This is a genomic window from Saccharopolyspora shandongensis (assembly GCF_900106995.1).
Lineage (GTDB): Bacteria > Actinomycetota > Actinomycetes > Mycobacteriales > Pseudonocardiaceae > Saccharopolyspora > Saccharopolyspora shandongensis.
The window spans coordinates 1-45,321 of the sequence record NZ_FNOK01000069.1; the positions used below are offsets into that span (position 1 = coordinate 1).

Below are 45,321 nucleotides of genomic sequence, written 5' to 3' on the forward strand. Positions count from 1 at the left end.
CTCAAGCGGGGCCTGGGGTTCGTCAACGAGGACGGCATGCCCGGCACGCTGAACACCGAACGTGCCATCACCGCGCAGAACGCACGCCGCATCGCCTGCGACGCCGAGGTACTGCCCATCGCCCTCGACGGCGACAGCCTCCCACTGGACGTCGGCAGGGCGAAACGCACCGCACCCACCCACATCCGCACCGCACTACTCCGACGCGACGGCGTCTGCGCGTTCCCCGGGTGTGACCGACCGCCGGGAACACCCGAAGCACACCACGTCCAGCACTGGGCCGACGGCGGCGCCACCAATCTGGACAACATGGTCATGCTCTGCGCACACCACCACCGCACACTCCACAACCAACGATGGGAGATCGCCATGTGCGATGGGAGACCCGAGTTCATTCCACCGCCCACAGTGGACCCCAAACGAACACCAAGACCAGGCGGCAGAGCACTACCCGCCCAGCACCTCGAACACCTCCGGGACCTCATCCCCGCACCACGGGGCCCGGCGGGCGATCCATGACGCCCGGATTTGGGATCGCTCGGCTATTCGTCGAGCGGGCTGCGCTCGGGAGGCGTTAGCGGCGTCGCGGTGCGGTCGGGTTCATGGGGTGCGCGGCCGGACGTGGACTCGTTCGCCCTGCAGTCCGAACAGGATGAGCAATTCGACAGCGCGCCCGTCCGCCGACCCCAGCCAGTGCGGCTGCGTGGTGTCGAACTCCGCGGCCTCGCCCGGCGGAAGGATCAGATCCTGTTCGGCCAGCACCAGCCGCAACCGTCCGTTGAGGACGTAGAGCCACTCGTAGCCGCTGTGGGTCTGCGGAGTGGGTTCGGCCGGCTCGTTGCGGCTCGGGATGAGCATCTTGTACGCATGCACCCCGCCGGGTCTGCGGGTGAGCGGAATGAAGGTCATTCCGTGGCGGTGGATCGGGTGCAGGTGGATCCGCGGGTCACCGGTACGGGGAGCGCCAACGAGGTCGTCGAGTGGGACGTCGTAGGCGCGGGCCAGCGGTAGCAGCAGCTCCAGGTTCGCCCGCCGCTGCCCGCTTTCCAGGCGAGACAGGGTGCTCTCCGAGATTCCGGTCTTCACCGCGAGTTCAGCCAGGGTGCTGCCGCGCTGACGGCGCAGCGCACGCAGTCGCGGCCCGACCGCGTCCAGCACGTCCTCAATCTCCTCACTCATGCCCCCAGTCTTGCCGGTCCGGCAAGTTTCCGTGCAACCGGTGGCGGCTGCCGGTGAAGGTGGTTTCCGTACCCGACGACCAGCACCAGGGAGAAACGGACAATGGGCCAGGATTCCACCGGCACGACGCCGGGCGTCGAAGCCGCCCGCTTCTGGGACAAGCACTACCGCATCCCCCGGCCTACCCAGGCCAACCGGGCGAACCCCGTGCTCGCCGAGATCGCAGGGGCCCTCACCCCGGGCAGCGTCCTGGACCTGGGCTGCGGTTCCGGCGGTGACGCGCTCTGGCTAGCCGCTCGCGGATGGCGGGTCACCGCGGTCGACATTTCCGCCAGCGCCGTACGCCGCCTCGCCGAGAACGCCCAGGCACGCGGCCTGCACGAACTGATTTCCGCGGAATGCGTTGACCTGGCGGAGGACTTCCCCGAGGGCAGCTTCGACCTGGTGTCCGCCCAGTACTTCCAGACGCCGTTCGCGTTGCCCCGGAGCCGAGTTCTGCGCACCGCCGCGCACGCGCTGCGCCCCGGCGGACGGCTCGTTGTCGTCGACCACGGCTCCACGGCGCCCTGGTCCTGGAACCAGGACCCCGGGATCCACTACCCCACACCGGACGAGGTGTCCGCCGAGATTGCCCTCGACTCGGCCCGGTGGCGCGTCGAGCGCGCGGGCATGCCCCGGCGGGAAGCCAAGGGACCAGGCGACCAGACCGCGACCGTCATCGACAACGTGCTGGTCATCCGCCGGACGGCAGCCTGACCTCCCGCCCTGACCTGATCCGAGAGGACGACCATGCCTCACGCCCACCGCCCCACCGAGCATCGTCGCGACGCCGGCCCTCCGAAGACCGGCGCCGACGAGAAGGACGTTCTGCTGGGCTTCCTCGACTACCTGCGCACCTCGGTGATCGCCAAGACCGACGGCGTCCCGGAACCGCAGATCCGCACGCCCGGCGTGACGTCGGGAACGAACCTGCTCGGCCTCGTCAAGCACCTCACCCACGTCGAACGCCACTGGTTGCTCGGCCATCCGGTCACCGACTGGGAAGCCTCCTTCCGCCCCGAACCGGACGAAAGCGCCGACGACATCCTCCGCGCCTACCGGGAAACCACTGCCCGCGCGAACGAGGCGATCGCCGCTCGCCCCGACCTCGCCGCGGCCGGACCTCGCCCGGGTGGGCGGCCTGACCCGGCCCCGTCGCTGCGCTGGACCCTCACTCATCTGATCGAGGAAACCGGGCGCCACGCCGGGCACGCCGACATCCTGCGCGAACTCATCGACGGCGCCACCGGACGCTGACCCGGCGACGCGGTCGGTCGGCACATGCCAGCAGCGAGGAGATGCAGGTCACATTCGTGGATGTCACAGGGAGCCGAGCCACCTCGTCTCGAAAGGTGTAGCCACTGACGACCACGGAGGAGCACATCATGGACGCCCGACTGAACTACCTCGCCAGCCCGGCCGGCGCCAAGGCCGCCAAGTACGTCATGTCGGCGGGCAAGGCTCTCAAGGAAGCTCCGCTGCCGGCCGAAACGCAGGAGCTGGTGGCGCTGCGCGTGAGCCAGATCAACGGCTGCGCCGTGTGCATCGACATGCACACGAAGGAAGCCGCCTTTGCCGGTGAGACCGCGCTGCGGCTGAACCTGGTCGCGGCGTGGCGGGAGGCCACGGTCTTCACCGAGGCCGAGCGTGCGGCTCTGGAGCTGGCCGAGGAGGGGACCAGGGTCGCGGATGCGGCCACCGGCGTCAGCGACGATGTGTGGGCGCGCGCCGCCGAGCACTACGACGAGGAGCAGCTCACCGCCCTGGTCACCATGATTTCCTTCATGAACATGGTGAACCGGATGAACATCATCACCCAGCAACCTGCTGGCGACTACGTGCCCGGGCAGTTCCACTGAACGACACCGTCAACAGGAGGGGAGTCGGCGTGAGCAAGGTCGAGGAGTTCGAAGAGCTGCGGCCGCTGCTGTTCTCGATCGCCTATCGGATTCTGGGCAGTGTCGCCGAGGCCGAGGACGCGGTGCAGGAGACGTGGCTGCGCTTCGACGGCTCTTCGACCCTGCCCACGTCGACCAAGGCCTTCCTGTCGGCCACGGTGACGCGGATCGCGATCGACGTGCTGCGTTCCGCGCGGGTGCGGCGCGAGGAATACGTCGGCCCGTGGTTTCCCGAGCCGCTGCTCAGCGATCCCTACCAGGATCCGGGCCGGGCTGCCGAATTGGCCGACTCGGTGTCGATGGCGGCGCTGCTGCTGTTGGAGCGGCTCAGCCCGTTGGAGCGGGCGGTGTTCGTGCTTCGGGACGTGTTCGCGTTCGGGTTCGACGACATCGCCGCGGCGGTGGGGCGCTCGGAGTCGGCGTGCCGGCAGCTGCTGGTGCGGGCGCGACGTCATATGGAGGCCGGGCGGCCGCGGTTCGCGGCGGATCGGCAGGAGCGGCAGGAGCTGGCGACGCGGTTCTTCGATGCGTTGAAGGACGGCGATGTGGGCGCGCTTCGGAGCCTGCTGGCCGCCGACGTGCACTTGGTCGGGGATGGTGGCGGCAAGGCTCCGCAGCTGGCCCGGGCCGTCGTCGGCGCCGAGAACGTGGCCCGGGTGCTGGGCACCGTCTTCCCCTGGCTGATCCAGATCGACGTGATGTTCGAGCTGCACGAGGTCAACGGCCAGCCCGGCGCCATCTTCCGCGACCGGGACGGCAAGATCCTGCACACCATGGCCCTCGACGTTCTCGACGGGCAGATCCAGACCATCCGCAGCGTGGTCAACCCCGACAAGCTCGGCCACATCGGGCCGGTCGGCGACGCCTGGGCCGTCGACCGCGAGGTGAAGCAGGCCCGCCGGCAGCAGAAATGACGATGTCGCGGGCCGCGCCGTGCGCGGCCCGCGACATCGAGCTCGGTGCTACTTCTGGCCGTAGCCCGCGAACAGTTCCGCGCAGCGCGCGAGTTCCGCGTCGCTGAGCAGGCTCGGCTCGCCCGCCCGGCTCGCGGTCAGCCAGAGCTCGCACAGCCACTCCAGCTGCCGCGCCCTGTTGTAGGCCTGCGACAGGCTCGCCCCGATGGTGATCGTTCCGTGGTTCCGGAGGATGCACCCGGTGCGTCCTTCCAGCGCCTTGGACATCGTCTCGGCCAGCTGGTCGCTGCCGAAGGTGGCGTACTCCGCCACCTGCACGGTGCCGCCGAAGTCCGCGAGCTGGTAGTGCACCGCCGGAACGTCGTTGCGCAGCAACGACAACGCCGTCGCGTGCAGCGAATGCGTGTGCACCACCGCCCCGGCGTCGTGCCGTTGGTAGGCGGTGAGGTGCATCGGCAGTTCCGACGTCGGCTTGAGGTCGCCCTCCACCACCTCGCCGGTGAGGTCCACCAGCGGGATGTCGGCCACCGTCAGCTTGTCGTAGTCGACGCCGGACGGTGTCACCGCCACCAGATCGCCGCTGCGGACCGACACGTTCCCGGACGTGCCGACCACCAGCCGGTCCGACGTCATCCGCCGGGCGATCTCGATGACCTCGCGCCGCTGCTCGGCCAATCGCGAACTGCTCACTTCATACCTCGTTCAGCAGGTGGCGCCGGACTCTTCCGGCACCGACTCGTAGCCCTTGATCGCGGCGACCTTCTCCGCGGACGGCGAAGACTCGTCGAACCGGTGCTCCAGCCACTCCGACGCCAGCTTCCGGGCCAGCTCCAAGCCGACCACGCGCTGGCCCAAGCACAGCACCTGGGCGTTGTTGCTGAGCACCGACCGCTCCACCGAGTAGCTGTCGTGCGCGGTGACGGCCCGGATGCCCGGCACCTTGTTCGCGCTGATCGCCACGCCGAGACCGGTGCCGCACACCAGCAGCGCCCGGTCCGCTTCGCCCTCGGCGACCAACCGCGCCGCGTTGACCGCCACGTGCGGGTAAGCGGTGTGCTCGTCCGAGCCGACGCCCACGTCCACCACGCCGGCCACCCGGGGGTCGTTCTCCAGGTCCTTCTTCAGCGCTTCCTTGTACTGCAGCCCCGCGTCGTCGGAGCCGACCACGATGCGCAGCGGCGCCTGCTCAGTCACTTCTCGCCATCCTTCCCGTTCCCGGCGAGCCCAGCACCGCCGGCGAGTACCGTCCCGATCCGGTTGAGCGCGAGCGCCAGCGACGTCGCGCCCGGGTCCGGGGTTCCGACGCTGCGCTCGGCCAGCGGCCGCGCGCGCCCGGTGCGGGGCCGAAGCTCCGCGGTGCTTTCGGCGGCCTTCGTCGCCGCCTTCGCTGCCTGCTGCCAGGCCTCGGTGCCAGTGGCACCCGCCTCGACGGCTGCGCGCAGCTCCTCCACGAACGGCACCAGCGCGTCGACCAGCGTCTTGTCGCCGAGCTCCGCCCGGCCCAGGCGCTGCACCGCCGCGAGAGCCGCCGAGGCGCCCGCGGCCAGGTCGTTGGCCATCGCCGCGCGGTGGTCCGGCAGCAGGTCGCCGAACGACCGCAGCGCCGCGCCCCACAGCACGCCCGAGGTGCCGCCGGCCTTCGCCGCCCACGCGTCGCCCGCCGCGACCAGCACCGCGGCCGGGCCGACGCCCTGCGCCACGGCCTCGTCCGCGGCCGCCACCGCCGCCGCGCTGCCGCGCGTCATGCCGCGGCCGTGGTCGCCGTCGCCTGCGATCGCGTCGAGGCGGCCGAGCTCTTCTTCCTTGCCGTGCAGCAGATCTGCCACCTCGTGCAGGGCCTTCACCACGACCGCCGCCGTCGCCTGGCCCTCCGGCGGCGCCACCACCGTCACCTTCTCCGGTGCCGCCGGCAGCTCTTCGTCCACATCGGACTCTTCTGCCTCGGCGATCGCGACATTCCCCTTGCGGTAGGCGGGGGTGTCGGCCGGCGCCTGCCACAGCCGCTCCAGTTCCGGGTCCAACCAGGTCAGCGTCAGCGAGCAACCGGCCATGTCCAGGCTGGTCACCAGCTCGCCCACCTCGGGCGCGACGACCTCCACGCCCGCCTCGGCCAGCAGCCGGGACACGGTGCCCCAGACCACGAACAGTTCCTCGTACTTCGTGGCGCCGAGCCCGTTGAGGATCGCCGTCACGCGCGGCTTCGCCGCACCGGTCTCCGGGGCCTCCGCGAGCAGGCCGTCGACGAGGATCTTCGCCAGCTCCGACGCCGAAGGCAGGTCGCGCTCGGAGACGCCGGGCTCGCCGTGGATGCCGAGCCCGAGCCCCATCCGGCCCTCGGGCACCTCGAACAGCGGCTGGTCCTGGCCCGGCAGCGTGCAGCCGTCGAAGGCCACGCCGAGGCTGCGGGTGCGTGCGTTCGCGTGCTCGGCGACGCGCACCACCTCGTCGAAGGAGTAACCCTCCTCGGCCGCCGCCGAGGCGACCTTGAACACCACGAAGTCGCCGACCACGCCGCGGCGCTTGGCCTGCTCCGACGCCGGAGCACTGGCCACGTCGTCGGTCACCACCACGTTGTGCGCGCGGATCCCGTCGCGCTCCAGGCGTTCCACCGCCAGCCCGAAGTTCATGTTGTCGCCGGCGTAGTTGCCGAACGAGAACACCACCCCGGCACCGCGATCCACCGCTCGGCCCACCGAGTAGGCGTCGTCGGCCGACGGCGAGGTGAAGATGTTGCCGATGACCGAGCCGTCGGCGAAGCCCGGCCCGACCACCCCGCAGAACGCCGGGTAGTGCCCGGAGCCGCCGCCGGTGACCACGGCGACCTTGCCGTGCCGCGCGCGTTTCGCCCGCACCACGCCGCCCGGCACCTGCCGGACGTATTCGGGGTGCGCCGCCACGAAACCGGTCACCATGTCCTCGGTGAACGATGCGGGATCGTCGTACAAGCGCGTCATCTGCTGCTCCTCAGCGCCTTGTCTTGCAGGTCAGGAGGTCGCGCCCCACAGCGGGCGGGCGCGGTCGATCGATTCCAGGTACTCGCGGTAGCCGCGCTCGTAGAACTCCACGGCACTCGGGTGCGGCACCACGGTGCGCCGCGCCGCGGCCCACTTGGCCCGGTCCACCGGCTCGCCCAGCGAGTCCCACGCGGTCATCGCCGCGCCGCGCGCGCCGACACCTTCCTCGTAGGGCACGTGCAGCGGGCGGCCCAGCACGTCGGCGAAGATCTGGCTCCACGCCGCCGATCGCGCACCGCCGCCGCACGCCGAGACCTCGCCGGTCAGGCCCGCGGTTTCCAGGTTGTGCCGTGCGGCGTAGGCCACCGCCTCGCACATCGCGCGCACCAGGTCGGACTGCGTGGTTTCCAGCGACAGCCCGGTGAACTGACCGCGGGCGTGCGGCTCGACGAACGGCGCGCGTTCGCCGGAGCTGGACAGGAACGACAGCGCCGAAACTCCGCCGGCACCGGGTTTGCTGTTGCCCAGCAACGTTTCCAGCTGGTCCACGCCGGCGCCGACCATGCTCAGCACCCAGTCCAGGTTGGCGGTGCCGACCATCGCGGGCATCACCCGCAGGTACCGGTCCGCCAGCGGCGTCGCCAGCCACATGCCCGCGACCTCGCCGTCGGGGTCGATGACGACCTCGTCGCGCAGCACCTGGCAGCCCAGGGTCGTGCCGATCACCAGGCTGCCGTCGCCGACGTTGCTGACGCCGGAGCCGAACGCGCAGGCGGGCAGGTCGAACGGGCCGGCCGACACCGGCAGCCCGGCGGGCAGACCCAGGTCCTTGGCGCTCTTGCCGTCCAGCGCGAACAGCTTGTTCGGCGGGGCCGGTTCGGCCAGCAGCCGCCGGTACTCCTCGATGCCGCAGGCCTGCAGCGCTTCCTGCGAGTAGCTGCGGTTCGGCACGTCCAGGAACGGCAGCGACGCGTCGGAGGCGTCCACCGTGATCTCGCCGGTGAAGCGCTGCACGATCGCGTCCACGCAGTAGCCGGCGACCGCGGCGCGCTCCAGGCGCTCCGGGGCGTGTTCGGCCAGGTGCGCCAGCAGCGGACCGGCCGAGCCGGGGAACATGCCCGACCCGGTCAGCCCGTACACCTTGCGCTGCACGCCGGACCGCTCCCAGCGGTCCAGCACGTCCGCGGCGCGGGCGTCCAGCCACGAGATGGCCGGGCCGACCTGCTGCCCCTGGTGGTCGCGCAGCCACAGCCCGTCGCCCTGGCCTGTGATGGCCAGCGCCTCGATCGGCTCGCCGACCTGCTCGGCCGCGGCGGCGACCTCGCGCACCACCTGGACGACCGAGCCGATGACCTCTTCGAGGTCCTGTTCGACCCGGCCGCCGGACTGCCGGTGCAGCGTGCTGCGCTTGCTGTGCGTGACCAGCGCCGTGCCGTCGCGGTTGATCAGCGACGCCTTGGTCACCGACGTGCCGACGTCAACCCCGACGATCATGGCCGCAGACCTTCGAACTTGGCCAGCACGTCCGGGTTGGCGACGAAGCGCGGCCGCTCGCCGCCCAGGAAGCGGGCGACCTCGCCGGCGACGATCTCGGCGGCGCGGTGCGCGGTCTGGCGGGTAGCCCCGGCCAGGTGCGGCGTGGTGATGACGTTCGGCGCGTCGAACAGCGGCCAGTCGCGCGGCGGCGGTTCGATGTCGTAGACGTCCACCGCCAGGGCGCCGAGGCGGCCGGACTTCAGCAGCTCCGGCAGCGGCGCGTAGTCGAGCAGCCCGCCGCGCGCGGAGTTGATCAGCACCGCGCCTTCCGGCAGCAGCTTGAGGTTGTCGGCGTTGAGGAGGTTCTTGGTCTCCGGGGTGAGCCGCGCGTGCAGGCTGACCACCGAGCTGCGCCGCAGCAGCGCCTCCAGCTCGACGAGCTCGACGCCGTCGTTGGCGGCGTCCTCGGCCTTGACGAACGGGTCGGACACCAGCACGTGCGCGCCGAAGGCCTTCAGCACCCGGGCCACGATCTTGCCGATCGCGCCGTAGCCGACGAGACCCACGGTCGAGCCTTCCAGCTCGATGCCGGCGTTCTCGTAGGCGTAGTAGTCGCCGCGCCAGTTGCCCGCCTTGAGCTCGGCGTCGGAGCCGGGGATGCGGCGCAGCGCGGCGAGGGTCAGGCCGACCGCGAACTCGGCGGCCGCGGCGGCGTTGCGGCCGGGCGCGTAGCTGACGATCACGCCGTTGTCGGTGGCGGCCTGCAGGTCGACGTTCACCGGGCCGCCGCGGCAGACGCCGACGAACTTCAGCTGCGGGCTGTTGGCCAGCACGTCCGCGGTGAACGGCGCCATCTGGGTGGCGACGATCTCCACGCCGCCGAGCGCGTCGAGCAGCTGCTGCTCGGTGCCGCTGGCCTCGTGGACGTTGCCGACCGGGCCGAACGGCTCGATCGGCCACGGCAGCTTCAGGGTGCTGAACTGCAGGTCGTGCGCGCCGGCGCTGTTGCGCAGGGCGTCGACGAACACCTCGGGAGCGACGAAGTGGTCACCTGCGGCCAGAACGCTGGTCATGAGGACTCCTTTGTCTCTTGCTTTGAGCTGGGCTGCCGCGGTCGTCAGCTGCCGACCGGTTCGGGCAGCGCGCTCACCAGGCGCGCCCGGACGTCGTCCAGGTCGGTGGCGATGTAGCTGGCCCCGGCCAGGGCGTCTTCGGCCGGCGGGTAGTCGGAGTTGGGAATGGCCACCACAGTCATCCCCGCTGCGGCCGCGGCGCGCAACCCGTTGCTGGAGTCCTCGACCGCCAGGCAGTGCCGCGAGTCCTGGCCGAGCTTCTCCGCGGCGGAGAGGTACACGTCGGGACTGGGCTTGCCCTTGGGCACCTCGGCGCTGGAGACCGTCGCCGTGAAGTGCTTGATCAGGCCGTGGCGGTCCAGGACCGCGTCGATGAGCCGGCGCGGCGCGGACGAAGCGAGCGCGATCGGGGCGCGCGCGGCGACCTCGGTGACCATCTTCTCGGCGCCGGGCAGCAGCTCGATCTCACCGCCGTCGAGCGCGGCGATCATGTCGTCGACGACGACGCGCTCGGTCTCCACCGCGGACTCGGTGGCCGCGCTGAAGTCGGCCAGGAAGGCCGACCACTCGGGGGCGCTCATGCCCTGCACCTGCCGGGTCTGCTCCACCGTCCAGGTCTTGCCGCGAGCGGCGGCGAACTTCGCCCACATCCGCTCCCACAGGTGTTCGCTCTCGACCAGGACGCCGTCCATGTCGAACACGACCGCGCGGTGGGCGCCGTTCGGCCCTTCGGGCTGGGTCATCTTTACCTCCCGCCAAACACTGACACGGTCAAATTAACATGATTGACGTTAAGTGTCACCCTCAGAGTGATACTTCCGCGAGTCCACGGGTGTCCGGCGACGTGTGCCCCGCACCACGGGGCAAGATGGCCGCATGTCGTCCGCACCGAAGAAGCAGTCCGCCCGGCTCCTGCGGCAGCAGAAGATCATCGACCACGTGGTCGGGCAGGGGTTCGCCAGCGCCGCGGAACTGTCCGAGCTGACCGGCGTCAGCCTGATGACGGTGCACCGCGACCTCGACGACCTGGTCACCCGGGGCCTGCTGCGCAAGTACCACGGCGGCGTCTCCGCCCAGCCGTCCACGGTGTTCGAGAGCAGCTCGGACTTCCGGCTGCACACGCACACCGTCGAGAAGGAAGCGCTGGCCAAGGACGCGCTGCAGTTCATCACGCCCGGCATGTCGGTGATGCTGGACGACTCGACCACCGCGCTCGCGCTGGCCAGGCTGCTGCCCGAGGTCGGCCCGCTGACCGTGGTCAGCAACTACCGCCAGGTCCAGGAGGCGCTGCGCGACGTGCCGGACATCCGGCTGATCGGCCTGGGCGGCGAGTACTCCCGCACCCACGACTCCTACCTGGGCCTGCCCTGCCAGGAGATGATCAGCACCTTCTCGGTGGACATCGTGTTCCTGTCCACCTCGGCGATGAACGCGCGGCTGACCTACCACCAGGAGCAGGAGATCGTGCTGGTCAAGCGGGCGATGCTGGCGAGCGCGACGACCAAGGTGCTGATGATGGACGCCAGCAAGGTGGCCCGCTCGGCACTGCACCAGTTCGCGCCGGTGCGCGCCTTCGACCACGTGCTGCTGGCGGGCGAACTGGACGCGGCGCTGGTCGAGGAGATGCGCGAGGAGACCGACGTCCGACTGTCGCCGGTGGAGTGAGCGGACCGGCGACACTGTTGATCTTCACACTAGATTGCAAATGAATTAACGTCTTGCGCGTTAAACTGAACAAGGTGCATGATAGCCAGCACCCGTCGACCGGGGGCGCGTCCTAGCCGCGCACCACCGGGAAGTTCCGATTCCTTGGAGACAGTGATGTCCCAACAGACCTCTGCGGATGCCGAGTCGTTGCGGCCGGCCAGCAGACTCGACCGCATCGGTATCCCCAGGCAGCTCTTCTGGGGCTTCATCGCCGTGCTGATCTTCATGATCGGCGACGGCGTGGAGACCACCTTCCTCTCGGACTACCTGCAGCAACCCGAGGGCGGCGGGCTGCCCGGCGCTACCGCGGCGTTCGCCACGGTCACCCTCTACGGCGTCGCGGCCATGATCGCCGCGTGGTTCTCCGGGACGCTCTCCGCCATCTGGGGCCCGCGCCGGGTCATGTGGCTCGGTGGCGCCTGGTGGGTCGTGTTCGAGGCCCTGTTCCTGTTCGTGGCGCTGCCCTCGCAGAACCCGACGCTCATCGTCGCCACCTACGGCATCCGCGGCTTCGCCTACCCGCTGTTCGCGTTCGCGTTCCTGGTGTGGGCGCAGATCGCCAGCCCCACCAAGATGCGCGGTTCGGTCGCCGGGTGGTTCTGGTTCGCCTTCACCGGTGGCCTGCCGACCCTGGGCGCGGCGGTGGCCGCGGTCTCCATCGGCGTGTTCGGCCTGAGCCAGCACGGCACGCTGGTGCTGTCGCTGGCGGTGGTCACCATCGGTGTGCTCATCGGTAGCTTCGCGGTCCGCGAGGAGCACGGCCTCAAGCCGATCGCCGACGAGACGGTCGCCAACCCGCGCAGCCTCAAGCGGCTGGGCGAGGGCGTGGACATCCTCTGGCGCGACCGCCGCACCCTGGCCGGCGGCCTGATCCGCATCGTCAACACCGCGCCGCAGTACGGCTTCTTCGCGATGTTCCCGTTCGTGCTCGGCCCGGCCACGCCGGGCGGTGGCTTCCTCACCGCTCCGCAGCTGGCCACGCTCGCGTCGATCAGCTACGGCGCGAACATCGCCGCGAACCTGTTCTTCGGCGTGTTCGGCGACCGCTTCGGCTGGCGCCGCACGATCACCTGGTTCGGCTGCGTGGGCTGCGCCATCGCGACCCCGCTGTGGTACTTCACCGCCGTGTCCACCCAGAGCTTCGCGGTGACCGCCACCTTCGGCGTCGTCTACGGCATCCTGCTGGCCGGGTTCGTCCCGCTGTCGGCGCTGATGCCGTCGATGGTCTCGCCCAAGGACAAGGGTTCGGCCCTGGCGATCCTGAACTTCGGCGCCGGTGGCGCGGCGTTCGTCGGCCCGGTCGTGGTCACGATCCTGTTCCCGCTGGTCGGCGGCGGCGGGGTGGCCATCGCGTTCAGCGCGCTCTACATCCTGGTGGCGTTCCTGAGCCTGAAGGTCAAGGACGGCTGCGACCCCGGCGAGCAGAAGCTGGCGCAGCGAGCTGCGGAGCACGTCACGACGGCCCGGTCTTCCGCGTAAGGTCCACCGCCGTCGTCGTGAGCCCGCGTCCCGAGGACGCGGGCTCACGTGCATTCGGCCGTCGTCGCCGAGCGCGACCAGGTGGCGACCGCCCGGGGTGAACGCGAGAGGTCCGGCGATCCGGCCGGGGCGGAGGGTCGTGGTGGTGCCGACCACCGCGATCCGGCCTTCGGCGTCGCGGGCCGCGACGATCGGGATGTCGCCGTCCAGCACGGCGAGCGCGGGATCGGACGTGGCGGCGACATCGATCGAGGCGACCGGCGACCATCCCGCGTGTTCGCCGAGCACGACCAGCCGCCCGGTCGCGGCCTCGCGGAACGCCGCGAACGACTGGCGGCCGCGCGCGACGGCAACGGATCCAGCCGGGCGGTGCGCTTCCGGCGGCGCGACGAGTCGGCCGCCGGAGCCGTCGAGCCGCCAGTGCAGCAGCCCGGATCGCGCGGTGGCGAAGACGTGCACCTCCCCGGTTCCGGTCGGCAGCATCGAAACGGTGTCGACGACCCCGGCGCCGCCGAGGTCCGTCCAGCCCGCCTGATCGGCGAACCGCGTGCTCACGCCGCCGCGCGCGTTGCGGACCGCGACCAGCGTCCTGCCGTCCGGTGTCACGACGGCAGCCGGTGGCCCGGCCGCCGGAGAGCCGAGGTCCTGCCAGCTGTTCTCCCCGCTGCGAAGCAGGATCTTGCCGGTGCGGTCCTGGATCACGAGCGTGTCCGGATCCGCGAACCCCACCGTCCCCTCACGCGGGACGAAACCCGGCGTGTCCACAACGGACTCCCCTGATTCGTTGCCTTCGAAGAGAGTTCCACCGCGGACGTAGGCGTACGAGAGCCCGCCGTCCCGGCCGGTCGTGGCCCAGTTCACGCTCCACGGCCAGCGGTGCCGCATGCTTCGCAGCCACGTCGCATAAGGCTCCCCCATGCTTACCTCGGCGTCGTGCTCCGCGTAGCGCGCGAAGATCGCGCGTTTGCCGTCGACGATCTCCGCTGGCAGGTTCGGCGGCGCATCCGCGATGTTGTAGTCGCGGTAGTGGACCAGGTGTGCCGATCCGGCGGATCGCATTGCGAGCTCGGCGAATCGCGCGGCCATCACGTGGTCGGGATGATCGTGGTGGCTTCCCCACTGCGGCTGGTACCGATCGTCCGGCTCGGGGTCGTGGGTCCGCACGATGCCGGGAGCGAACCGCCGGTGGAGCCGGGCCAGCGCATCGAGCACCGAGGCGCGGTCGTGGACGCTGGTTCCCGCCAGCACCGAACCTTCCGGTCGCAGCGTCTCGACCCTGGCCGTCGAATCGTGCCAGAGCCGGGTCAGCGCGTGCTTTCCTCCCGTGGCGTGCGGATCGTTGTCGTCGGGCAGGTTCAGGAACACCAGCCGCACCCGCGGCCGAGCACGCAAGGTCTGCACCTCGGCCTGACGGCCGCCGGGCAGCTCAAGCCCGGCGCGGTCCCAGGCGTCGGGCACGCCGGCCATCGCGGCGAACGCCGCCCGCGCCCCGGCCTGCCGCTGCGCGGCATACCGCGCGGCGGGCCGCACGTCGCTCTCCCCCGCCGTCAGGAACACCGTCGTCACGGTCGCACCGGAGCGGATCGAGATGGCCAGGTCCGGGTTCATGAACAGGATGTCGTCGTCGGGGTGCGCCACGACCTGCAGGTGGGAACGCGCCTGCGCGGCAGCGGCGGGATCGACGAGCAGCGCGAACAGCAGCCCCGCGATCGCGGCGGCGAGTCCTCTCGTCACGGTTGCCTCCTCGCACCCAGCGGAACGACGGTCAGCGCGATCGCGAGCAGCGCTCCCGCGCACGCCAGCAGGAGGTGCAGGGCGAATCCGGGCGGGCTCCAGGACAACGCGAGCGTGCCGCCGGGCAGACCTGGTGACAAGCGCACGACGAGCAAACCCGCTTCGGTGCCCTCGACCGGCACGCGGCGTCCATCCACTGTGGCCTGATAGCCGGGCCAGGCCAGGCGTGCGAAGACCAGCTCCGCCCGGTCACCGGTGCGGCCGAACCGCACGATCTCGCTGCGCTGCCCGTGCCGCAGGTCGTCGAAAACCTCCACGTCGCGGCTGGCGCTCAACCGCCCGCGCGGCCAAGGCAGGGCCGATTCCCGTTCCAGCACGACGACATCGCTGTTCCGCCGGGCGATCCGCCAGCCCGCCGGCGCTTCGGTCACCTCGCGGAGGCGGCGTTGCACCACGACGTGGGTCGCCTTGAGCCGGTCGGCCAGCCCGTCCCACAGCCGGTCGTAGGCCTGCGGGCAGGTGGCCCCGTAGTAGCTCAGGCAGAGCCGCCGGTGCAGTGCGTCGTGGCCGATTCCGGTGTAGGACACCAGGCTCGCGACCCCGGCGGCCGCGTGCATGTTGCCGAACAGCAGGTGCCGCCACGCGCTCCGGGAAGCGACGTCGTCGGGTGGGATCAGGTCGCGGTCGGCGATCTGCACCAGCGTGCCGCCGCGGAATTCCGCGTAGCGGGACCGGAGTTCGGCAACGGAGGTCGGGAAGTTGTAGACGGCGACATCCCGGTTGGCCGGGAACCAGGCCATTTGCAGCGCCAGCGCGCAGACCGTGCCGAGGTGCAGCACCGCGGCGACCAACTGCTTGCGGTGCACCACCACGGCGAGCAGCACGACGATCACACCCAGCGACACCAGGTGCTTCGGCGCCAGCGCAGGCCACGCCGCGAACGCGAGATAGCTGCCCAGCAGAACAGATCCCGCGGAACACGCCAGCCGCACCTTGAAGTGGTCGGTGCGCAAACCCCGCGACAGCGCCACGGCGAGCAGCACCGCCAACGCCAGGTGCAGCACGGCCACATGCCGCAGCGGCCACCGGAACAGCCACACGTTGGACGGCCCCAGGCACAGCAGGAAGTAGCAGCCCGCCACCACCACAGCACACCGGCAGCGGCGCCACAGCGCGCCGGCGGACCGCCAGTCCAGCCAGGCCAGCAGCGGGACGGCGAACCACGCGAAATAAGTGGCGGGCACCGACATCCGGAAGGTGCCGAAGGACAGGATCTGCGGCACGAACGAGGGCATGCTCGCGGCCAGCAGATCACCGATGCCCGGCACCAGCCGGCCGATGTTGAACAGCTCCTGCCCGGATCGCCACCCCACCGCCGAGGCCGCCAGCACCGGGAAGAACACCAGCGGCAGGATCGCCGCGACCGCCACCCCCACCAGCACCAGCCGCCGGACGCGCGGCCGGTCCCGGCCGGTTTCGGCCAGCAACCCGGCGAAGATCACGCCCAGCGCCAGCACGCCGTAGGGATCACCGGCGGAGACGCACAGGTAGCACAGCAGCCACGCCCCGAAAGCGGGCGTCCGCCGCCGCAACGCCCACCAGGCCCACGGCAGCCACGCGAAGCCCATGAGCCCGCCCGCCCAGGTCGCGGCCTGGAAGTACAGCACGAACCCGGACACCGGCAACGCCACCGCGAGCACCGACGCGATCCCACGCGTCGCCCCGTAACCGCGGCAGAGCAGGAACGTCCCGACGCCGAGCGTGACGAGGAACTGCGTCTTCACCACCGCCGCGCCGACCGCGAGATCGCCGATCCACACCACCAGCAGGAAATCCAGCAGGTGCACCGGGTTCCAGATCCCGAACAGCGCCTCGGCGGCCAGGTTCCCGCCCATCCACGAATCGACGTCCAGGCCCAGCGGCCAGTCCCCGGCCAGCAGCCGCTCGCCCAGCCGGTGCCACATCGGGAGGAACTGCGCCGCGCTGTCGTCCCAGAAGTAGAACGACGGGTTCACCAGCACCGGGAACTGGCCCAGCACCGCGACGGCCACCCCGACGCCGGCCGCGCCCCGCCAGTCGACGCGCCGTTCGCGGCGACGCGGTCGACCGGTGAGCACCGCCCTGCTCAGCAGGAACGTCACGGGCACCACGACCAGACCCGCCGCGACCGGGGCGAGCCTCGAATCGACGCCGAACACCGCCACCGAAACCACGACGACGGCGGTGCCCAACCCGATCACGGCCAGGTTGGACAGCGGGAACAGCAGCAGGCTCCGCCGGTTCGGCGGCACCCCGAAGGTGAACCGGCAGTTGAGCAGGTACGAGCACAGCATCGCCACCGCCGTCGCGACCAGGTGCGCCACCAGGTACGGCACCAGCAGCCACAACGCCAGGTAGGCGGTGCAGTGCACCGCCGTGTTCACCCCGCCGACGAGCGCGAACCGCGCGAACTCCGACCTGCTCACCTCGCGCCACATCACTCCCCCTGCAACGCCAGATCGGCGGCCGGGCGCAACCGGAGCGCACGCGCCTGCGGGTGGAATTCCGGGCTCGACTCCTTGACCAGGTAGTGCGGCCGCCGCTTGGCCTCGAAGTAGCTCTTGCCCAGGTACTCCCCGAGCACCCCGAGGAACAGCAACTGCACCCCGCCCAGTCCGAGGACCCCGGCGAGCAACGTCGCGTAACCGGGCACGTGCACACCGTCCACAATGGTGTTCGCCACGACGAAGAGCACGTAGCCGCCGGCCAGCAGCGCCACCAGCACGCCCAGGTAGATCGACAGCCGAAGCGGCCTGCTGTTGAACGAGGTCAGCCCGTCGATGCCGTAGTTCACCAGCGCACCGAACGTCCACCTCGAACCGCCGCCGCCCCGCGGCACGTTCCGGAACGACACGTACGCCGTGTCAAAACCGATCCAGGCGAACAAACCCTTGGAGAACCGGTGGTACTCCGGCAACGACAGCACCGCGTCCACGGCCCGCCGCGACAGCACCCGGAAATCCCCGACACCGTCCTGCAATCGCACGTCCACGAGCCGCCGACACGCCCAGTAGTACATCTTGGACAGTGCCGACCGGACGCGGTTCTCGCCATCGCGACCGCGACGGGCGACGACCTGGTCGTAGCCGGAGTCCAGCAGCGCCAGCATCCGCCGCAACAGCCGCGGCGGATGCTGCAGATCGGCGTCCAACAGCGCCACCCGGCCGCCCCGCGCATGCCGCAAACCGCACAGCATCGCCGCTTCCTTCCCGAAGTTGCGGCTCAGCGACACGTAGCGGAAACGCGGGTTCAGCGCCGCCAAGCGGCGCGCTTCGCGCAGCGTCCGGTCGGTGCTGCCGTCGTCGACCAGGATCACCTCGTAATCCCGGACGCGCCCGGACAGCGCCGCGACCAGCGCGTCGTGCAACCGTTGCAGGCCGTGCTCCTCGTTGAAGCACGGCACCACCATCGAGAGGTACATGGCAGGTCTCATCCCAGGTCGATCGACTCCCGCAGGAACGGGGAAGCCGCTGTGGGCCAAACGAATCGGCGCCGACCGTAGGGTCCGGGGCGCGCGGCACCCCCTCCCGACACACCGGCGAATAATCCGCCCGGGCGGCTTTTCGCCACATGGCCACCCGATCGCGCAATTACGCGCCGGAAATGGCAGGCTGGCCGCATGGCCTCGTTTCCCCGCCGCAGCGCCCGCACCCAGGGCTTCACCCTCGGTGCGCCGCGGAACTTCACCGCCGGTTCCACCGTGCTCTTCCTGCGATCCGCGGGCGGCACCGAACGCAGCAACGCCCTCTGGGCGCTGGACACCCGAACCGGCCAGGAGCGGATGCTCGCCGACCCGGCCGCGCTGCGGGTGGCCGACGAGGTCTCGCCCGAAGAGCAGGCCCGGCGCGAACGCGCGCGCGAACGCGCCCTGGGCATCACCGGCTACGCCACCGACGGCGACGGGAACCTGGCCGCCTTCACCATCTCCGGCCGGCTGTTCGTCGTCGACGTTGCGACCGGCGACGCCCGCGAGCTGCCCGCCCGCCAGCCGGTCGCCGATCCCCGGCCCGACCGCGACGGACGCCGGATCGCCTACCTCTCCGCCGGTCAACTGCGGGTGATCGATGTGGACGGTTCCGGTGACCGCGCGCTCGCCGAGCCCGACGGCGCCGACATCACCTGGGGCGCCGCGGAGTTCATCGCAGCCGAGGAGATGGGCCGCCACCGCGGCTACTGGTGGGCACCCGACGGTGCGCGGCTGCTCGCGGCCCGCGTCGACGAATCCCCGGTCCAGCACCTGTACCTCGGCGACCCGTCCGCCCCGCTGAGCGAGCCGACCGCCATGCGCTACCCGGCCGCCGGCACCCCCAACGCCGACGTGTCGCTGGCCGTCCTCGACCTCGACGGCAACCGGGTGGACGTCGAATGGGACCGCCAGGCCTTCCCGTACCTCGTCACCGCGCACTGGTCCGAGCACGGCGCCCCGCTGATCGCGGTGCAGACCCGCGACCAGCGCACCCAGCTCGTGCTGGCCGTCGACCCGGCCACCGGGCGCACCACCGAGGTGCACCGCGACACCGACCCGAACTGGGTGGAGATCAATCCCGGCTGGCCCGCCTGGACCCCGGACGGCCGACTGGTGCGCATCAGCGCAGGTGACGGCGCGTACCGGCTGGTGGTCGGCGACCAGCCCTGGACCGCCGCGCCCCTGCAGGTGCGGGGCATCCTCGACGTCGGCGACGACGTCCTGATCTCCGCCTCGGAGCAGGACCCGACCCAGGTTCACCTCTACCGCGTCACCGCCGACGGCGCCGAGCGGATCACCGAGCAGCCCGGCATCCACTCCGGAACGCGCTGCGGCGACGTGCTCGCCGTCGCCACGTCCACAATGGACGAACCACGCACCCGGGTGCGGGTGCACCTCGACGGTCAGGAGATCGCCGAGGTCGAGAACCTGGCCGAAGACCCCGCCGTCGACCTCAACGTCACGCTCCTCCGGCTCGGCGACCGCGAGCTCTGCAGCGCCCTGCTGCTGCCCACCGGCTACGACCCGGCCGACGGCCCGCTGCCGGTGCTGCTCGACCCCTACGGCGGCCCGCACGCGCAGCGCGTGCTCGCCCGCAGCCAGGGCTACCTGACCTCGCAGTGGTTCGCCGACCAGGGCTTCGCGGTGCTGGTCACCGACGGCCGCGGCACGGGCGGACGCGGCCCCGACTGGGACCGCGCGATCGCCGGCGACCTTGCCGGCCCGACCCTGCAGGACCAGGTCGACGCCCTGCACGCGGCCGCCGCGCAGCACCCCGAGCTCGACCTCGGCCGGGTCGCCATCCGCGGCTGGTCCTTCGGCGGCTACCTCGCCGGGCTGGCCGTGCTGCGCCGCCCGGACGTCTTCCACGCCGCGGTGGTGGGTGCCGGAGTCGTCGACTGGCGGCTGTACGACACTCACTACACCGAGCGCTACCTGGGCGACCCCAACGAGGTTCCCAAGGCGTACGTGGAGAACTCGCTGCTGGCCGACGCGGGCAACCTCGAACGCCCGATGCTGATCGTGCACGGCACCGTGGACGACAACGTCATCCTGGCCCACGCACTCCGGCTCTCGGCCGCGTTGACCGCGTCGGCCCGCCCGCACAACGTGCTACCGCTGGCGGGCGTCAGCCACATGCCCACCGAGGAGAGCACCAGCGAGAACCTGCTGCTGCTCCAGGTGGACTTCCTGCGCAAGTCGCTGGCGCGCTAGAGGATTTCCAGCGGAACCGGATGCGGCGGCGCTGGGAAGCCCGCGTCGAGCTCGGCGAGATCGGCCGTCGACAACTCGATGTCCAGCGCCGCCCGGTTCTGCTCCACGTGCGCCACGGTGGCCGCCTTCGGGATCGCGCACACGCCGTCCTGCGCCAGCACCCAGGCGATCGCGATCTGCGCAGGAGTCACCGAATGCCGGTCGGCGACCCGCCGCAACGCCGGCTCGCCCAGCAGCCGCCCCTGCTCGATCGGCGAGTACGCCATCACCGGCAGCTCCTGCTCCCGGCACCACGGCAGCAGGTCGAGCTCGATGCCGCGCCGGGTGAGGTTGTAGAGCACCTGGTTCGTGGCGGACCGCCGGCCGAGCTCGCTCTCGAACAGCTCCGACATGTCTCCGGGGCCGAAATTGCTCACCCCGTAATGCCGGATCTTGCCGTCGGCACGCAGCTGCTCGAACGCGTCCAGCGTCTCCGCCAACGGCGTGCTACCGCGCCAGTGCAGCAGGTACAGATCCAGCTGATCGGTGCCCAGCCGCCGCAGGCTGCGCTCGCACGCGGCGACCGCGTCGCGACGCCCCGCGTTGTGCGGATACACCTTGCTGACCAGGAAAACCTCGTCGCGGCGCCCCGCGATCGCGGCACCCACGACCTCCTCGGCGCCGCCGCTGCCGTACATCTCGGCGGTGTCGATCAACCCCAGGCCGAGGTCCAGGCCGCGCTGCAGCGCAGCCACCTCCGCCGCGCGCTGCGCGCGCCGCTCGCCCATGCCCCAAGTGCCCTGCCCCAGCACCGGCAGCTCCTGCCCGCCGGGCAGTCGTAGGCCTCGCATGCACACTCCGTTCCAGGTGGTGGATCAAAGCCGGGCGTGCGGCCCAGAATACGGCTCAGCGCTGCTGCGGCAGCACGGCCACCAGCTCGAAGCCGCCGTCCGCGGACGGCCCGGCGTCCAGCCGCCCACCGGCCATCTGCACCCGCTCCGACAAGCCCGCCAGCCCGGACCCGCTGCTACCGGCCTCGACAGCCGGATGCGCACGATCAGGAGCACCGTTGCTGACGGCGACGTGCAACGAACCCCCGCGGCACAACAGGCTCACCTTGATCCCGGCGCCCGGCGCGTGCTTGGAGGCATTCGTCAGCGCCTCCTGAACCACCCGGTACGCGGCCCGCTCCACCGCCGCCGGCACCCCGTGCGGCTCGCTGAGCTGGGAAGACAGCTCCACGTCCACACCGGCGGCGCGCGCCCGCACCACCAGGTCCGGGATCTTGTCCAACCCGACCTGCTGCCCCGCCGTGCCCAGCCCCAGCGTCGCGCGCATCTCGTCCAGCGCCTGCTTCGCCAACCCTCGCAACCGGCCCGCGGTCTCCTCCGCGGCGGGATCCCCGGTGGTCGCCGCCAACGCGGCCGACTCCACCGCGATCAGGGTGACGTGATGCCCGACCGCGTCGTGGATCTCCCGCGCGATCCGGGCCCGCTCCTCCGCGCGCGCCGTCGCATCCTTCGCCCGCAGCTCCGCCGCAGTAGCCGCTTCCAGCCGCCGCAGGCTGTCGGCCAGCTGCTGCCGCAGCGACACCAACGCCCCCAACGCCATCGGCGCACCAGCGGCCGCCAGCACGAAAGCAAAGGTCAGGACGATCGAACCCGCCCCGAGCGACTGCGTGATCAGCACCGGGGTCACCGCGACCGCCGTGGCCAGCAGAACCGCCACGACCAGTGTCGACACCCGCGGCCGAGCGCGCCCCAACGCGTACAGCGCAACAAACGTCGCGGGCCACCCCAGCCCGCCGGCCAACGCGGGCATGCACAACAACACCGAGACCCACGGCGACCACAGCCGCACCGGCAACAACGCGGCGGCCACCAACCCAGACACCGTCGCGTACCCGAACGGATCCGGCGCGGCCAGCACCGCGGCCGCCGGAATCACGACGGCCAAAGCCTCGGCACCGAGCCGCAGCCAGCGCCCCGAATTCACCGGAAGTCGCCCGCCACGCGCTGCGCGATCAGCGCGGCCTGCACCCGGTTCTGCGCACCGAGCTTGCTCAGCACCGTCGACACGTAGCTCTTCACGGTGGCCTCGGTCAGCCCGAGCCGAACCCCGATGTCGGCGTTCGACCGGCCATCGGCCAGCAGCTGGAGCACCTGCCGCTCCCGCCCGGACAACCCACGCACCAGCTGCATCTCGTGCGCGTTGTCGGTCGCGCTGCGGAACTTCGGCAGCAGCCGCGCCGTGATCCGCGGATCCAGCACCGCACCGCCCGCCGCCAGGTCGTGCACCGCCCGGACCAGCATCGCCGGCTCGGCGTCCTTGAGCAGGAACCCGCGCGCCCCGAACCGCAGGGCATCGGCCACGTAGTCGTCCAGGTCGAACGTCGTCAACACCGCCGACACCGGCGGATCCGCCAACGCCGTCAACGTCCGCAACGCCGTCAACCCGTCCTTGCCGGGCATCTGCACGTCGATCAGCGCGACGTCCACCCGATGCGCGCGAACCGCCGCCAGCAACTCATCGCCGTTGCCCGCCTCGGCGACCACCTGGATCGTGCCGTCCGCCTCCAACAACACCCGCAGGCCACGCCGCAGCATCGCCTCGTCATCGGCCAGCACAACGCGGATCGGCCCCCCGCCGTCCTCAGCCCGCACCACTCGGTCACCTCCCCTGTTCCGAGCGCCGCCAGCAGATTATCGGGACCGCGTGAACGCAGCGCGCACGCCACCCGTGCGCACGGTGATCAGCGCCGACCGGCCTTGGCCTTGCGCTCCCGCACCCGCACCGAGATCCGCACCGGACTGCCCACGAAACCGAACGTCTCCCGGAACTTGCGCTCCAGGAACCGCCGGTACCCGGCCTCCAGGAACCCGGTGGTGAACAGCACGATCGTCGGCGGCCGCGACTGCGCCTGCGTGGCGAACAGGATCTTGGGCTGCCGGCCGCCGCGCACCGGCGGCGGGTTGGCCGCGACCAGATCCGAAAGCCAGCCGTTCAACCGGCCGGTCGGGATCCGGGTGTCCCACGACTCCAACGCGGTCCGCAGCGTCGGCGCCAGCTTCGCCACCGCCCGGCCGGTCCTGGCCGACACGTTGACCCGCTCGGCCCACCGCACCCGCACCAGCTCGCGGTCGATCTCCTTCTCCAGCTGGTGGCGGCGGTCCTCGTCGACCAGGTCCCACTTGTTGTAGGCGATCACCAGCGCCCGCCCGGCCTCCACGACCATCGTCAGCACCCGCAGGTCCTGCTCGCTCAACGGCTCCGAGGCATCGATGAGCATGATCGCCACCTCGGCCGCCTCAATGGCCGCCTTGGTGCGCAGTGACGCGTAGTACTCGGTGCCGCTGGCGGTCTTGACCCGCTTGCGCAGCCCCGCGGTGTCGACGAACCGCCACACCTCGCCGTCGAGCTCCACCAGCGAGTCCACCGGGTCCACGGTGGTGCCCGCGACGTCGTGCACCACGGACCGCTCTTCCCCGGTCAGCTTGTTGAGCAGGCTCGACTTGCCCACGTTCGGCTTGCCGACCAACGCGACCCGCCGCGGCCCGCCCGTCGCGCCGAAGATCTCGCGCGGCGTCTCCGGGAACACGTCCAGCACCGCGTCCAGCAGGTCACCGGAACCACTCCCGTGCAACGCGCTCACCGGCATCGGCTCGCCCAGCCCCAGCGACCACAGCGAATGCACGTCGGACACACCGCGCTGGTCGTCGACCTTGTTCGCGGCGACCAGCACCGGCCGCTTGGACCGGCGCAGCACCCTCGCCACGGCCTCTTCGGTCTCGGTCGCGCCGACCCGGGCGTCCACCACCAGCAGCACCGCGTCCGCGGTGTGCATGGCCAGCTCCGCCTGCGCGGCCACCGACGCCTGCAGACCCTTGGCGTCCGGCTCCCACCCGCCGGTGTCGACCAGCGTGAAGCGGCGCCCGTTCCACAGCGCGTCGTAGGCCACCCGGTCCCGGGTCACGCCCGGGACGTCCTGCACGACGGCTTCCCGGCGGCCCAGCAACCGGTTGACCAGCGTCGACTTGCCCACGTTGGGGCGGCCGACCACGGCCAGCACCGGCTGCGGCTTCGGCGGCGCCTCGCCCTCGGCCGCTTCGACCTCGTCGAACTCAGCCCACTCGGCCTCGTCGGACCACGTGCCGTCCAGGCCTTCCACCGACTCGTCGGTCACGCTCGTTTCCCTCTCGAATAGTCTTTGTCCTGGTCCGCGACCAGCCGATCCAACTCGGCGATCAGCTCGACCAGTTCGGTGCGCACCGCATCGGTAGCCGCGACCAGCCCGGTGCGGCCCTTGCCCGTCGGCAGCGTGATCGGCTCCCCGAACAACACGTCGATCCTGGGTAGCAGCCTACGGCCCGTGCCCTCCGGACGACGCGTGCCCCGGCAGGCCACCGGCAGCACCTGCGCCTCCGACGCCCGCGCCAGCCACGCCGCCCCGTGCTGCGCGTTCGCCACGTCGCCGTCGCCGCGAGTGCCCTCGGGGAACACCCCGACCAGCCCGCCGGCCCGCAGCACCCGCACCGCCGCCAGCAGCGGCGTCCGGTCGGGTTCGCCGCGGCGCACCCCGATCTGCCCGATGCGGCGCAGGAACCAGCCCAGCGGCCCGCGGAACATCTCCTGCTTGATCAGGAACACCGCGTTGCGCGGGATCATTCCGAACAGCAGCGGCCCGTCCGCCATCGAACTGTGGTTGGCCACCAGCACCACCGGCCCGGTGCGCGGAATCCGCTCCGTGCCGTGGATCCGCACCCGGTACGGCAACCGCACGATCCGCCGCGAAATCCACTGGCCGAACCGGTGCATGCCGCCGGACGCGCCCTCGGGCAAGGTCTCGTCACTCATGGCGTCGTCCGCTCCGCCCCGGCCACCAGGCCGCGGCTCTCGACGTGCTTGTGCAGCTGCTCGAGCACCTCGACCACGCCCAGATCCGTGGTGTCCAGCTCCAGCGCGTCATCGGCCTTGCGCAGCGGCGCCACCTTCCGCCCGGAGTCCAGCGCGTCCCGGCGCTGCACGTCGGCGTGGGTGCGGTCCAGATCCCCGGCACGGCCCTCGGACACGTCCTGCGCCGTGCGGCGCTGCGCGCGGGCGTGCGCGGAAGCCGTCAGGTAGACCTTCAGGCCCGCATCCGGCGCCACCACGGTGCCGATGTCCCGGCCCTCCACGACCATGCCGCCCGGCGACTCCAACGCCTCGCCGATCAGCCGCCGCTGCTGGGCGACCAGCTGCTCCCGCACCTCGGCGACCGCCGACACCGCCGACACCGCGCCGGTGACCTCCGGTCCGCGGATCTCCTGCCCCACGTCCACGCCGTCCAGGGACACCGACGGCTGCTCCGGGTCGGTGCCCACGATCAGCGTCGCCGCCCGCACCACCCGCACCACCTCGGCCGCATCCGACGGCTCGACCTCCGCGCGCAGCACGGCCAGCGTCGCGGCCCGGTACATCGCGCCGGTGTCGAGGTAGGTCGCCCCCAACGCGGACGCCAACTTCCGGGACACCGTCGACTTGCCGGTGCCCGAAGGGCCGTCGAGCGCCACCACACCGCGGAGCCTGGCGTGTGCCACGTGCATGTCCTTCCCGAGCCGGAACCGATCGGCCCGGCACAGGCCGGACCAACCGTCCATTCTGCCTGGTCCGCCCGCGCGCATCCCAATCGCGTCCAGATCCATCCGGACCGCGGGACAAAAGCGAAAGATCTCCTAATACAGTCGTGGGCGTGGATGTAACAGTGACCCCCTTGCCAGGGCTCGGCACGCAGCAGGACTTCACCACCCGCTCCGGCCACCGCATCGGCGTGATCACCTACCGCGACGGCCGGTTCGAGCTGATCGTCTCCGACCACGAGGACCCGGACAAGGTGGCCGCTTCGGTCGCGCTGACCACCACCGAGACCAGCACGCTGGCCAACCTGCTGGGTGCCCCGCAACTGGTCGCGCAGCTCAACGAGCAGCAGAGCGAGGTCGCCGGGATCACCACCTGGCAGCTGTCCGTCGCCGAGGGCTCGCCCTACGACGGCCGGACCCTCGGCGACACCGAGATGCGCACCCGCACCTCGGTGTCGATCGTCGCCGTCGTCCGGGACGGCACCGTGCATCCCTCGCCGCGGCCCGACTTCGTGTTCTCCGCCGGCGACCTGGTGGTCGTCGTGGGCACCTCGAAGGGACTGCGCGCGGCCAGCGAAATCCTGGAAAAGGGCTGATCCAGCCCGCTCCGCACACTTTCCCGGTCACCGGACCGGGACACGCGTCACCAACGGCGGTCCCACGCGTGTCGAACCCCTAACAACTCCATACGCAGGGAACACGCGAGAGGAAACACGGTGCACGACACGGCGATCTCCCTAATAGAGCTGGGTGCGGTTTTTTTCGGTCTGGGCATCCTCGGGAGACTCGCATGGAAAATCGGGGTGTCACCGATCCCGCTCTACCTGCTGGGTGGGCTGGCCTTCGGCACCGGCGGCCTCGTCCCGCTGCACGGCATCGAGCCGTTCACCCACCTGGCATCCGAGATCGGCGTGGTCCTGCTGCTGTTGCTGCTGGGCCTGGAGTACTCCGCGGGTGAGCTCGTCACCGGCTTACGCCGCTCCTGGCTGGCCGGCATCATCGACATCGTGCTGAACGCGGTGCCCGGCGCGCTGGTGGCACTGCTGCTGGGCTGGGGCCCGCTCGGCGCGCTCACCATGGCCGGTGTCACCTACATCTCCTCCTCCGGCATCGTCGCGAAGGTGCTCGGCGACCTGGGCCGGCTCGGCAACCGGGAAACGCCGGTGATCCTGTCGATCCTGGTCTTCGAAGACCTGGCGATGGCCGTCTACCTGCCGATCCTGACCGCCGTGCTGGCCGGGGTCAGCTTCCTCGGCGGCCTCACCGCGGTCGGGGTGTCACTGGTCGTGATCACCCTGGTGCTGGTCGTCGCGCTGAAGTTCGGCAAATACGTCTCGGCCCTGATCGACAGCCCCGACCCGGAGGTCTTCCTGCTGCGCCTGCTGGGTTCGGCACTGCTGGTCGCGGGCATCGCCTCGGAGCTGCAGGTCTCGGCGGCGGTCGGCTCGTTCCTGCTGGGCATCGCGATCTCCGGGTCCACGGCGGCGAACGCGACCCGGATGCTGGAGCCGCTGCGCGACCTGTTCGCCGCGCTGTTCTTCGTCGTGTTCGGCCTGAACACCGATCCCAGCCAGATCCCGCCGGTGCTGCCGATCGCGCTGCTGCTGGCGGTGGCGACCGTGGCGACGAAGGTGGTCACCGGCTGGTTCGCCGCCCGGATGCAGGGTGTGGGCAAGATGGGCCGCCTGCGGGCCGGTGCCGCACTGGTCGCCCGCGGCGAGTTCTCCATCGTCATCGCCGGCCTGGCGGTCGCCTCCGGCGCGGTGCCGGGCGAGCTCGCGGCGCTGGCCACGGCCTACGTGCTGCTGATGGCGATCCTCGGCCCGGTGGCGGCCCGCGTCGTCGAGCCGGTGGCCCGGCTCTTCCTCTCTCGCCAGGCCAAGAAGGCCTGAGCGAAGAGCCTTCGGCCGGTCCCGAGCGGGTCGGCCGAAGGCTCTCTTCCGGTCAGAGGCCGACGGCCCGGTACAGCGAGCCGATCTCCTGCCGGTTCAGCGGCCGGATCGCACCCGGACGTTCGCTGGTCAGCCGCACGTCGCCGATCCGCGTCCGCACCAGGCGCTGCACCGGCAGGCCGACGTGCTTGAGCAGCCGCCGCACGATCCGGTTCCGGCCCTCGTGCAGCACGATCTCCACCAGGGACCGGTTCTGGTTCGTGTCGACCAGCTTGAACCGGTCCACCTTCACCGGGCCGTCCTCCAGCTCGACGCCGTCGCGCAGCCGCTGCCCCAGGTCCTTCGGGACCGACCCGAGCACCTCGGCCAGGTAGGTCTTGCGCACCTTGTACTTCGGGTGCATCAGCCGGTTCGCCAGCTCCCCGTCGTTGGTGATCAGCAGCAGTCCCTCGGTGTCCTGGTCCAGCCGGCCCACGTGGAACAGCTTGCCCTGGCGTTCCCGCAGGTAGTCACCGATGCACGGGCGCCCCTTGTCGTCCGACATGGTGCACAGGATGCCGGTCGGCTTGTTCAGCAGCAGGTGCGTCAGGTCGTCGTTGACCATCACCCGGTTGCCGTCCACGTGGATCACCGCGGTCGCCGGGTCGACGCGCCGCCCCAGCTCGGTGACGAGCTCGCCGTCGACCTCGATCCGACCCTCGACGATCATCTCCTCGGCCGCGCGCCGCGACGCCACCCCGGCCTGGGACAACACTTTCTGCAGCCGCACGCCTTCGGAATCGGCTTTGCTGGACGGGGAACGGTGCTCAGACGTCATCAATCGAATCCACTTCGGGCAACAAGGGGGCGAGCGGCGGCAACTCCTTCAGCGACGACAGCCCCAGCCGCTCCAGGAACAGCTCGGTCGTGCAGTACAGGATGCCGCCCGTCTCCGGGTCGGTTCCGGCCTCTTCGATAAGGCCGCGCCCTACCAGGGTACGGATGACGCCATCGACGTTCACACCCCGTACTGCCGCGACCCGCGAACGCGTCACGGGCTGCCGGTAGGAGATCACCGCGAGCGTCTCCAGCGCGGCGCGCGTCAGCTTCGAACGCTGCCCGTCCAGCAGGTACCGCTCCACGTACGGCGCGTACACGTCCCGCGTGTAGAACCGCCAACCATCCCCGACGCGCCGCAGGTCAATTCCCCGCTCCGCATCGGCGTAACCGTCGGAAAGCCGCCGCAGCGCGGACCGGACCCGGGCCACCGGCTGCTCCAGCGTGTCGGCCAGCAGCTCCTCGCCCGCCGGTACGTCCACCACGAGCAGCAGCGCCTCCAAGGCCGCGTCGAGCGCGCTGTCGGAGGTCAGGTCCGGCACGCCCGCCGTCTCCACCGCCTCGGACTCCGCCGCAGGCGCCTCGGGGCTCTCGTCGTTCGCTGCCGTCACCCGTACTCCTCTTCCTCCCGGCTGGCGCGCTGCGCATCGGCTTCGGCCTGCGCCTCCGTCACGCTGCCGCCCACCCAGCGCACGAGCAGCTCGCCCAGCGGGCTCTCCTGCTCGAACTGCAAGACCTTCTCCCGGTAGAGCTCCAGCAGCGCCAAGAACCGGGCCACCACCTCGACGGTGTGCCCGCAGTCCGACACGAGCTCCCCGAACGTCGCACTGCCCTTCTCCGCCAGCCGCACCCGCAGCAGCGCCGCGTGCTCGCGCACCGAAACGCCGTGCTGGTGGATGTGGTCCAGCGAAACGGTCGGCGGCGGCTTCGGCCGGAACACCGCGGCCGCGATCTCGGCGAACCGCTGCGGCGGAACCCCGATCTGCACCTCCGGCAGCAGGTTCGCGAACCGCTCCTCCACCGACACCGAGCGCGGGTAGCGCCGCAGCGCCCCGGCCTCCAATTCGCCGAACAACGCGGCGACCTGCTTGTAGGCGCGGTACTGCAGCAGCCGGGCGAAGAGCAGGTCGCGAGCCTCCAGCAGCGCCAGGTCGGCCTCGTCCTCCACCTCCGCGGAGGGCAGCAGCCGCGCCGCCTTCAGATCCAGCAGGGTCGCGGCGATCACCAGGAACTCGGTGGTCTCGTCCAGGTCCCACTGCTCGCCGAGTGCCTTGGTGTAGGCGATGAACTCGTCGGTGACCTTGTGCAGCGCCACCTCGGTCACATCCAGCTGGTGCTGCGAGATCAGCTGCAGCAGCAGGTCGAAGGGGCCTTCGAAGTTCTCCAGCCGCACCGTGAACCGGCCGCTTGTGCCGGAGTCCTCGCTCGACCGTTCCTCCGGTACCGCGGGGTCTTTCACTCGCCGGGCTCCTGGAGGCGCCGGACCAGCACCGAGTCCGCGCCGTTGCGGTTGAGGTCGGCGAGCACCACCGCAACCGCCTCTCGCACCACCCGGCCCCGGTCCACGGCGATGCCGTGGTCGGCCCGCAATGCCAGCCGCGCCTGCTCCAAGCCCAGCAACTCCTCGTCGGACACGTACACGGTGATCTTCGAATCGTGCTTGCGCCGACCCGAACCGGACCGCCCGCCCGCGGGCTTGGCCGCCTCCGGCTCCGGCGGCTCCGCCTGATCCGTCCGAGGAACAGTAGTACGGAAGAGTTCGGCCGCGCCGGGCAGGGCGACCCGCCGCGTCATCGGGCGATCACCTCGCGCGCCAGCTCCCGGTACGCCTGCGCGCCGGCCGAGCGGGGCGCCCAGCGGGTGATCGGCTCGCCGGCCACGGTGGTCTCCGGGAACCGCACCGTCCGGTTGATCACGGCGTCGAAGACGATGTCGCCGAACGCCTCGACGACGCGCGCCATCACCTCGCGGGAGTGCAGCGTGCGCGGGTCGAACATGGTCGCCAGGATGCCGCTGATCTCCAGCTTCGGGTTCAGCCGCTCCCGGACCTTCTCGATGGTGTCGATCAGCAGCGCCACGCCGCGCAGGCTGAAGAACTCGCACTCCAACGGGATTATCACGCCGTCCGCCGCGGCCAACGCGTTCACCGTCAGCAGGCCCAGCGACGGCTGGCAGTCCACCAGCACGTAGTCGTACTCCCCCAGCGCCGGCTGCAGCACCCGGTGCAGGGTCTGCTCCCGGCCCACCTCGGCGACCAGCTGCACCTCGGCCGCGGACAGGTCGATGTTGCTGGGCAGCAGGTCCATGCCCTCGACGCTGGTCTGCCGCACCACGTCCTGGACGGAGACGGGGCGCTCCATGATCACGTTGTAGATGGTCTGGTCGAGCTGGTGCGGCTGAACCCCGAGGCCGACCGAGAGCGCGCCCTGCGGATCGAAATCCACCAGCAGCACCCGGCGCCCGTACTCCGCCAGCGCTGCGCCGAGGTTGATCGTCGACGTGGTCTTCCCGACGCCACCCTTCTGGTTGCACATCGCGAGCACCGACGCGGGACCGTGCCGGTCCAGCAGCGGCGGCTCCGGGATGTGCCGACGTGGTCGGCCAGTCGGACCGAGACCGCGCGGATTCGGCGCCAAGCCGACGTCTTCCGCACGACCCGTCGTCTCCGGGGCGATGCTCAGGTCGACCGCGCCCCGGGGCCGCCCTTCGGCGGCGGGCTGCGGTAGCGACATGGCGATCAGACTCCTTTGGTGCCGATGGCGATCAAACGCAGCCTAAGTGGCATTCGTTACCAGCGGCAACGCGCCTCGCCGACGTATCGGAAGTTCCCTGTGATCTCCGTGTGATCAACGTCTACCCCGTGCGCCGCCGGACCGCATTCGCAGCGTCATCAACTCACTCCGAAGCGTGTGCACGCGGATGGGCCGTCGCGTAGACCTCCCGCAGCGTGTTGACCGTGATCAGGGTGTAGACCTGCGTCGTCGTGACCGAGGCGTGGCCCAGCAGTTCCTGCACCACGCGGACGTCGGCGCCGCCCTCCACGAGGTGCGTGGCGAAGGAGTGCCGCAGCACGTGCGGCGAAACCGAGCCGGCGATGCCGGCGCGCTGCGCGGCGATCTTCAACGCGTTCCACGCGCTTTGCCGGGACAGCCGGGTTCCGCGCGAATTCAGGAACACCGCGGCGGTTCCGCGCCCGCGCGCCGCCAGGCCGGGCCGGGCGCGCACCAGGTACGCGTCCAGCGCCGCCAGCGCCGGCCGGCCGATGGGCACCAGCCGCTGACGGCCGCCCTTGCCGTCCAGCAGGACGGTGCGGTTGGTGCCGTCGATGTCGTCGAGGTCCAGCCCGACCGCTTCGGAGATCCGCGCCCCCGTCGAGTACAGCAGCTCCAGCAGCGCCCGGTCCCGCATGCCCCGGGCGTCGTCGCCGCCGGCGTGGTCGAGCAGCTTCCCGACGTCGTCGATGGGCAGCGCCTTCGGCAGCCGCTTGGGCAGGCTCGGCGGCGCAACCTCGCGCGCAACGTCGACCGCCAACTGCCCTTCCGCATGCGCGAATCGGTGCAGCCCGCGGGCGGCGACCAGGGCCCGGGCCGATGACGAAGGTGCGAGCGCGGGCCGCTGCTCGGTGCCTTCCCGCAGCTCGGCCAGGAATCCGGCCAGGTGCTCCGAGCGGACCTCGGCGAGCCCGGAAATCCCATTCCCGACGAGGAATTCGGCGTACCGGCGCAGATCCCTGGCGTAGGAGTCGAGGGTGCTGCGGGCGGTGCCGCGTTCGACGGCGAGGTGGTCGAGGTATCCGGTGATCGCCCCGCGCAGATCCGGCGGCAGCTCCTCGAAAACCCTCACCGGGCGGCGAAGCGCTGGGGCCGGTCCGGCCATTCGGCGTCCACCGGACGCGGCTGTCCCCGGCCGTCGCGGACCGCCTGGGCGGCGAGCAGCCCGGCCACGCCGGGACCGTTGACGATCTCCCCGGCCAGTGCCATCCGCACCGCCTCGGCCAGCGGGAAGCGCCGGATCACCAGGTCCGCTTCCTCGTCCCCGACCGCCGCCGGACGATCCACATCGGACAGCCCGGTGGCCAGGAAGACCCGGACGCACTCGTCGGTGAAGCCGGGTGAGGTGGCGACGTCGACCAGCAGCGACCAGTCCCGCGCCGCGAGCCCCGCCTCCTCGGCAAGCTCCCGCTGCGCCGTGCGCACCGGCTCCTCGCCCGCCACGTCCAGCAGCCCGGCCGGCAGCTCCCAGAGCCGCCGGCCGAGCGGGTACCGGTACTGGTGGATCAGCACGACCTGGTCGTGCTCGTCCACCGCCACCACCGCGACCGCCCCGAGGTGCTCGACGACCTCGCGGCGCGCGTGCCCGCCGCCGGGCATCCCGACCTCGTCGGCCCGCAACGCGAGGATCTTCCCCACGTACACGTCCTCGCTGGCCAGGGTGGTGAATTCGTGCTCGCCGCCGGTGCGCGCGACACCTTGCTCCGTCGTGTCCACGCCGCCACCTTAGAGCGAACGAAGATCACGCACTGGGTGCCGGCTCCTGGACGGGCTCCAGCTCCACGGGCAGTCGCTCCGCGGCGCGGTAGTCCAGGGCCGCCTTCACGAACGCCGCGAACAGCGGGTGCGGGCGGGTGGGACGGCTCTTGAGCTCCGGGTGCGCCTGGGTGCCCACGAAGAACGGGTGCACCTCGCGCGGCAGCTCGACGAACTCCACCAGCCGGTCGTCCGGGGAGGTGCCCGAGAACACCACGCCCGCCTTGCCCAGCCGGTCCCGGTAGGAGTTGTTCACCTCGTAGCGGTGCCGGTGGCGCTCGGCGACCTCGGTGGAGCCGTACGCCTCGGCGACGATCGAGCCCTCCTGCAGCTTCGCCGGGTACGAACCGAGCCGCATGGTGCCGCCCATGTCCCGGTCACCGGAGATCACGTCGTGCTGGTCGGCCATCGTGCTGATCACCGGGTGCTTGGCGGGCTCCTCGAACTCCGTGGAGTTGGCCCGCTCCAGCCCGGCCAGCGAGCGCGCCGCCTCGATCACCATGCACTGCAGGCCCAGGCACAGCCCCAGCAGCGGGATGCCGTTGATCCGCGCGTAGCGGATCGCGCCGAGCTTGCCCTCGATGCCGCGCACGCCGAAGCCGCCCGGGATCAGCACGCCGTCCATGCCGGACAGCGCCTGCGCCGCGCCCGCCTCGGTCTCGCAGGTGTCCGAGCCGACCCAGGAGATCTCCACCTTCGCCCGGTGCGCGAAGCCACCGGCGCGCAGCGCCTCGGTGACCGACAGGTAGGCGTCGGGCAGGTCGACGTACTTGCCGACCAGCGCGATCCGCACCCGCTCCGACGGGTTGTGCACCCGGTCCAGCAGGTCGCCCCACACCGACCAGTCGACGTCGCGGAACGGCAGCCCGAGCCGCCGCACCAGGTAGGCGTCCAGGCCTTGGCCGTGCAGCACCCGCGGGATGTCGTAGATCGACGGCGCGTCCGGGCAGGCCACCACGCCGTCCGAGTCCACGTCGCACATCAGCGCGATCTTGCGCTTGAGGTCCTCCGGCAGGTCCCGGTCCGCCCGGCACACCAGCGCGTCGGGCTGGATGCCGATGTTGCGCAGCGCCGCCACCGAGTGCTGCGTGGGCTTGGTCTTCAGCTCGCCCGAGGGCGCCAGGAACGGCACCAGCGACACGTGCAGGAAGAAGCAGTTGTCCCGGCCGACGTCGTGCCGGACCTGCCGGCAGGCCTCCAGGAACGGCAGCGACTCGATGTCGCCGACCGTGCCGCCGACCTCGGTGATCACGACGTCCGGCGTGCGGCCGTCCTCGTCCGGCTCGGCCATCGCCCGGATCCGGGCCTTGATCTGGTCGGTGATGTGCGGGATCACCTGCACCGTGTCGCCCAGGTACTCGCCGCGGCGCTCCTTGGCGATGACCGCCGAGTACACCTGGCCGGTCGTCACGTTGGCGTTGCGGGTCAGGTCGCGGTCCAGGAACCGCTCGTAGTGCCCGATGTCGAGGTCGGTCTCGGCCCCGTCCTCGGTCACGAACACCTCACCGTGCTGGAACGGGTTCATCGTTCCCGGATCGACGTTCAGGTACGGGTCGAGCTTCTGCATGGTCACCCGCAGGCCGCGGGAGGTCAGCAGCTCGCCCAGGCTGGATGCCGTGAGCCCCTTACCCAACGAGGAGGCCACGCCCCCCGTGACGAAAACGTGCTTGATCGTGCGTGCTTGCGGCACCAACAAAAGCTCCCCGTGGTCAAGCCGTCGCCTGGCTGGATTTCTGCACTGGCAGGACGGCTGGATCCGTCGCTCCCACGGAATTCCAGCCTAACGCACGACCACCAGGGCCGTGCACCGAGACCCGCCGCGCGACGTCGGGGCTACTGGCCAGGTCAACCGCCATCCGGCGGCCTACCCGCCGGTCACCGCCCGCATCGGCCGAGGTGGACCGCCACGGTGAGCATCGACACTAGCCTCTGGTCTCCGGCACCGGACCCTGCGCGCTGCTCGCGACGCCGTAGTGCCCGGCCTGCCGCTCGGCCTGCTCCCGCAACGCCAGCACGATCGCCACCCGCCCCGAGGCGCTGTACAGGTTGTCCACCGTGGACAACGACGACGTCAGCGCCGGATCCGCGCGCACGACGCCGACCGGCCCGGTCCCGTCCGCCGAGCCGACGCCGCCCGCGAGCACCGCGCCCTGGCTCGCGCGGTCGAGCTGCGCCGCGAAGCGGGCCAGCATCGCGGCCTTGTCGCCCGCCCGGTCGCTCTCGATCCGGCCGCCGGTGAGCACCACGGCGAGCTGCGCGGGCCGCAGGCCCGGCGAGGCGGCCGCGAAGCCGCCGTCGGCCAGGCCCGCGAACGCCGCCGCCCGCTCCTGGTCGCCGGTCTGCGGCTGCCCGTTCTGCGGGTTCAGCAGCGCCAGCGGCCCGATCAGACCGCCGGCCATGGTGCCGGGGTCCGCCGCCGTGGGCAGCTGCACCCCGGCGGGCAGCAGCTCGGTGACCACGCGCCGCAGCTGGTCCGCCCGGCCCGGATCGGCGAACGACGGGCCCAGCCGCACCTCGCCGGTGACGTCCGCACCCGCCGCGCGCAGCAGCTGCCCGACCGCGTCGCGCTGCTGGTCGTCGGCGTCGGCGGAGGCGATCAGCACGACGCTGCGCTGCGCCAGCTGGCCCTGCACGGCCATCGGCCCGACCGCGGAGCCGAACGTGTCCGCGGCCGCGACCTGAGCCTTGAGCGTCGTCCGCTCGGCGTTGAGGTCGTCGACCTGCTCCTGCATAGACCGCTGCTCGTCGCCGACGCCCGCCAGCAACCGGCCGCTGAGCGACGTGGAACCGACGAGGACGCCCACGGCCAACGCCAGGAAGACCGCGGCGATCGACACGATGTGGTACCGCAACGAGATCACGAGAAAAGCCCCTTGAGATAAGCGAAGACGGACTCGGCGGTGTCGGCGATCAGCCCCAGGAACGCGGTGCCCAGCCCGGAGACCACCAGCGCCACGGCGGCCACCAGCAGCACCGCGAGGACCAGCAGCACGATCGCGCCGACCGGCGTCCGGCTGCGCTGCAGCGTCGCCACCGCGGCGCCGTCGATGACCTTGCTGCCCAACCGGAGCCGGGTGAGGAACGTCGACGGGTTCGAGCCGGAGCGCCCGCGGTCGAGGAATTCGCCCAGCGTCGCGTGGAACCCGACCGTGATCACCAGGCTCGCCTTGTGCGCGTCGGCGAGCAGCAGCGCCAGGTCCTCCGGGTTCCCGGACGCCGGGAACGTGACCGCGCCGATCCCGAGGTCCTGGATGCGCTCCAGGCCGGGCGCGTGCCCGTCGAGGTGGGCCGGGATCACGAGCTCCGCGCCGCACTTGAGGGTGGCGGTGGCGATGCTGTCCGGGTCGCCGACGATGACGTCCGGCTTGTGCCCGGCCTTGCGCAGCGTCTCGGCGCCGCCCTCCACCCCGACCAGCACCGGCCGGTACTCGCGGATGTACTTCTTCAGCCGCTGCAGGTCGTCGGCGTGGCCGTAGCCCGGCGCCACCACGAGCACCTGGCGCCCCTCCATCGAGATGCTGAGCTCAGGCACGCCGATGCCGTCGAGGATCAGCGTCCGCTCCTTGCGCAGGAACTCGATGGTGTTCGCCGAGAACGCCTCCAGCTGCGTCGACATCCCGGCCTTCGCCTCGATGAGCAGGTCGGCGACGGAGTTGGCGTCCTGCGAGGTCCCGCGCCCCATCTCCCGCGCCCCGACGAACACGCCGCCCTCGTGCAGCCGGATCTTCGCGCCGTCCTTGATCCGGTGCGCGACCTCGGGGCCGACCCCGTCGACCAGCGCGATGCCCGCCGACAGCAGCACCTCCGGCCCGAGGTTCGGGTAGCGCCCGGAGATCGACGGGGCGGCGTTGACCACCCCGATCACCCCGGCCGAGACCAGCGCTTCGGCCGTGCGCCGGTCCAGGTCCGCGTGGTCGATCACCGCGATGTCGCCGGACCGGACCCGGCGCAGCACATCACCCGGGCGCCGCTCCACCCTGGCGATCCCGACCACACCGGGCAGGCTTTCCTGCTGACGGGCAAGCAGACCGCTGAGTTTCATGCACCGATGGTGACAAATCGATCACCTGTTGCTGGTACGCCACGCCGATGCCATTGGTCCGCGAGCAGCAGATTTCGTTGGGCCGAACGGCCTAATTGCCGCTGCGTTCCCGCTTCTTGGGGGCCGCCTTGCCGCGCCGCCGGAAGCGGGCTTGCGCCAGCTTGTAGGCCGTCGCGGTGTCCAACAGTTCCTCCGCGTGGGCCCGGCCGGTCTCCGTGGAATCCATTCCGGCCAGCATCCGCGCCAGCTCGACGACCCGCCGCTCGTCGGCGACGACCCGCACGTCGCTGCGGGTCAGCCCGCCGTCCGCGGCACCCTTGTCCACCACCAGGTGGCGGTCGGCGTAGGCGGCGACCTGCGGCAGGTGAGTGACGACCACGACCTGGTGGGTCCGGGCCAGACGGGCCAGCCGCCGCCCGATCTCCACCGCGGCCCGCCCGCCGACACCGGCGTCGACCTCGTCGAAGACCAGCGTCGGCACCGTGTCCGCGTCGGCCAGCACGACCTCCAGCGCCAGCATCACCCGGGACAGCTCACCGCCCGAGGCGCCCTTGTGGATCGGCAGCGCGGGCGCACCGGAGTGCGCGATCAGCTGCAGCTCGACCTCGTCGACCCCGTCCGGGCCGGCGTGCAGGGTCCGGCCCTGCACGGGCAGCGCGTTCGGGTCGCCGGCATCGGCTTCCTTCGGCTCGACGACGACCTCCAGCCGCGCCTGCGGCATCGCCAGCCCGTCGAGTTCCTCGGAAACCGCCGCAGAGAGCCCCACCGCGGCTTCCTTCCGCGCCGCCGACACCACGACCGCGTGCTCGGCGAGCTCCACCGCGAGCTCGTCGCGCCGTGCCGCCAGCGCCGCCAGCGCCTCCTCCGAGGTGTCCATCCCGGACAGCCGGCTGCGCGCTTCGTCGGCCCACGCCAGCACGCCGTCCACGTCCGCGGCGTACTTCTTGGTCAGCTGCTTCAACTCGGCCTGCCGTGCCAGCACCTGCTCCAGCCGGGCCGGGTCGGCGTCCAGCCGGTCCAGGTAGCCGCCGAGCTCGCCGCCCACGTCGGCGAGCACCGCGACGGCCTCCGCCACCCGCGGCTCCAGCTCCCGCAGCGCCGGGTCCTCGGCGCCGCTGAGGCGCCGCCGGGCCTCGCCGACCAGTCCGATCGCGCCCGGCGCATCCGGGTCGCCGTCGGCCGCGCCGGTGAGCGCCAGATGCGCCGCCGTCGCGATCTCCCGGAGCTGGTCGACGTCCGCGAGCCGTCGCGCCTCGTCGACCAGCGCGACGTCCTCACCGGATTCCGGGGCGACGGCCTCGATCTCGGCCAGCCCGTGTCGGAGCAGTTCCGCTTCCCTGGCCAGTTCCCGCGAGCGCTCAGTGCGCTCGGTGAGCTCCCGCACCGCCTCGGCCCACTCCGCGCGAACCCGCTGGTAGTCGGCGAGCACGTGCAGCACGGGCTCGCCGGCGAACCGGTCCAGCACCGCGCGCTGCTCACCGGACCGCAGCAGCCGCAGCTGGTCGTTCTGGCCGTGCACTGCCAGCACCTGCTCCGCCAACTCGGAAAGCACGGCGTTGGGCACCGACCGACCGCCGAGGTGCGCCCGGGACCGGCCGTCGGCCGTCACGGTCCGCACCGCGATCAGGCTGCCGTCGTCGTCGGGTTCGGCCCCGGCATCGCCGGCGACCTTGGCCGCCGGCGAGTCGATCGTGGTCTGGAACCGGCCCTCCACGACGGCACGCTGCGCACCGGACCGGACCCGCGAGGCATCGGCCCGACCACCACCGAGCAGGTGCAGCCCGGTGACCACCATCGTCTTACCGGCGCCGGTCTCACCGGTGACCACGGTCAGTCCGGCATGCAGTGCGAGCGTGGCGTCGTCGATGACGCCCAGTCCCTGGATGCGCATCTCCGCCAACACATCAAGCACCCTATCGGCATCCCCCGAGCAGTGGTGCCCCGCTGGGGTGATCAGCGCATGAATTGAAATTGTGGCTGTTTGCCGCGATGCAGGCGGCGCCGCCGCGGATCAGCCGGTCTTGGCCGGGCCGCGCCAGCCCTGGACCGGGAGCTCGAACTTGCGCACCAGGCGATCGGTGAACGCCGTGTCGTGCAGCCGCACCAGGCGCAGCGGCATGCTCCCGGCGACCACCTCGACCCGTGCGCCCGGCGGCAGGTCGAACTGGCGCTGACCGTCGCAGAACAGCACCGCGTGGTGGCCGTGCTGGTCGATCTCCAGCGCCACCAACGACTTCTGCGACACCACCAGCGGGCGCGCGAAGAGCGCGTGCGCGTTGCTCGGCACGACCAGCAGTGCCTGCACCTCCGGCCACACCACCGGGCCGCCCGCGGAGAACGCGTACGCCGTGGAACCGGTCGGGGTGGAGCACAGCACGCCGTCGCAGCCGAACGCCGAAACCGGGTGGCCGTCGACCTCCACGACCAGGTCCAGGATCCGCTCCCGGCTGCTCTTCTCGACGCTCGCCTCGTTCAGCGCCCAGGTGTGGACCAGGACCTCGCCGTCGAGCTTCGCGGTGACCTCGATGGTCATCCGCTCCTCGACGTAGTAGCGGGACTCGACGACGGCGGCCACCGCCTCGTCGAGCGCGTCGGAATCGGCCCCGGCCAGGAAGCCGACCCGGCCGAGGTTCACCCCGAAGACCGGCACGTCGGCCAGCCGCGCGAGTTCCGCGGCGCGCAGGAGCGTCCCATCACCGCCCAGCACCAGGACGAGTTCCGTGCCCGCGGCCGCCTCCGGGCCGGGCTCGACCACCCGCAGGTAGCAGTCGGAGCTGAGCTCCGGGGCCTCCTCCGCGAGCACCCGCACGCACAGGCCCGCGTCGATGAGCTGACCGGCGACCTTCTCCGCGGTGCGCATGTTGTGCTGCCTGCCGGTGTGCACCACCAGCAGCACCTCTCGGGCCAACTCCACTCCTTAAAGCTTTTCTAAGCGGCGGGAGCCGCTTGCGGTGTGGGACTCAGCTTGCACCGCCGCGGGTTCTCAGGGGTCTTCTCGCGAGGACAGCCCCGACGTGGTGAATTGGCATTCATGAGTCGGGGATCCCACAGCGAGAAGGCTCCTGAGGTTCCGCCACCCGCACCGCCACGCAAACCACTCTAGAAACAATCAGTCAACGGTGCGAGCTCTTGCCTGAAGTCTGGGGTCCCTGCCGGACCGCGTCCAGCACGAGCGCCTCCGCCGCATCCGCATCGGTGCCCGCGCCGGGCCGCAGCCAGGCGAAGTACTCGACGTTGCCCGACGGACCGGGCAACGGGCTTGCCACGACACCGCGCAGGCCGAGGCCCAGATCGGCGGCGAACCGCACGACCTCGAGGACCGCTTCCGCCCGCAGCTCGGGATCGCGTACCACGCCACCCGAGCCTAGCCGCTGCTTGCCCACCTCGAACTGCGGTTTGATCATCGGTACCAGATCGGCTTCCGGCGTAGCGCAGGCGGCCAGCGCCGGCAGCACCAGCTTCAGCGAGATGAACGACAGGTCGGCCACCACCAGGTCCACCTGGCCGCCGATGTCCTCCGGGGTCAGCGACCGCACGTTCGTCCGATCGTGGATCCGCACCCGATCATCGGTCTGCAGCTTCCAGACCAGCTGCCCGTAACCGACGTCGACGGCCACCACCTCGCGCGCCTCGCGGCGCAGCAGCACATCGGTGAACCCGCCGGTGGACGCGCCGGCGTCCAGGCAGCGGCGGCCCGCGACGGTCAGCCCGGCGGGCTCGAACGCCTCCAGCGCCCCCACCAGCTTGTACGCGCCGCGCGACGCCCAGCCCGGGTCGTCGACGTCCTCGGCGACCACCACCGGGGCATCGATCTCGACCGCGGTCGCGGCCTTGCGGGCCACCATGCCGCGCACGCTCACCCGCCCGGCGGTGACCAGTTCCGCGGCGTGTTCACGGGATCGGGCAAGCCCGCGACGAACCAGTTCGGCATCCAACCGCGCCTTGCGTGGCACTACCGTCAGCTCCTGTGTGCACTCGTTCCGGAGAGGAGGTTGTCCGCCTTCGACAGCGCATCGGTGAGCGCGGCGTGCGCCGCCTCGAACCGTTCGACGTGCTCGGCGACCGGCAGTTCCCGTACCTCGTCGAGCCGGGCCACCGCCGCCGCGATGGCGTCGACCGCCGGCTGACCGTCGTCGGCCGGGCGCGCCAGCATCGCGGGATTCGGCGCCTGCTGCCACGGAGAGGTCATCCGCTCCTGCTCCCATCGATCACGCCGCGATGGCTGTAGCGGCGACGCGTCCACGCTAGCGGAACGCCCCGACGACGCCGCCGCGACATGCGCCGGTCAGGCCAAACCCAGTTGCCGCAACGCATCCTGCGCGCGCTCGTCGGCTCCGCGCACGGCGACCGGTCCCGACGACGCAGCCCACCAAGCGGCGCAGAGCGCGCGGAGCGCCGACATCGCATCGCCCGGCTGTGCCCCGGCCTGCGCGGCCAGTTCCAGCGAGTCGCTGCCGACGCGGACCTGCCACCCGGGCTGCGCGCCGATCGCCGCCTCGTCGGCAGGCCGGTTCAGGGCGCGGAGATCCGCGCCGACGTGGCCGGGCCGCATGTCGGCGGTGGCTTCCAGCAGGTCCCGTGCCGTGCTGACGCCGGTCAGCACCATCAGCACCGGCATCCCGGCGTTGACCGCGCCCGCGATGTCGGTGTCGAGCCGGTCGCCGACCATCAGCGGCGCCTCGGCCCCGGCGGAAGCGACGGCCCGGTCCAGCAGCGGCCGCTCGGGCTTGCCCGCCACCAGCGGCTCCTGATCGGTGGCCGCCTGCACGAGCGCGACGAGCGCACCGTTTCCCGGCGCCAGGCCGCGCTCGGTCGGCAGCGTGCGGTCGCCATTGCACGACACCCACAGCGCGCCGGCGCGGATCGTCAGGCACGCCTCGGTGAGGTCGCGGTACCCGATCTCGGTGTACAGCCCCTGCACGACCGCGACCGGCTCGTCGGCGAACTCGCGGACCGGCACCAGCCCCGCCTTGTCCACTTCGGACACCAGCGCGGGCGAACCGACGACCAGCACCTTCGACCCGGGCGGCAGCTTCTCGGCCAGCATCGCGGCACCGGCCTGGGCGCTGGTGCTCACCTCGGTCCGGTCCGCGTCCAGGCCGAGGCCGACGAGGTGGTCGGCCACGGCCTGGTCCGGCTTGGACGCGTTGTTGGTCACGTAGCGGACCGGGACGCCGCGGCGGTGCACCTCCTGGATCGCCTCCAGCGCACCAGGGATGAGTTCACCGCCGCGGAACACCGTGCCGTCGAGGTCGAACAGCACGACATCATGGCCGTCGAGAAGCGTGCCGCTCACTGCGCTCGCGCGCCCCCTCCTGCGTTGTCGGCGTCGGCGGCCTTCTCGGTCGCCTTGTCGTCCGCCGCCTCGTCGTCGGCGATCTTGTCGCCGGCGATCTTGTCGTCGGCGGCCTCGTCATCGACGGCCTTGTCGTCTGCGGCCTCGTTGTCGGCAGTCTCGTCATCGGCGGCCGCTTCGGAGCCGGCCTCTTCATCGAGCTTCTCGTCGAGCTCGTCGAAGTCGTCGTCGACCTCGGCGGCGTCGTCGTCGAAGTCGTCGCCGCCGATCTCGGCCGCCTCCGCCTCGGTGACGAGCTCCTCCACCACGTCCGGGCCGCCCAGCTTCTCGGCGAGCTCCTCGAGGCGGTCGGGGGCGTCGGTCTCGTCCTCGTCGTCGGCGTTGGCCGCGTGCACGAACCAGGTGAAGGCTTCCCGCTCCCGCCCGGCCGCCGCCAGGTTGTCGGCGTAGGCGTAGAACAGGCGCGCGCTCCACGGCTCCTGGAGCTTCGGGTCCAGCTCCGCGATCTGCAAGCTCACCACCGAGGCTTCGATCTCACCGAGGTCCCGGCGCGCACCCGCGGCGACGATGCGCAGCTCGACCGAGTCCTCCTGGTCGAGCTGGGTGGCCTCCTCGCTGCGGCTGAGCTCCACAGCGCGCTCCGGCCGCCCCATCGCGCGCTCGCAGTCGGCCATGATCGCCAGGTGCCCGGGGCCGCCGGCCATCCGCCGGGCGGCGCGCAGCTCCGAAAGCGCCTCGTTCCACTCGCCCGTCAGGTACGCGGCGAGGCCGTTGGCCTCGCGCACCGAAGGAATGCGCGGTGCTCGCTGACGCGCATACCGCGCGTGCTCCAAGGCGCGCTCCGGCTCCGAGTCGATCAGCTGGCCGGCGGCGATCAGGTGCAGCGCGACGTTGTCCGCCAGGCCCTTGGGCAGCGTCAACAGCTCACGGCGGATCTCGATGTCGAGGTCGCCGGGCTCCAGGCCCTCGGGCAGCTGCGGCTGCTCCGGCCTGACCGCCGACTCGTTGGCGGCCTCGTCGCGAGACTCGGCCCGCGGCGAGTCGTGCCGGTAACCACCCCGGTCCCGACGCCCACCGTCGCGCGGCCCGCCCCGACGGTCGCCGCCCCGGTGATCCCGGTCAGGCCGTCCGCCACGGTCATCGCGCGGACGGTCATCGTGCGGCCGGTCATCGCGCGGCCGGTCGTCACGCGAGCGGTCGTCACGGCGCGGACGGTCATCGCGCGGCCGGTCATCGCGGCGCGGGCGGTCGTCGCGGCGCGGGCGGTCGTCGCGGCGGCGGTCGTCAAAGCGGGGCTTGCCGGACCGGTCGTCCCGCCGGAAACCACCACGGTCATCACGCCGGTCGTCACGACGGGGCCGGTCATCACGGGGCCGGTCATCACGGGGCCGGTCGTCACGGGGCCGGTCGTCACGACGGGGCCGGTCATCACGGGGCCGGTCATCACGCGGGCGGTCATCGCGGCGACGGTCGTCAAAGCGGGGCTTGCCGGACCGGTCGTCCCGCCGGAAACCACCACGGTCATCACGACGGAAACCACCGCGGTCATCACGGCCTCGATCGTCGCGGCGGAAGCCACCACGGTCATCGCGACGCGGACGGTCATCGCGGCGGTCATCCCGCCGGAAACCGCCACGGTCATCACGGCCTCGATCGTCGCGGCGGAAATCGTCCCGACGCGGGCGGTCGTCCTTCCGGAAGTCACGGCGGCCGCGGTCATCCTGTCCGCGGTCGTCCTTCCGGAAGTCACGGCGGCCACGGTCATCCTGTCCGCGGTCATCACGACGGTCGTCGCGGCGGAAGCCACCACGGTCATCGCGACGCGGACGGTCATCACGACGGAAGTCGTCGCGGCGAGGACGGTCGTCCCGCCGGAAACCACCGCGGTCATCACTCCGGTCGTCGCGACGGAAACCGCCTCGGTCATCGCGGCGGTCGTCGCGGCGGAAGCCACCACGGTCGTCACGACGCGGACGGTCATCACGACGGTCGAAGCCGCGGTCTCGGCCGTTCTGCTCGTTGAAACGGCGCGGCCGGTCCTCGCCGCGGTCGTCGCGACGGAAACCACCGCGGTCATCGCGGCGATCGTCGCGACGGAAGCGGTTGTCGCGGTTGTCGGAGTCACGGCGGAAACCGCCGCGATCGTCGCGGTTGCCACCGGGGCGCCCGCCCTGACCGCGGAACCGGTCGCGGTCGCGGCCTCCGCTGAAGTTGTCGCGGCCGCCCCGGTCGTCCCGGTTCCGGTCGTCGCGATCATTGCGGAAACCGCGGTTGTCGCGGTCACCGAAGCGGCGCGGGCCGCCACCGTCGCGGTCCCGGCGGGGACCGCCGTGGGAACCGCGCCGATCGAAGTTTCCGCGGCCACCTTGGCCGCCTCGGCCGGCACCGGCCCCGCGGCGAGGACCGCCGCTCGTGTCGTCGGAACCGGACACCGAACCTCCTGAAGCAGAAATACTGAAGTTCCCACCAGGGTAGTCCCACCTGATGGCGGGTCGCGGCGGGTGGCACCCCTGATGTGAGCGGGGGCAACTCGTGTGAACCGTGCGGCGCCCGAACAACGCAGCAACGGCTCCTGGACAAAAAGAAGGGGCCGACCGGAGAACCGTCCCCAAGGACGGGTCCGGTCGGCCCCTCTTAAATAGTGTGTCGGCGGTGTCTTACTCTCCCACACCCTGTCGAGTGCAGTACCATCAGCGCTGGGGAGCTTAGCTACCGGGTTCGGAATGGGACCGGGCGGACCCTCCCCGCCATCGCCACCGACAACCCTCAACCCCACCCACACAGGGCAGGAAACTCAAGGATGTCGACGATCAACAAGCGATCATCAATTCAATTATCAACACACAACCGTGGCCTGGTTGCTGTCTCAGATACCGTATAGTGGGTGCGTAGCAATCTTTGTGAGCAAGTCCTCGGCCTATCAGCACCAGTCAACTCCACACCTTACAGTGCTTCCATATCTGGCCTGTCAACCCAATCATCT

General features: G+C 71.4%; 43 protein-coding genes, 1 rRNA gene and 1 pseudogene. 12 read left to right on the forward strand and 33 right to left on the reverse strand.

Annotated features, from left to right (window positions below):
- On the forward strand, positions 1-519 hold a 519-nt coding region (locus BLW84_RS40350; RefSeq protein ID WP_143060819.1), incomplete at its 5' end, for an HNH endonuclease signature motif containing protein.
- Positions 520-600: 81 nt separating this feature from the next.
- Here BLW84_RS40350 and BLW84_RS40355 read toward each other — a convergent pair.
- Entirely contained in the window at positions 601-1,179 is a 579-nt protein-coding gene (locus BLW84_RS40355; protein ID WP_093276982.1) for a helix-turn-helix domain-containing protein, read from the reverse strand.
- 102 nt (positions 1,180-1,281) lie between these two features.
- Here BLW84_RS40355 and BLW84_RS40360 point away from each other — a divergent pair, with 102 nt between their 5' ends.
- From BLW84_RS40360 to BLW84_RS40375, 4 genes are all read left to right on the forward strand, one after another.
- The gene (locus BLW84_RS40360) at positions 1,282-1,935 is read left to right on the forward strand and encodes an SAM-dependent methyltransferase (protein WP_093276983.1); all 654 of its coding nucleotides are present in this window, start codon (positions 1,282-1,284) and stop codon (positions 1,933-1,935) included.
- 33 nt (positions 1,936-1,968) lie between these two features.
- Positions 1,969-2,475, forward strand: coding sequence for a DinB family protein (locus tag BLW84_RS40365; protein ID WP_093276985.1), 507 nt, complete (start codon positions 1,969-1,971; stop codon positions 2,473-2,475).
- A 128-nt stretch (positions 2,476-2,603) separates the two neighbouring features.
- Positions 2,604-3,077 carry a carboxymuconolactone decarboxylase family protein gene (locus BLW84_RS40370; RefSeq protein ID WP_093276988.1) on the forward strand — a complete coding sequence of 158 codons (474 nt, stop codon included), beginning with the start codon at positions 2,604-2,606 and terminating at the stop codon, positions 3,075-3,077.
- A gap of 29 nt (positions 3,078-3,106) precedes the next feature.
- A complete protein-coding gene (locus BLW84_RS40375) occupies positions 3,107-4,030 on the forward strand; it encodes an RNA polymerase sigma-70 factor (RefSeq protein ID WP_093276991.1) in 924 nt (307 codons plus the stop codon).
- 48 nt (positions 4,031-4,078) lie between these two features.
- On the opposite strand, the gene BLW84_RS40380 is transcribed toward BLW84_RS40375, so the two are convergent.
- Genes BLW84_RS40380 through BLW84_RS40405 form a run of 6 tightly spaced genes read right to left on the reverse strand, consistent with a single transcriptional unit; the run spans position 4,079 to position 10,276 of the window.
- The gene (locus tag BLW84_RS40380) at positions 4,079-4,720 is read right to left on the reverse strand and encodes a class II aldolase/adducin family protein (RefSeq protein ID WP_093276993.1); all 642 of its coding nucleotides are present in this window, start codon (positions 4,718-4,720) and stop codon (positions 4,079-4,081) included.
- Positions 4,721-4,732: 12 nt separating this feature from the next.
- Positions 4,733-5,224 carry a ribose-5-phosphate isomerase gene (locus tag BLW84_RS40385; protein ID WP_093276996.1) on the reverse strand — a complete coding sequence of 164 codons (492 nt, stop codon included), beginning with the start codon at positions 5,222-5,224 and terminating at the stop codon, positions 4,733-4,735.
- Entirely contained in the window at positions 5,221-6,984 is a 1,764-nt protein-coding gene (locus BLW84_RS40390) for a dihydroxyacetone kinase family protein (protein ID WP_093276998.1), read from the reverse strand. Before BLW84_RS40390 ends, BLW84_RS40385 begins: the two co-directional genes overlap by 4 nt.
- Before the next feature lie 30 nt (positions 6,985-7,014).
- Complete coding sequence (locus BLW84_RS40395; protein WP_093277000.1) at positions 7,015-8,478, reverse strand: FGGY-family carbohydrate kinase; 1,464 nt, start codon at positions 8,476-8,478, stop codon at positions 7,015-7,017.
- Positions 8,475-9,533: a 2-hydroxyacid dehydrogenase gene (locus tag BLW84_RS40400; RefSeq protein WP_093277002.1), complete on the reverse strand. Its 1,059-nt coding sequence runs from the start codon at positions 9,531-9,533 to the stop codon at positions 8,475-8,477. Before BLW84_RS40400 ends, BLW84_RS40395 begins: the two co-directional genes overlap by 4 nt.
- Before the next feature lie 44 nt (positions 9,534-9,577).
- Positions 9,578-10,276, reverse strand: coding sequence for an HAD family hydrolase (locus BLW84_RS40405; protein WP_093277004.1), 699 nt, complete (start codon positions 10,274-10,276; stop codon positions 9,578-9,580).
- A 133-nt stretch (positions 10,277-10,409) separates the two neighbouring features.
- On the opposite strand from BLW84_RS40405, the gene BLW84_RS40410 reads away from it, so the two are divergent.
- The 3 genes from BLW84_RS40410 (at position 10,410) to BLW84_RS40420 (ending at position 13,499) form a co-directional block, all read left to right on the forward strand.
- Entirely contained in the window at positions 10,410-11,198 is a 789-nt protein-coding gene (locus BLW84_RS40410) for a DeoR/GlpR family DNA-binding transcription regulator (protein ID WP_093277007.1), read from the forward strand.
- 156 nt (positions 11,199-11,354) lie between these two features.
- Positions 11,355-12,719 carry an MFS transporter gene (locus BLW84_RS40415; protein WP_177226970.1) on the forward strand — a complete coding sequence of 455 codons (1,365 nt, stop codon included), beginning with the start codon at positions 11,355-11,357 and terminating at the stop codon, positions 12,717-12,719.
- Positions 12,720-12,767: 48 nt separating this feature from the next.
- Complete coding sequence (locus tag BLW84_RS40420; protein ID WP_093277010.1) at positions 12,768-13,499, forward strand: hypothetical protein; 732 nt, start codon at positions 12,768-12,770, stop codon at positions 13,497-13,499.
- A gap of 291 nt (positions 13,500-13,790) precedes the next feature.
- On the opposite strand, the pseudogene BLW84_RS50565 reads toward BLW84_RS40420, so the two are convergent.
- The 3 genes and pseudogenes from BLW84_RS50565 to BLW84_RS40435 all read right to left on the reverse strand — a co-directional run.
- Positions 13,791-14,516, reverse strand: a pseudogene (locus BLW84_RS50565) (PIG-L family deacetylase); the annotation flags it as partial.
- The gene (locus BLW84_RS40430) at positions 14,450-16,918 is read right to left on the reverse strand and encodes a GtrA family protein (RefSeq protein WP_245761725.1); all 2,469 of its coding nucleotides are present in this window, start codon (positions 16,916-16,918) and stop codon (positions 14,450-14,452) included. The gene BLW84_RS40430 and the pseudogene BLW84_RS50565, both read right to left, overlap by 67 nt.
- Before the next feature lie 11 nt (positions 16,919-16,929).
- Entirely contained in the window at positions 16,930-17,913 is a 984-nt protein-coding gene (locus tag BLW84_RS40435) for a glycosyltransferase family 2 protein (protein WP_093277014.1), read from the reverse strand.
- 198 nt (positions 17,914-18,111) lie between these two features.
- Here BLW84_RS40435 and BLW84_RS40440 point away from each other — a divergent pair, with 198 nt between their 5' ends.
- Positions 18,112-20,172: a S9 family peptidase gene (locus BLW84_RS40440; protein WP_093277016.1), complete on the forward strand. Its 2,061-nt coding sequence runs from the start codon at positions 18,112-18,114 to the stop codon at positions 20,170-20,172.
- Here BLW84_RS40440 and BLW84_RS40445 read toward each other — a convergent pair.
- From BLW84_RS40445 to cmk, 6 genes are all read right to left on the reverse strand, one after another.
- The gene (locus BLW84_RS40445) at positions 20,169-21,002 is read right to left on the reverse strand and encodes an aldo/keto reductase (protein WP_093277018.1); all 834 of its coding nucleotides are present in this window, start codon (positions 21,000-21,002) and stop codon (positions 20,169-20,171) included. The two genes, BLW84_RS40440 and BLW84_RS40445, sit on opposite strands and share 4 nt — an antisense overlap.
- 55 nt (positions 21,003-21,057) lie before the next feature.
- Positions 21,058-22,146 carry a sensor histidine kinase gene (locus tag BLW84_RS40450; RefSeq protein WP_093277020.1) on the reverse strand — a complete coding sequence of 363 codons (1,089 nt, stop codon included), beginning with the start codon at positions 22,144-22,146 and terminating at the stop codon, positions 21,058-21,060.
- Positions 22,143-22,814: a response regulator gene (locus BLW84_RS40455; RefSeq protein ID WP_093277063.1), complete on the reverse strand. Its 672-nt coding sequence runs from the start codon at positions 22,812-22,814 to the stop codon at positions 22,143-22,145. The genes BLW84_RS40450 and BLW84_RS40455 overlap by 4 nt, the downstream gene beginning before the upstream one ends.
- Before the next feature lie 89 nt (positions 22,815-22,903).
- Entirely contained in the window at positions 22,904-24,334 is a 1,431-nt protein-coding gene (gene der / locus BLW84_RS40460) for a ribosome biogenesis GTPase Der (RefSeq protein WP_093277022.1), read from the reverse strand.
- Complete coding sequence (locus BLW84_RS40465) at positions 24,331-25,005, reverse strand: lysophospholipid acyltransferase family protein (protein WP_093277025.1); 675 nt, start codon at positions 25,003-25,005, stop codon at positions 24,331-24,333. Before BLW84_RS40465 ends, der begins: the two co-directional genes overlap by 4 nt.
- Positions 25,002-25,733, reverse strand: coding sequence for a (d)CMP kinase (gene cmk, locus BLW84_RS40470; RefSeq protein ID WP_093277066.1), 732 nt, complete (start codon positions 25,731-25,733; stop codon positions 25,002-25,004). The genes BLW84_RS40465 and cmk overlap by 4 nt, the downstream gene beginning before the upstream one ends.
- Before the next feature lie 146 nt (positions 25,734-25,879).
- Here cmk and BLW84_RS40475 point away from each other — a divergent pair, with 146 nt between their 5' ends.
- Both BLW84_RS40475 and BLW84_RS40480 read left to right on the forward strand, forming a co-directional pair.
- Complete coding sequence (locus BLW84_RS40475; protein WP_093277068.1) at positions 25,880-26,362, forward strand: cation:proton antiporter regulatory subunit; 483 nt, start codon at positions 25,880-25,882, stop codon at positions 26,360-26,362.
- Positions 26,363-26,482: 120 nt separating this feature from the next.
- Complete coding sequence (locus BLW84_RS40480; RefSeq protein WP_093277026.1) at positions 26,483-27,658, forward strand: cation:proton antiporter; 1,176 nt, start codon at positions 26,483-26,485, stop codon at positions 27,656-27,658.
- A 52-nt stretch (positions 27,659-27,710) separates the two neighbouring features.
- Here BLW84_RS40480 and BLW84_RS40485 read toward each other — a convergent pair whose 3' ends face one another.
- From BLW84_RS40485 to BLW84_RS40560, 16 genes are all read right to left on the reverse strand, one after another.
- A complete protein-coding gene (locus BLW84_RS40485) occupies positions 27,711-28,475 on the reverse strand; it encodes a pseudouridine synthase (RefSeq protein WP_093277029.1) in 765 nt (254 codons plus the stop codon).
- Positions 28,465-29,085 carry an SMC-Scp complex subunit ScpB gene (gene scpB / locus BLW84_RS40490; RefSeq protein ID WP_425441819.1) on the reverse strand — a complete coding sequence of 207 codons (621 nt, stop codon included), beginning with the start codon at positions 29,083-29,085 and terminating at the stop codon, positions 28,465-28,467. Before scpB ends, BLW84_RS40485 begins: the two co-directional genes overlap by 11 nt.
- Positions 29,082-29,933, reverse strand: a complete 852-nt coding sequence (locus BLW84_RS40495) for a segregation and condensation protein A (RefSeq protein WP_093277032.1) — start codon at positions 29,931-29,933, stop codon at positions 29,082-29,084. Before BLW84_RS40495 ends, scpB begins: the two co-directional genes overlap by 4 nt.
- Positions 29,930-30,268 carry a hypothetical protein gene (locus BLW84_RS40500; protein WP_093277034.1) on the reverse strand — a complete coding sequence of 113 codons (339 nt, stop codon included), beginning with the start codon at positions 30,266-30,268 and terminating at the stop codon, positions 29,930-29,932. Before BLW84_RS40500 ends, BLW84_RS40495 begins: the two co-directional genes overlap by 4 nt.
- Positions 30,265-31,206 carry a ParA family protein gene (locus BLW84_RS40505; protein ID WP_093277037.1) on the reverse strand — a complete coding sequence of 314 codons (942 nt, stop codon included), beginning with the start codon at positions 31,204-31,206 and terminating at the stop codon, positions 30,265-30,267. The genes BLW84_RS40500 and BLW84_RS40505 overlap by 4 nt, the downstream gene beginning before the upstream one ends.
- 163 nt (positions 31,207-31,369) lie before the next feature.
- On the reverse strand, positions 31,370-32,350 hold the full coding sequence (locus BLW84_RS40510; protein WP_425441820.1) for a site-specific tyrosine recombinase XerD: 981 nt from the start codon (positions 32,348-32,350) through the stop codon (positions 31,370-31,372).
- Positions 32,314-32,961: an NUDIX domain-containing protein gene (locus BLW84_RS40515; protein ID WP_093277040.1), complete on the reverse strand. Its 648-nt coding sequence runs from the start codon at positions 32,959-32,961 to the stop codon at positions 32,314-32,316. Before BLW84_RS40515 ends, BLW84_RS40510 begins: the two co-directional genes overlap by 37 nt.
- Positions 32,962-32,986: 25 nt before the next feature.
- Positions 32,987-34,690, reverse strand: coding sequence for a CTP synthase (locus tag BLW84_RS40520; protein ID WP_425441821.1), 1,704 nt, complete (start codon positions 34,688-34,690; stop codon positions 32,987-32,989).
- 232 nt (positions 34,691-34,922) lie between these two features.
- On the reverse strand, positions 34,923-35,861 hold the full coding sequence (locus tag BLW84_RS40525) for a copper transporter (RefSeq protein WP_093277044.1): 939 nt from the start codon (positions 35,859-35,861) through the stop codon (positions 34,923-34,925).
- Complete coding sequence (gene steA, locus BLW84_RS40530; RefSeq protein ID WP_093277046.1) at positions 35,858-37,042, reverse strand: putative cytokinetic ring protein SteA; 1,185 nt, start codon at positions 37,040-37,042, stop codon at positions 35,858-35,860. The genes BLW84_RS40525 and steA overlap by 4 nt, the downstream gene beginning before the upstream one ends.
- A 91-nt stretch (positions 37,043-37,133) precedes the next feature.
- On the reverse strand, positions 37,134-38,945 hold the full coding sequence (recN, locus tag BLW84_RS40535) for a DNA repair protein RecN (protein WP_093277049.1): 1,812 nt from the start codon (positions 38,943-38,945) through the stop codon (positions 37,134-37,136).
- A 108-nt stretch (positions 38,946-39,053) separates the two neighbouring features.
- Positions 39,054-39,950 carry an NAD kinase gene (locus BLW84_RS40540; RefSeq protein WP_093277052.1) on the reverse strand — a complete coding sequence of 299 codons (897 nt, stop codon included), beginning with the start codon at positions 39,948-39,950 and terminating at the stop codon, positions 39,054-39,056.
- A 205-nt stretch (positions 39,951-40,155) separates the two neighbouring features.
- Positions 40,156-40,995: a TlyA family RNA methyltransferase gene (locus BLW84_RS40545; RefSeq protein ID WP_093277055.1), complete on the reverse strand. Its 840-nt coding sequence runs from the start codon at positions 40,993-40,995 to the stop codon at positions 40,156-40,158.
- A 5-nt stretch (positions 40,996-41,000) separates the two neighbouring features.
- Positions 41,001-41,231 (reverse strand): hypothetical protein, encoded by a 231-nt coding sequence (locus BLW84_RS40550; RefSeq protein ID WP_177226971.1) that lies wholly within the window; start codon positions 41,229-41,231, stop codon positions 41,001-41,003.
- A gap of 96 nt (positions 41,232-41,327) precedes the next feature.
- On the reverse strand, positions 41,328-42,338 hold the full coding sequence (locus BLW84_RS40555) for an HAD-IIA family hydrolase (RefSeq protein ID WP_093277057.1): 1,011 nt from the start codon (positions 42,336-42,338) through the stop codon (positions 41,328-41,330).
- Positions 42,335-43,258, reverse strand: coding sequence for a tetratricopeptide repeat protein (locus BLW84_RS40560; protein ID WP_245761726.1), 924 nt, complete (start codon positions 43,256-43,258; stop codon positions 42,335-42,337). The genes BLW84_RS40555 and BLW84_RS40560 overlap by 4 nt, the downstream gene beginning before the upstream one ends.
- Here BLW84_RS40560 and BLW84_RS48075 point away from each other — a divergent pair.
- A complete protein-coding gene (locus tag BLW84_RS48075; protein ID WP_177226969.1) occupies positions 43,217-44,782 on the forward strand; it encodes a hypothetical protein in 1,566 nt (521 codons plus the stop codon). The two genes, BLW84_RS40560 and BLW84_RS48075, sit on opposite strands and share 42 nt — an antisense overlap.
- 200 nt (positions 44,783-44,982) lie before the next feature.
- Here BLW84_RS48075 and rrf read toward each other — a convergent pair.
- Positions 44,983-45,099: ribosomal RNA gene (gene rrf, locus BLW84_RS40565) — 5S ribosomal RNA — on the reverse strand.
- Positions 45,100-45,321: the final 222 nt, after the last annotated feature.

Excerpts from the sequence above, each read along its gene's own strand:
- BLW84_RS40355 (WP_093276982.1), bottom strand. The coding sequence starts at position 1,179 with ATGAGTGAGGAGATTGAGGACGTGCTGGACGCGGTCGGGCCGCGACTG.
- BLW84_RS40360 (WP_093276983.1), top strand. The coding sequence starts at position 1,282 with ATGGGCCAGGATTCCACCGGCACGACGCCGGGCGTCGAAGCCGCCCGC.
- BLW84_RS40365 (WP_093276985.1), top strand. The coding sequence starts at position 1,969 with ATGCCTCACGCCCACCGCCCCACCGAGCATCGTCGCGACGCCGGCCCT.
- BLW84_RS40370 (WP_093276988.1), top strand. The coding sequence starts at position 2,604 with ATGGACGCCCGACTGAACTACCTCGCCAGCCCGGCCGGCGCCAAGGCC.
- BLW84_RS40390 (WP_093276998.1), bottom strand. The coding sequence starts at position 6,984 with ATGACGCGCTTGTACGACGATCCCGCATCGTTCACCGAGGACATGGTG.
- BLW84_RS40395 (WP_093277000.1), bottom strand. The coding sequence starts at position 8,478 with ATGATCGTCGGGGTTGACGTCGGCACGTCGGTGACCAAGGCGTCGCTG.
- BLW84_RS40400 (WP_093277002.1), bottom strand. The coding sequence starts at position 9,533 with ATGACCAGCGTTCTGGCCGCAGGTGACCACTTCGTCGCTCCCGAGGTG.
- BLW84_RS40405 (WP_093277004.1), bottom strand. The coding sequence starts at position 10,276 with ATGACCCAGCCCGAAGGGCCGAACGGCGCCCACCGCGCGGTCGTGTTC.
- BLW84_RS40410 (WP_093277007.1), top strand. The coding sequence starts at position 10,410 with ATGTCGTCCGCACCGAAGAAGCAGTCCGCCCGGCTCCTGCGGCAGCAG.
- BLW84_RS40415 (WP_177226970.1), top strand. The coding sequence starts at position 11,355 with ATGTCCCAACAGACCTCTGCGGATGCCGAGTCGTTGCGGCCGGCCAGC.
- BLW84_RS40435 (WP_093277014.1), bottom strand. The coding sequence starts at position 17,913 with ATGTACCTCTCGATGGTGGTGCCGTGCTTCAACGAGGAGCACGGCCTG.
- BLW84_RS40440 (WP_093277016.1), top strand. The coding sequence starts at position 18,112 with ATGGCCTCGTTTCCCCGCCGCAGCGCCCGCACCCAGGGCTTCACCCTC.
- BLW84_RS40445 (WP_093277018.1), bottom strand. The coding sequence starts at position 21,002 with ATGCGAGGCCTACGACTGCCCGGCGGGCAGGAGCTGCCGGTGCTGGGG.
- BLW84_RS40465 (WP_093277025.1), bottom strand. The coding sequence starts at position 25,005 with ATGAGTGACGAGACCTTGCCCGAGGGCGCGTCCGGCGGCATGCACCGG.
- cmk (WP_093277066.1), bottom strand. The coding sequence starts at position 25,733 with ATGCACGTGGCACACGCCAGGCTCCGCGGTGTGGTGGCGCTCGACGGC.
- BLW84_RS40485 (WP_093277029.1), bottom strand. The coding sequence starts at position 28,475 with ATGACGTCTGAGCACCGTTCCCCGTCCAGCAAAGCCGATTCCGAAGGC.
- BLW84_RS40500 (WP_093277034.1), bottom strand. The coding sequence starts at position 30,268 with ATGACGCGGCGGGTCGCCCTGCCCGGCGCGGCCGAACTCTTCCGTACT.
- BLW84_RS40505 (WP_093277037.1), bottom strand. The coding sequence starts at position 31,206 with ATGTCGCTACCGCAGCCCGCCGCCGAAGGGCGGCCCCGGGGCGCGGTC.
- BLW84_RS40510 (WP_425441820.1), bottom strand. The coding sequence starts at position 32,350 with ATGGCCGGACCGGCCCCAGCGCTTCGCCGCCCGGTGAGGGTTTTCGAG.
- steA (WP_093277046.1), bottom strand. The coding sequence starts at position 37,042 with ATGAAACTCAGCGGTCTGCTTGCCCGTCAGCAGGAAAGCCTGCCCGGT.
- BLW84_RS40550 (WP_177226971.1), bottom strand. The coding sequence starts at position 41,231 with ATGACCTCTCCGTGGCAGCAGGCGCCGAATCCCGCGATGCTGGCGCGC.